The 57122-nt window shown below is 68.2% G+C and carries 48 protein-coding genes and 1 pseudogene (2 of these 49 cut by a window edge); 26 read left to right on the forward strand and 23 right to left on the reverse strand.

Annotated elements, in window-relative coordinates; translation table 11 throughout:
- From ASF34_RS09930 to ASF34_RS09950, 5 genes are all read left to right on the forward strand, one after another.
- Window positions 1–489, forward strand: the end of a protein-coding gene (locus tag ASF34_RS09930; protein ID WP_056160815.1) for a glycosyl hydrolase family 8. Its footprint begins 693 nt before the window's first position; 489 of the gene's 1182 nt are visible here — the last part of the coding sequence; its start codon lies beyond the left edge, outside the window; the stop codon is at window positions 487–489.
- The gene (locus tag ASF34_RS09935) at window positions 474–2504 is read left to right on the forward strand and encodes a hypothetical protein (protein ID WP_056160816.1); all 2031 of its coding nucleotides are present in this window, start codon (window positions 474–476) and stop codon (window positions 2502–2504) included. The genes ASF34_RS09930 and ASF34_RS09935 overlap by 16 nt, the downstream gene beginning before the upstream one ends.
- Complete coding sequence (bcsN, locus tag ASF34_RS09940; RefSeq protein WP_056160818.1) at window positions 2501–3505, forward strand: cellulose biosynthesis protein BcsN; 1005 nt, start codon at window positions 2501–2503, stop codon at window positions 3503–3505. The genes ASF34_RS09935 and bcsN overlap by 4 nt, the downstream gene beginning before the upstream one ends.
- A gap of 1187 nt (window positions 3506–4692) precedes the next feature.
- Entirely contained in the window at window positions 4693–5736 is a 1044-nt protein-coding gene (locus ASF34_RS09945) for an LLM class flavin-dependent oxidoreductase (protein WP_056160820.1), read from the forward strand.
- 120 nt (window positions 5737–5856) lie between these two features.
- Window positions 5857–6414, forward strand: a complete 558-nt coding sequence (locus ASF34_RS09950; protein ID WP_056147816.1) for a TetR/AcrR family transcriptional regulator — start codon at window positions 5857–5859, stop codon at window positions 6412–6414.
- 12 nt (window positions 6415–6426) lie between these two features.
- Here ASF34_RS09950 and ASF34_RS09955 read toward each other — a convergent pair whose 3' ends face one another.
- Complete coding sequence (locus ASF34_RS09955; RefSeq protein ID WP_056160822.1) at window positions 6427–7590, reverse strand: dimethylmenaquinone methyltransferase; 1164 nt, start codon at window positions 7588–7590, stop codon at window positions 6427–6429.
- Window positions 7591–8072: 482 nt separating this feature from the next.
- Between ASF34_RS09955 and ASF34_RS23435 the strand changes: the two genes are divergently transcribed.
- Together ASF34_RS23435 and ASF34_RS09965 are read left to right on the forward strand one after the other, a co-directional pair.
- On the forward strand, window positions 8073–8363 hold the full coding sequence (locus ASF34_RS23435; protein WP_056160824.1) for a NepR family anti-sigma factor: 291 nt from the start codon (window positions 8073–8075) through the stop codon (window positions 8361–8363).
- Entirely contained in the window at window positions 8363–8938 is a 576-nt protein-coding gene (locus ASF34_RS09965) for a sigma-70 family RNA polymerase sigma factor (protein WP_018041784.1), read from the forward strand. Before ASF34_RS23435 ends, ASF34_RS09965 begins: the two co-directional genes overlap by 1 nt.
- 54 nt (window positions 8939–8992) lie before the next feature.
- Here ASF34_RS09965 and ASF34_RS09970 read toward each other — a convergent pair whose 3' ends face one another.
- The 3 genes from ASF34_RS09970 to argH all read right to left on the reverse strand — a co-directional run bounded on the left by ASF34_RS09970 (window position 8993) and on the right by argH (window position 11682).
- The gene (locus tag ASF34_RS09970) at window positions 8993–9658 is read right to left on the reverse strand and encodes a hypothetical protein (RefSeq protein WP_018041785.1); all 666 of its coding nucleotides are present in this window, start codon (window positions 9656–9658) and stop codon (window positions 8993–8995) included.
- Window positions 9659–9844: 186 nt separating this feature from the next.
- Window positions 9845–10168 carry a hypothetical protein gene (locus ASF34_RS09975; RefSeq protein ID WP_056161162.1) on the reverse strand — a complete coding sequence of 108 codons (324 nt, stop codon included), beginning with the start codon at window positions 10166–10168 and terminating at the stop codon, window positions 9845–9847.
- Between the two features lie 116 nt (window positions 10169–10284).
- Window positions 10285–11682, reverse strand: coding sequence for an argininosuccinate lyase (gene argH / locus ASF34_RS09980; protein ID WP_056160826.1), 1398 nt, complete (start codon window positions 11680–11682; stop codon window positions 10285–10287).
- A gap of 54 nt (window positions 11683–11736) precedes the next feature.
- Between argH and tlpA the strand changes: the two genes are divergently transcribed.
- The 3 genes from tlpA (at window position 11737) to ASF34_RS09995 (ending at window position 15589) form a co-directional block, all read left to right on the forward strand.
- Entirely contained in the window at window positions 11737–12384 is a 648-nt protein-coding gene (gene tlpA, locus ASF34_RS09985; RefSeq protein WP_056160828.1) for a thiol:disulfide interchange protein TlpA, read from the forward strand.
- 228 nt (window positions 12385–12612) lie between these two features.
- A complete protein-coding gene (locus ASF34_RS09990; protein WP_056160830.1) occupies window positions 12613–14301 on the forward strand; it encodes a methyl-accepting chemotaxis protein in 1689 nt (562 codons plus the stop codon).
- Between the two features lie 121 nt (window positions 14302–14422).
- The gene (locus ASF34_RS09995; RefSeq protein ID WP_056160832.1) at window positions 14423–15589 is read left to right on the forward strand and encodes a YncE family protein; all 1167 of its coding nucleotides are present in this window, start codon (window positions 14423–14425) and stop codon (window positions 15587–15589) included.
- A 505-nt stretch (window positions 15590–16094) separates the two neighbouring features.
- Here ASF34_RS09995 and murJ read toward each other — a convergent pair.
- Window positions 16095–17624 carry a murein biosynthesis integral membrane protein MurJ gene (murJ, locus tag ASF34_RS10000; protein ID WP_056160833.1) on the reverse strand — a complete coding sequence of 510 codons (1530 nt, stop codon included), beginning with the start codon at window positions 17622–17624 and terminating at the stop codon, window positions 16095–16097.
- Between the two features lie 227 nt (window positions 17625–17851).
- The gene (locus ASF34_RS10005; RefSeq protein ID WP_018041792.1) at window positions 17852–18451 is read right to left on the reverse strand and encodes a superoxide dismutase; all 600 of its coding nucleotides are present in this window, start codon (window positions 18449–18451) and stop codon (window positions 17852–17854) included.
- 238 nt (window positions 18452–18689) lie between these two features.
- On the opposite strand from ASF34_RS10005, the gene ASF34_RS10010 reads away from it, so the two are divergent.
- Complete coding sequence (locus ASF34_RS10010; RefSeq protein ID WP_056160835.1) at window positions 18690–19664, forward strand: hypothetical protein; 975 nt, start codon at window positions 18690–18692, stop codon at window positions 19662–19664.
- Between the two features lie 7 nt (window positions 19665–19671).
- Here ASF34_RS10010 and ASF34_RS10015 read toward each other — a convergent pair whose 3' ends face one another.
- From ASF34_RS10015 to ASF34_RS10045, 7 genes are all read right to left on the reverse strand, one after another.
- The gene (locus tag ASF34_RS10015) at window positions 19672–21432 is read right to left on the reverse strand and encodes a sensor histidine kinase (RefSeq protein WP_056160837.1); all 1761 of its coding nucleotides are present in this window, start codon (window positions 21430–21432) and stop codon (window positions 19672–19674) included.
- A gap of 151 nt (window positions 21433–21583) precedes the next feature.
- Entirely contained in the window at window positions 21584–22321 is a 738-nt protein-coding gene (gene trmB, locus ASF34_RS10020; RefSeq protein ID WP_200913245.1) for a tRNA (guanosine(46)-N7)-methyltransferase TrmB, read from the reverse strand.
- A gap of 3 nt (window positions 22322–22324) precedes the next feature.
- Window positions 22325–23503 (reverse strand): methionine adenosyltransferase, encoded by a 1179-nt coding sequence (metK, locus tag ASF34_RS10025; RefSeq protein WP_018041796.1) that lies wholly within the window; start codon window positions 23501–23503, stop codon window positions 22325–22327.
- Window positions 23504–23642: 139 nt separating this feature from the next.
- Window positions 23643–24065: a helix-turn-helix domain-containing protein gene (locus tag ASF34_RS10030; protein WP_056160839.1), complete on the reverse strand. Its 423-nt coding sequence runs from the start codon at window positions 24063–24065 to the stop codon at window positions 23643–23645.
- Between the two features lie 595 nt (window positions 24066–24660).
- Window positions 24661–25845, reverse strand: coding sequence for a GNAT family N-acetyltransferase (locus tag ASF34_RS10035; RefSeq protein WP_056160841.1), 1185 nt, complete (start codon window positions 25843–25845; stop codon window positions 24661–24663).
- Between the two features lie 103 nt (window positions 25846–25948).
- Window positions 25949–27241 (reverse strand): hypothetical protein, encoded by a 1293-nt coding sequence (locus ASF34_RS10040; protein ID WP_056160842.1) that lies wholly within the window; start codon window positions 27239–27241, stop codon window positions 25949–25951.
- A 6-nt stretch (window positions 27242–27247) separates the two neighbouring features.
- On the reverse strand, window positions 27248–28399 hold the full coding sequence (locus tag ASF34_RS10045) for a glycosyltransferase (RefSeq protein ID WP_056160844.1): 1152 nt from the start codon (window positions 28397–28399) through the stop codon (window positions 27248–27250).
- A gap of 166 nt (window positions 28400–28565) precedes the next feature.
- Between ASF34_RS10045 and ASF34_RS10050 the strand changes: the two genes are divergently transcribed.
- Together ASF34_RS10050 and ASF34_RS10055 are read left to right on the forward strand one after the other, a co-directional pair.
- Complete coding sequence (locus tag ASF34_RS10050; protein WP_018041801.1) at window positions 28566–29789, forward strand: DUF1972 domain-containing protein; 1224 nt, start codon at window positions 28566–28568, stop codon at window positions 29787–29789.
- Between the two features lie 41 nt (window positions 29790–29830).
- Window positions 29831–31039 (forward strand): glycoside hydrolase family 5 protein, encoded by a 1209-nt coding sequence (locus tag ASF34_RS10055; RefSeq protein ID WP_056161164.1) that lies wholly within the window; start codon window positions 29831–29833, stop codon window positions 31037–31039.
- Here the strand turns inward: ASF34_RS10055 and ASF34_RS10060 are convergent.
- Window positions 30999–32234, reverse strand: coding sequence for a VpsF family polysaccharide biosynthesis protein (locus ASF34_RS10060; protein WP_056160846.1), 1236 nt, complete (start codon window positions 32232–32234; stop codon window positions 30999–31001). The two genes, ASF34_RS10055 and ASF34_RS10060, sit on opposite strands and share 41 nt — an antisense overlap.
- 76 nt (window positions 32235–32310) lie before the next feature.
- The gene (locus ASF34_RS10065) at window positions 32311–34434 is read right to left on the reverse strand and encodes a GumC family protein (protein ID WP_056147760.1); all 2124 of its coding nucleotides are present in this window, start codon (window positions 34432–34434) and stop codon (window positions 32311–32313) included.
- Window positions 34435–34729: 295 nt separating this feature from the next.
- On the opposite strand from ASF34_RS10065, the gene ASF34_RS10070 reads away from it, so the two are divergent.
- On the forward strand, window positions 34730–36241 hold the full coding sequence (locus tag ASF34_RS10070; RefSeq protein WP_056160848.1) for a glucosamine inositolphosphorylceramide transferase family protein: 1512 nt from the start codon (window positions 34730–34732) through the stop codon (window positions 36239–36241).
- A 6-nt stretch (window positions 36242–36247) separates the two neighbouring features.
- Here the strand turns inward: ASF34_RS10070 and ASF34_RS10075 are convergent, their stop codons facing one another.
- The 3 genes from ASF34_RS10075 to ASF34_RS10085 form a co-directional block, all read right to left on the reverse strand.
- Window positions 36248–37435, reverse strand: coding sequence for an FAD-dependent oxidoreductase (locus ASF34_RS10075; protein WP_056160850.1), 1188 nt, complete (start codon window positions 37433–37435; stop codon window positions 36248–36250).
- A gap of 221 nt (window positions 37436–37656) precedes the next feature.
- Window positions 37657–39057 carry an ATP-binding protein gene (locus tag ASF34_RS10080; RefSeq protein WP_056160851.1) on the reverse strand — a complete coding sequence of 467 codons (1401 nt, stop codon included), beginning with the start codon at window positions 39055–39057 and terminating at the stop codon, window positions 37657–37659.
- Window positions 39054–39722 carry a response regulator gene (locus tag ASF34_RS10085; RefSeq protein ID WP_056147747.1) on the reverse strand — a complete coding sequence of 223 codons (669 nt, stop codon included), beginning with the start codon at window positions 39720–39722 and terminating at the stop codon, window positions 39054–39056. Before ASF34_RS10085 ends, ASF34_RS10080 begins: the two co-directional genes overlap by 4 nt.
- A 155-nt stretch (window positions 39723–39877) precedes the next feature.
- On the opposite strand from ASF34_RS10085, the gene ASF34_RS10090 reads away from it, so the two are divergent.
- The 10 genes and pseudogenes from ASF34_RS10090 to ASF34_RS22750 all read left to right on the forward strand — a co-directional run bounded on the left by ASF34_RS10090 (window position 39878) and on the right by ASF34_RS22750 (window position 49090).
- Entirely contained in the window at window positions 39878–40537 is a 660-nt protein-coding gene (locus ASF34_RS10090) for a hypothetical protein (protein ID WP_056160853.1), read from the forward strand.
- Window positions 40538–40608: 71 nt separating this feature from the next.
- Window positions 40609–41031, forward strand: a complete 423-nt coding sequence (locus ASF34_RS10095; RefSeq protein ID WP_056160855.1) for a hypothetical protein — start codon at window positions 40609–40611, stop codon at window positions 41029–41031.
- 205 nt (window positions 41032–41236) lie between these two features.
- A complete protein-coding gene (locus ASF34_RS10100) occupies window positions 41237–42559 on the forward strand; it encodes an MFS transporter (RefSeq protein WP_056160857.1) in 1323 nt (440 codons plus the stop codon).
- Window positions 42560–42690: 131 nt separating this feature from the next.
- Window positions 42691–43833: a metallophosphoesterase gene (locus ASF34_RS10105; protein ID WP_056160858.1), complete on the forward strand. Its 1143-nt coding sequence runs from the start codon at window positions 42691–42693 to the stop codon at window positions 43831–43833.
- A 43-nt stretch (window positions 43834–43876) separates the two neighbouring features.
- Window positions 43877–45145, forward strand: a complete 1269-nt coding sequence (locus ASF34_RS10110; RefSeq protein ID WP_056147736.1) for an arsenic transporter — start codon at window positions 43877–43879, stop codon at window positions 45143–45145.
- 24 nt (window positions 45146–45169) lie between these two features.
- A pseudogene (locus ASF34_RS23760) lies at window positions 45170–46098 on the forward strand (DMT family transporter).
- A gap of 307 nt (window positions 46099–46405) precedes the next feature.
- Window positions 46406–46636, forward strand: coding sequence for a hypothetical protein (locus ASF34_RS10125; RefSeq protein WP_018041817.1), 231 nt, complete (start codon window positions 46406–46408; stop codon window positions 46634–46636).
- A 29-nt stretch (window positions 46637–46665) separates the two neighbouring features.
- Window positions 46666–46920, forward strand: a complete 255-nt coding sequence (locus ASF34_RS10130) for a BrnA antitoxin family protein (RefSeq protein ID WP_018041818.1) — start codon at window positions 46666–46668, stop codon at window positions 46918–46920.
- 730 nt (window positions 46921–47650) lie between these two features.
- Complete coding sequence (locus ASF34_RS22225) at window positions 47651–48646, forward strand: TIGR03808 family TAT-translocated repetitive protein (protein WP_082494130.1); 996 nt, start codon at window positions 47651–47653, stop codon at window positions 48644–48646.
- A 132-nt stretch (window positions 48647–48778) separates the two neighbouring features.
- A complete protein-coding gene (locus ASF34_RS22750) occupies window positions 48779–49090 on the forward strand; it encodes a hypothetical protein (protein WP_156465690.1) in 312 nt (103 codons plus the stop codon).
- A 31-nt stretch (window positions 49091–49121) separates the two neighbouring features.
- On the opposite strand, the gene ASF34_RS10135 is transcribed toward ASF34_RS22750, so the two are convergent.
- Window positions 49122–51314: a transglycosylase domain-containing protein gene (locus tag ASF34_RS10135; RefSeq protein ID WP_056160864.1), complete on the reverse strand. Its 2193-nt coding sequence runs from the start codon at window positions 51312–51314 to the stop codon at window positions 49122–49124.
- Window positions 51315–51752: 438 nt separating this feature from the next.
- Here ASF34_RS10135 and ASF34_RS10140 point away from each other — a divergent pair, with 438 nt between their 5' ends.
- Both ASF34_RS10140 and ASF34_RS10145 read left to right on the forward strand, forming a co-directional pair.
- Complete coding sequence (locus ASF34_RS10140; protein WP_056160867.1) at window positions 51753–52691, forward strand: pirin family protein; 939 nt, start codon at window positions 51753–51755, stop codon at window positions 52689–52691.
- Window positions 52692–52760: 69 nt separating this feature from the next.
- Window positions 52761–54512: a monovalent cation:proton antiporter-2 (CPA2) family protein gene (locus ASF34_RS10145; RefSeq protein ID WP_056160868.1), complete on the forward strand. Its 1752-nt coding sequence runs from the start codon at window positions 52761–52763 to the stop codon at window positions 54510–54512.
- Window positions 54513–54523: 11 nt separating this feature from the next.
- Here ASF34_RS10145 and mnhG read toward each other — a convergent pair whose 3' ends face one another.
- The 4 genes in view from mnhG to ASF34_RS10165 are tightly spaced (at most 27 nt apart) and all read right to left on the reverse strand, a layout consistent with a single transcriptional unit that may run on beyond the window.
- Window positions 54524–54865, reverse strand: a complete 342-nt coding sequence (gene mnhG / locus ASF34_RS10150; RefSeq protein ID WP_018041824.1) for a monovalent cation/H(+) antiporter subunit G — start codon at window positions 54863–54865, stop codon at window positions 54524–54526.
- Window positions 54862–55146 (reverse strand): K+/H+ antiporter subunit F, encoded by a 285-nt coding sequence (locus ASF34_RS10155; RefSeq protein ID WP_018041825.1) that lies wholly within the window; start codon window positions 55144–55146, stop codon window positions 54862–54864. Before ASF34_RS10155 ends, mnhG begins: the two co-directional genes overlap by 4 nt.
- A 27-nt stretch (window positions 55147–55173) precedes the next feature.
- Complete coding sequence (locus ASF34_RS10160) at window positions 55174–55665, reverse strand: Na+/H+ antiporter subunit E (RefSeq protein ID WP_018041826.1); 492 nt, start codon at window positions 55663–55665, stop codon at window positions 55174–55176.
- Window positions 55662–57122: the 3' portion of a monovalent cation/H+ antiporter subunit D gene (locus ASF34_RS10165; protein WP_056160871.1), read on the reverse strand. The gene runs 147 nt beyond the window's last position; only the last 1461 of its 1608 coding nucleotides appear in the window; its start codon lies beyond the right edge, outside the window — the gene reads right to left on this strand; it ends in the stop codon at window positions 55662–55664. The genes ASF34_RS10160 and ASF34_RS10165 overlap by 4 nt, the downstream gene beginning before the upstream one ends.

Here is a 57122-nt window from a genome sequence, read left to right on the forward strand (position 1 = left end):
CGTCTCCCCATCGTGGCTCCCGAATTCGACTGGGCGGCCCTGACCGCCAGCGGCCTCAACCTGATCCGCCGCTCCCGCTTCGGCACGGCGAAGCTGCCGACCGAATGGATCTCCCTGAAGGGCGACGAGCCGCGTCCGGCGGACGGCTTCCCGCCGCTGTTTTCCTACAACGCCATCCGTATCCCGCTCTACATGGTCTGGGCGGGGGTCGGGCGCCCCAGCGATTACGAACCCTTCGTCGCCCTCTGGTCGGGTCCCGACCGCGAACGTCTGCCCATCGTCGATACCGCCGACGGCCGGACGGTCGAGTCCTTGAGCGAGAGCGGCTACACTGCACTGTCGGCGCTGCTCTTGTGCGACAGGAAGGGCACGCCGCTGCCCGACGGGTTCGGACGGCCGCAGGGGAACGAGAACTATTACCCGACGACGCTGCACCTCCTGTCGATGGTGGCGCTGCAGATGAGGAACCTGTCATGTCCGGCACGGTGATCCGCGTGAGGGAAAGGCCGGTCACCGCTTCCTCGACGGCGCGCGCGCGCCGGCTGGCGCTGCTATGCGGCGCCGGTCTCTTCCTCGTCACCCCGGCGGCGGCGCAGACGGAGAACCCGGACGAGGCGGCGCGCGCGCCCGCGATCATCGCCGCGCCCGGCAGTTCCGGGGCCGCCGGCATGGTCGACGAGAGCGCCCTGCGCTATTATGCGTCGCAGAAGCAGACGGCACGGATGAAGGCCGAGGCCGCCCGGCTGAAGCAGCTCTATCCCGGCTGGGTCGAGCCCACCGATCTCGACACCCTTCAGCCGAGCCCGCCGGAAGAGGCGCCGCTCTGGGACCTGTTCACCGCCGGGCGTTTCGACGACCTCGACGCGGCGATCGCGGCAAGGCGCGCGGCGGACCCGAACTGGCGCCCGTCCGACGAGCTGTCGCGCAAGCTCCTGCGCGCCAGTTTCCGCAGTCGCCTGAAGGCCCTGACCTCCGCGCGCAAGACGGCGGACATCGTGGCCCTCTACCGGGCCGACCCCTCCGCCCTCGATCCCAGCGACGTGGAGAGCTACTGGACGACCGCCGAGGCCCTGGCCTCCGAGGGGGGCACCGCCGAGGCTCTGGCTCTCTACAAGTCCGTGCTCGACACCAGCAACGACACCGGCGTGCGGTTGGCCACGATCCAGAAGGCGATGGCCACCCTGCCGATGACCATGGCGGAGAAGCTCATCGCCATGGGGCGCGGCGATGCCGAGGGAGGTTCCGAGTTCAAGGCGATCGCCAACGACATCACCCGCGCCCGCATCGTCGCCGATCTCCACGGTGCACCGGCACAGGAGCCGAGCCCGGCGGATATGGCCGCGTTCCAGGCCTATGCCCGCGCCTCCGGCGATTCGAGCCAGACCGGGCTGCTCGGCTGGTACACCTACAACCACCGCCAGTTCCGGGCGGCCCTCGACTGGTTCAAGCTCGCCATCAGCCGTGGCGGCGATGCCATGATCGCCCACGGCCTCGCTCATACCCTGCGCGAACTCGGGATGCTGCGGGAGGCTGAGGAGGTCGCCTATGCGTGGCGGGACAAATATGTCGGCAACAGCATCCTGTTCATCGACCTCATGGGCCGCAAGCTCACACAGGCCAATCCGAGCTTCATCGACCTCGACCGGATCAACCGCTACGCCAAGGTGACCCTGGCCACGGCGTCGGGGGAGGGGGCCGAGGCGCTGGGCTGGTACGCCTACAATTCCTGCCAGTTCGAGGCCGCGCTCGAGTGGTTCCAGCACGCGGTGGCCTGGCTTCCGAGCGAATCCGCCGTGACCGGCTATGCCCTGTCGCTGCAGCGCCTCAAGCGGAAGCAGGACTACCTCACGATCGTCAACCGCTATGACGGCCTGTTCCCGAAGGTGGTGGATCTGCTGTTCCGCGAGGGACCGGCCGGACCGCCCCTGGCCTGCGCGGCCACGGCGGACGCATCCCCGCCCCAGGGCGGGCGCCCGGCACCGGGGGCGCCCGCCCCCGCCTCCGCCCCGGCCGCGCCTGCGCGGAACACCGCCGCCTATGGCCGGGTGCCCAAACCGGATTCGTCGGGGGACGGCCAGGCCAAGCCCCTGCCGGTCCAGCGCAGCGAGTTCCCCCTCGCGGTGCCGGCGGAGAACCCCCTGCGCTACGCTCCCCCGTCCCTGGCGCGGGTGGTGGCGGATCGGCAGGACGGGGCCTTCCTCGCCGAGCCGCCCGTATCGAAGACCATGCCGCTGGTGGCGCGCCGGGTATCCGGAGCGGGGCCGATGCCCTACGAGAGCTATGGTTTCAACCTGATGCCGGGCTATGATGGCTCGGAGCGGTCCTCCACCCTGTCGGAGCCGGGCGAGGGCACGATGTGGCGAGCCCAGCAGGCCGCGCGAACCCGTGCCCCGCAGGAACGGGCGGCGTCGGAGACGGACCGCTTCACCTTGCCCAACTCTCCGGCCGCCAACCGCGGCTACGATAACCCCGACACCGCGCCGAGTTCGATGCAACGTCCATGATCCGCTCCAATCGGTCCGCAGCCGCCCCGCGATCCGGCGTTTTCACCGCCCTGATCCTCCTGCCGTTGGTGCTCACGACACGGGCGGCGCTGGCGGAGTCCGTGGTCGAGATCCCCGGCGCGGGCCGCATCGCGGATGTGGCGCAGACCGCGTTTCGCGATGGCTACGCCCAGCGCGTCACCTATGCCGGGGGGGCGCGCAACTACGCCGAGATCAGCGTTCGCAACGGCACCGATACCGGCTCCCGCTTCGGCCCGGCTCTGTCCATGGGAAAGCCGACGCGCCTCGGGATCGCCGCGGAGCTTCTGGCGCGGTTTCCCGGTGAAGTGATGCGCGTCTCCACCGTGCCCAAGCGGAACGCCTACGGCCCCGTAGGCCTCGCGGTGGGCAGCAATTGCCTTTACGCGTGGCAATGGATCGACCTCGCCCCGCGATCGGGCGGGCGATCGGCTCCAGATAGCCTGTTCGGTGGTAGCACCGAGCGCGCGGCGTCCTTGCGGGTCAGCCTGTGCCGGACGGCCACCGCGACCCTGGCGGATCTCGTCTCCGGCGTCGAACGCATGCACCTCTCCATCGGCGCCGGACGCGATGGCGGCGGAGCGCGCGTGTCGACCCGGCCAGCACCAAAGACACGGCGCGAGCGTCCCTCCGCCCAGGCCGCGAAAGCGGTCGAGAAACCCTCAAAGGCGGATCCGCAGCCTCCCGGAGCCATGGAGCGGCCGAACGCGCGGGCTCAGAAGGCCGAGGACAACCGGCGGGTGCCCCTGTCGCCCGCCGTGGAGCGCAGCGTCCCGACCGTTCCACAGCCTGCCGTCGGCACCGCCACCGTGCCCCTGCCGGCCGGTCCCGCCGCCGGGGCACCGCGGTACATTACTGATACCGCGCCCGCCCTCGCGCCCACGGTTCCCGTCGCCGCACCCAAACCCGCGCCCAGAAGCGAGGAAACGGAAGACCGTCTGTCTCCCGACCTACCCCTGCGAGCCTATCGTCCGCCGCCGTAACGATAGTCACACGGATAGATCTCGCCCCGATAGCCCTATCCGCAGTCAATGCCGGACCGGCAGCCTCTTGCCGCATCATATCGACGAGCCTGAACCGATCGTTCTTCGCTCGTGGGGTGCGCGCATGCATCGCTGCCGAATCGTCCCGACCTGATGATGTGCTTTGACCGGCCGCTTGCTGTACCTGTCGTGGGTATAATAGTAAATAGAGGGTCGAATAGCCATTCTATCTATCGTGTTATGAATGAGTGACCGCCTGCATCCAGTGTTCGCCTGGTCATATTCGTGGTGGTCCGACGATACGAGCAGTGAAATAGCCTCGTCATGAGGTGTCGCCATACACCAATACGATCTATTATCAATATATTCAACCTAGGCGTGCATCGGCGCCGGGTCTTTAAAAGGGTACAGAATGGTTTATGGATTGTTGAAATTTAGTCGGTAATTTTGCGTCGGGGCAATATTGGCAATGCAGCATTTCGACAAGGGGCATTTGCCCGAGCCGAGTCGTCATTTTGCCGATCACTTAACCATCCAAGCCATCTTGGTCTGTCGCGTTGCGATGGAAGTCGTTCTGATCGGGGCAGTGGTCTTTGGGGTCATGTCCTTGGTTTAATCTTAGGATCTGACCTCCTGTATATCTTGATGGATCTATAAATTGGATATTTATATTATTCATATGAATTCAATATTTGTTTCTAATAACATAGAAGCTGTGGGCGCATGTTAAAATGACGATCAATCGATAGTGATTATTCATCGAGGCTGCGGCAGCCGAGCGTCATCCGACCGGTCTACCTGAGGCTGGTCGACCGTTCTACACCTCTCGACGACGGCAAGCGTCGCCGGCTTGTCGGCAAGAACCTGGAAAACATTCGTCCGCGAAAGCACTGAAATTCAAAAAACCATTTTCTTGCGAACGGCTAACTCATCTCGCTAAGACATGGGACGTCAACGTGGTTCCTCATCGGACTGGTTGACGATCCGCAGTCGAGACCAAGCTTTCGTCGTGGCTTGAGCCGGGTCTCGTTTCGCGCCGGACCTTTTTCCGTTCTGGAGACGATGATGACCGACGACACGCCGCGCGTCAGGCTGGACGCCGATTGGCCGCCGCCGGTCCACGCCTTCGTCCGTCGGAGCGACCGGCGTTGTACGATTCCGCCGGTCGAGCGGGTGAGGCGAGGCCCATGAGTGACGCACCCCGTTTCGGGATCTGGGCGGCCGTCCACGGCTCGCGCGCGTCCCACCACGATCCGGACGAGCCGGACGATGCCAGCTGGACGCGCAACCGGGCTCTGGTGCTGGAAGCCGAGGCACTGGGCTTCGACTCGGTCCTGGTGGCCCAGCACACGGCGAACCCTTACGACGACGAGCGCGACCAGCTGGAAGCCTGGACGGCCTCCGCTGCGCTCGCCGCCCTGACCCGTCGCATCGAGATCATCGCGGCGATCAAGCCCGGGCTCTACCATCCGGTCGTGCTCGCCAAGATGGCCCTGCAGATCGAGCATGTGAGCGAGGGTCGCTTCGCCCTCAACCTCGTGAATGCCTGGAACAAGGCCGAGTTCGAGCGGGCGGGCCTGCCCTTCCCGCCCCATGACGACCGCTACGCCTGTGGCCAGGAATGGATCGGCCTCGTGGACCGCCTGATGCGGGGCGAGCGCGTGACCCACGCAGGCCGGCATTTCCAGATCGAGGATTACCAGTTGCGCCCGGCCGGCACCTTCCGGCCCCGGCCGACGATCTATCTCGGCGGCGAATCCGAGCCGGCCCGTGCCCTGGCGGCGGAGCGGGCGGATGTCTGGTTCATCAACGGACAGCCTCTCGACGACGTCAAAGCGCTGATCGCGGACGTGGCGCGCCGGCCCGCCGCCAACGCGCCCCTGCGCTACGGCCTCTCCGCCTTCGTGATCGCCCGCGAGACGGATTCCGAGGCGCAGGCCGAGCATGCCCGGCTCCTCGCCCTGGCCCGGCGCGACGAGGGATTACGGAATGCCACGAGAGCCCGGACCGACGCCGCGAGCGTGATGTTCGCCAAGACCGATGCGGCAGCGGCCCAGCATGTCGGCACCAATGGCGGCACGGCGGCCGGGCTCGTGGGCAGCTACGAGACCGTCGCCGCGCGCATCCGCGCCTTTCATGACGCCGGCATCGACCTGTTCATGCTGCAGTTCCAGCCGTTCGAGGCCGAGATGCGGCGCTTTGCGAAGGAGATCCTGCCGCGCGTGCGGTGAGCCCGTGGGACGGCGGATGAGGTGCGACTTTCATCCTCCGCCCCGGGGTTGCATCGTGATGTCCCTTTTGCATGAGGCCGAACATCTATATGTCGGAGGGTCAAGCAGGAGGATCTGACGATGCCGAAGGTGTCACAGGCGCAGGCCAAGCTGAACCGGCAACGGGTCGTCGAGGTCGCCGCCGCCCTGTTCCGCGAGCGTGGGCTGCACGGCGTCGGCGTCGCCGACATCATGGCCTCGGCGGGCCTGACGCATGGCGGCTTCTACGGCCAATTCGCCAGCAAGGAGGCGCTGGCGGTCGAGGCGTTCGATCTGGCCGCCAATCAGAACTGGCGCCCCGACGATCTCGACGGATGGATGGCGAGTTACCTGACCCTCGGTCACGTTCGAAATCCGGGCGTCGGCTGTCCGCTGGCGGCCATGGTCAACGACGTGTCGCGCGAGGCGCCCGGTTCTCCGTTGCGGGCGCGGTTCCTCCATGGTGCACGCGACCTGATCGAGCGCATGACGGGCCTCCTTCCCGCGGCCCTGGCGAAACGGCGGCGGCAGCGGGCCCTGGCGAGCCTGTCGCTCATGATCGGAGCCGTCGCCCTGGCCCGCGCCATCGACGACGACGCGCTCAGCGAGGAGGTGCTGGCGGCGGCCCGCGGCGTCCTCACCACGGGCAAGGTCGGCTGAAGAGGCGCGGGCTCAGCCCTTCCAGGCCTTGAGCGCCGCGAAGGGGCTGGAGGCCGGATCGGGCTGGGGCGGGTTGAGCACCGGCTCCACCTGGGAGACGGCATCGGCCAGGGAGAAGGCCGATCCGGCATTCAGCTTGCCGCCGGCCGCATCCTTATGGCCGCCGCCACGGAACTTGCGCGCGCCGTCCAGCGCCGTTTCGTTGTTCGAGCGGAACGACAGCGAACCCGTGCGCTGGACATTGACCACACGGGTCGCCCTGCCGCCCTCCATCACGAGGTCGGACACGCGCTGGAACATGCCGGAATCGAGGCCGAAGGAGAGCAGCGTCCCATCCGAGAGCCGCTGGAACAGGGCATCCGACCGGGCCAGCGCCCGGGCCATCCGCATGCGGGTGGTGAGGGACGGGTCGTCCTGAGGCTCGTCGGCCAGGAGCGCATCCACGAGGCGACGCCGGGTCGCGGCGATCTCGGCCTCGACGCGGGCCGGCGATGCCCCTTCGCGCAACAGGGCGGAGACCGCCCGCAGCAGCGCGCTGATGAAGCGGTCATGCCAGGGATGGCCCACGGGGATCAGGGTCGCGACGTTGTCCCAGAAGATCTCGTCCAGGGCGAGGCCGCCCCGGAAGGTCGGGCGCTCCTTCTTCCACAGGTCGAGGGCATCGACGGCGGCGACAAGCGTCTCGAGTTCCTCGGTCGTCTCGCCCTCGACGTCGCGTGAGGCGTAGAGCTCCCGATGCTCGTAGGCGAGGCGGGTGGCGCAGCGGTCCTCGTCGATGAGGACGATCACGTTCGGGTCGGGGAGTTCGACCCGCGTCAGGCCGGGTCTTTCCGGCACGGACGCGAGGGTGAGGCCCTGCTCGCGCAGCTGGTCGAGGGAGGAGGCATGGTGGTCGAGCACGATCAGCCGGTGCCGCGCGGCCTCGTCGCGACGCAGGTTCATGGAAGTGAACCGGGTGATGAAGGTGACGGCGACGGCCTCCAGGCCGAGATCCGTCATGATCAGGCATTCGGGCGCCTGGGCGCGGGAGAGCCGCTTCAGTTCCGCATCGACCACCGGGCCGACATCGGCATAGCGCGGGATATGGACGATCCGCGACACGTCGAGGAAGGCACCGACGATGGTCGAGGCTCCGTAGCCGTCGAGGTCGTGGTGGGTCAGCTGGGTGACGGTCAAGGTTCGTCCTCGTGGCTCGGGTCTTCCGCTCGCCTTATGGGGCAGACGGACGGCCTCGGCGAGCCATACCACCGGGGATCGGGTGAAATTCCCCGGCGGCGGCGCGTTACGCCGCGCGACGCGGCCCCTCCGGTTCCTGCTGCGTGAGCGAGTGTTTGGCATGGCAAGCGGCTGGAGCATGCGTCCGGGGACGTCGCGGGCTTTTGCGCTCACGCTTCGAGACAACACGATCGACCCAGCTTTCCTCCTCACGGTACACGCAGGAGTCACCGTCTTCGTTCAGCCCCTGTCCAGCTTCGCAAATATAATGTCATTCAACGGCTCAGCTTGTCCGCGCATGACATCTCAAATAGATCTCTATTGACGATGTGATTCCGAGGGGAGACGCTGCTTGTGCAAGCTTAAAGGTTTCTGAATACATTTTTCAGAACGCGTTAAAGCGCTCGTCACTAGGACCGACACCGACATAACGGTGGAGAACCATGACGATCGACGCCAGCGATATCCACGGCCCTTTCGAGGTGCTGGACGCGGGGAAGCGGGCCTCCGGCTCCCACGCCACCGGCGGCGAAGCGTCGTCTTCCGAAGCAGCGTCCTTGGCCTGCCCCGCCGCGGCCGGAGCGCGAGCCGGCATGGATACGGAATCCCGGCGCCGGATCGGACGAAACCTCCGCATCCTCTACGGCGACGTCCTGAATCTGCCGCTGCCCGACCGGTTCGAGGCCCTCCTCACCGAACTCTCGGCCAAGCCTGCTTCGCGGGAGACCTCATGATGACCAGCCTCCTTCATCCCGTCGGAACGCCCGCCGGCGCCGATTCCGAGATGCGCGATCTCCTGCTCGGCGCGATCCCGGCCCTCAGGGCCTTCGCCTATTCGCTGACCTACGATCTCGACCGCAGCGACGACCTGGTTCAGGACACGCTGGTGCGCGCCTGGACCAAGGCGGACAGCTTCGCTCGCGGCACGAACCTGACGGCGTGGCTGTTCACCATCCTGCGCAACCTGTTCTATTCCGAGCAGCGCAAGCGCAAGCGCGAGGTCGAGGATGCCGACGGGGCCCATGCCGGCCGACTGACCAGCCTGCCCGAGCAGGAGATCCGGGTGGAGATGCGGGAGTTCCAGGCCGCCCTAGACCTGCTGCCGCTTAGCCAGCGCGAGGCCCTCGTCCTCGTGGGCGCGCAGAGCTTCACCTACGAGGAGGCCGCCGAGATCTGCGGCGTCGCCGTGGGCACGATGAAGAGCCGCGTGAGCCGCGCCCGTGGCCGGCTGATCGAGACTTTGGGCATGAACGGCACCCAGGATATCGGGGCCGACGCGTTCACGCGGGCGGCGCTGGGCGGCGCCTGACGCCGCCGCGCCGGCCTCCTGGGACGGCGGCTCGGCGTATCGCGGAAGGTGCCCTTACTTGCACTCCTCGCGGGCGCGCTTCATCGCGTCACCGAATCCCGCCAGCGCGTATTCGTCGCTGGTGGAGGTGCCGCGCATGGACACCGTCTTGACTTGGACCTTGGCCAGTTTGGCCATCTCGCCGACGAGGCGGGCTTCCTCGGACGGGTTCTGCAGCCAGGCGTTCTCGTCCTTCACCACCAAGCCGTACTGCGAGGTGCCGAGGCTCAGGGTCGGATCGGAGGCTGCGGTGGCGTTGGCCTTTGCCTGGCTGGCGGCGGGCTTGGGCGGGAAGCCGAACATCACCGCGACCTCGTTCTGGACGTTGTCACCCTTGCGGATGGTCACGAACAGGTAGGCGGTGTCGCGCTTGAGGGTCTTCGGCGACCGGGCCTGGGGCTGGGCGATGGCGTAGCAGGTGCGCGACTTGCCCTGGCCGTTGGCGAAGACGTTCCAGTCGCCGAAAATGGCCACCGGCGTCGCCTGCTGCATGCCCGGCGCGCTCACCGCCTTCTTCCTCTCCCGCCCGCGTCCCCGGGATTTCGCCGGAGCCTCGGTCTCCGCGGCGGCCTCCTGCTGCGCCATGGCCGGCGACGGACCGGTGAAATGGGCTGGGCCGAGGATCGGCAGGACAGCCGCCGTGGCGCTGACGACGAGGAGGCGGCGGAGAGGATGCGGCATCGTGTTCAGGTTCTCGAATACGAAAGAAAAGCCGCCGGCAGCGCGCGCGGCGGACCTGCGTCATCGGCGGCGTTCGTCGTGGTGTCGACACATGCTGCCAAATTGTCCGGAATTGCGGCGGGACGGCATCCCGTCGGACCGGATCGAGCATCGGGTTCGCGCAAGAGCCCCGCAGTCCCGGAGGATTCAGGCCGGGTGTGCCTCCGGTCCGAAGGTCGATCCCGCGAGGATGGCACCCATCGCCATCTCCACTCGAGGCGGCTCGGCGACCGCCACGCCGACCGTCGACAGATCGGCGATGGAGGCCGCCAGATGCGGTGCGGTGGCCGTCGCTTCCATCACGTCGCGGACGGGCAGGGCGCGGGGCTTCGGGTCGTTGTAGGGCGTGTTGTAGCATTTGCGGATCGATGCCCAGAAGGCGGAGCTGTCCGCCTCGGGCAGGCGGGCCAGAACGGCATCGATCAGCGTGGTGGCTTCCGCCGCGAGGGCGGCGGTGTCTTCGGGATTCATCCAACTCTCGACGGGCATCGACATCTCCGGCGTGCTTGGTCCGAGCTTTAGGCAGGATCACATAGCTCGACCGTGAACGCATCCGCTCCGGCCGAGCTTTTTTGTCGCCCTGTGAATCACGCTGTCGCGGCTGGCGCGTCGAGCAGCGCCAGCCAGCGTGTGGCCTGCGCCCTCACGTTGTCCGGCGCGGTGCCGCCATAGCTGGTGCGGCTGGTGACGGAATTCTCCACGCCCAGCACCGCATAGACCGCATCGGTGATCCTGGGCTCCGCTTCCTGCATCTCGGAGAGGGACAGTTCCTCCAGCCCGATCCCCTTGGCGGAGGCGGCGCCGACGAGGCGGCCCGTGACGTGGTGCGCCTCGCGGAACGGCAGGCCGAGCTCGCGCACGAGCCAGTCGGCGAGGTCCGTGGCGGTGGCGTAGCCGGAGCCGGCGGCGCGGGCGAGCACCTCGGCATTGGGCTCCAGATCGCGGACCATGCCGGTCATGGCGGCCAGACACAGGGAGAGCGCCTGGAGCGCGTCGAACGTGCCCTCCTTGTCCTCCTGCATGTCCTTCGAATAGGCCAGCGGCAGGCCCTTCATCACGATGAGCAGGCCGGTCAGCGCGCCGATGACGCGGCCGGACTTGGCGCGAACGAGCTCGGCCGCATCCGGGTTGCGCTTCTGCGGCATGATCGACGAGCCGGTGGTGTAGCCGTCCGACAGTTTCACGAAGTTGAACTGGGCCGAGGTCCAGACCACCAGTTCCTCGGCGAAGCGCGACAGGTGCACGGCGCAGATCGAGGCGGCGGAGAGCGATTCCAGGGCGAAGTCGCGGTCGGCCACGGAATCGAGGGAGTTGGCGGTGGGCCGGTCGAACCCGAGCGCTTGCGCCGTGGCGTGACGGTCGATGGGGAAAGAGGTGCCGGCCAGCGCCGCGGCCCCGAGCGGACATTCGTTGAGCCGCGCGCGGGCATCGCGGAACCGGCTACGGTCGCGGGCCAGCATCTCCACATAGGCGAGGCAATGGTGCCCGAACGTCACGGGCTGGGCCGATTGCAGATGGGTGAAGCCCGGCATCACGGTCGACGCATGGGCAAGGGCCTTCTCGGCCAGGGCCCGCTGCAGGCCGGCGGCCTGCTCGTCGAGGCTGTCGAGGGTGTCGCGCACCCAGAGCTTCATGTCGGTGGCGACTTGGTCGTTGCGCGAACGCGCGGTATGCAGCCGCCCGGCCGTGGGGCCGACGATCTCGGTGAGACGGCTCTCGACGGACATGTGGATGTCCTCGAGCTCACGCTTGAACACGAAGCCGCCGCCCTCGATTTCCGCGCGCACGGCCTTGAGACCGTCCTCGATCGCTGCCACATCGGCCGATGGCAGGATGCCCGCCTTGCCCAGCATCGCCACATGCGCCAGCGAGCCGCGGATGTCCTGGGGTGCGAGGCGCTTGTCGAATCCGATGGAGGCGTTGATCTCCTCCATGATCTCGGCGGGGCCGCTCGCGAAGCGCCCGCCCCACATCCGGTTGCTCATGTCGACACTGTTCCTCTCGGCCGCCCCATCCACCCGTCGGGCGACGCAACGATGATGCCCGGAGCCAAGGCGACCCTGGCTGCGGGAGCCGTCGTCGCCGTCCTGATCGCGGGCGGTCTCGCCGTATACGGGACGCGTCCGACCGGCGGCAACAGCGAGGCTGTGGCCGAGCCGTGCCGCGGCGCTGTGGAGACGATCGCGCGCCTCGCGCCCCACGCCCGTGGCGAGGTGGCGGCCATGGAAATCTCCAAGGTTCCCCGCCCCTCGCCGGACCTCGTGTTCAAGGGGCCGGACGGCTCCGACCGGACCCTGGCCCAGTTGCAGGGCCGCCTCGCGCTGGTGAACCTATGGGCGACCTGGTGCGCCCCCTGCAAGGCCGAGATGCCGGCCCTCGACCGGCTCGAGCAGACGCTGGGGGGGACGGACTTCACCGTCGCGGCGATCAATGTGGACACGCGCAATCTCGAGAAGCCGCCGCAATGGCTGAAGGAGAATGGGATCACGAACCTCGCCTACTATGCCGATCCCGGCGGGCGGGTCCTGCCGGCCATGCAGAAGGCGACAGGTTCGCTCGGCCTGCCCACGACGATGCTGGTGGACGCCAAGGGCTGTATCCTCGGCGTGATGAAGGGACCGGCCGATTGGGGCAGCGAGGATGCCATGCGGCTGATACGAGGGGCGCTCGGCCGCGCGCCGGATTGAATCCAAGCCCAGGTGAGACCGGACCTCGCGCCCGATCATGGCGGCGGCCGATGCTCGCTCTTATCAGTGTTCGCGCCATTCAGCCTCGGTTGTGTTCAGTCTAGGAATGGACGCGACACGAATTTGTTTCTGCCGCTCAGGGCGTGGCAAGTGACGATCTGCGACGTTACGGGATCTTAAGACGATCGGTGTTCCATCCGAAATTCGGATTTCGAGGTCACCGCTTCCATGTTTCCTAAGTCTTTTTCTGTTCGAGCAAAGCTCGTCGCCAGCTTCGGAATCATGTTCTTGTTGTCGGCTGCACTTGCAGGGGCATCGCTGTATTTCCTTCGGGCGGTCAATGACATCGCGCGGGAAATGCGGGACGATCACCTGCCAAACACCGAGATGCTCGGCAGGATCCAGGTTCTCGCCCTGCGGCAGCGGGTGAGTGGCGGGCGCCTGATCAACGCGGATACGCCGGAGTTGCGCGCCAGCGCCGCCGCCACGCTCAAATTGCGGGCCGATGAGATGCGCGACGTCCAGGCCGCCTACACGCCTCGCCTGGACACGGCCGAGGAGAAGGCACTGTACAAGGCGTTCGAGACCCAATGGGTTGCCTACCTTGCGTTGCAGGACGGCATCGTCATGGAGGCGCAGGCCGGCAATCTCGCCCAGGCCCAGCGCACTTACAACACGACCATGTCGACGGGGATCAGTGCGGTGCTGACCGAGCTTCAGAAGCTCGTCACCTACGAAGCACGCGTGGCGCGCGAAAGCGGCGCCCAAGCGCAGGCGACCTATGACGGTGCGGTGATCGCGACCATGGTCCTCGTCGCCATCGCGGCGCTCATGGCTTCAGGCGCCGCCATCATGCTGGCACTCACCGTGAGCCGCCCCTTGCGCCGGATGACCTCGGCGATGGAGCTTCTGGCGGGGGGAGACACGGATATCGACGTCCCCGGCATCGATCGCATGGACGAAGTGGGCGCGATGGCGAAATCCGTCATGGTGTTCAAGGACAACATCATTCGCACACGTGCCCTGGAGGCGGAAACCGAAGCCGCGCGCGCCGGCTCCGAGGCCCAGCGCAGGGCGGTCATGCTCGACATGGCCGATCGGTTCGAGGCCGCGGTCGGCGGCATCGCCACTCAGGTCAGCGCCGCCGCCACGGAGTTGCAGGCCACGGCGGGCAGCATGAGCGCCACCGCCGCGATGACCGCCCGACGCTCCGGCAATGCCGCGACCGCTGCGGACACCGCCGCCGCCAACGTCACCACGGTGGCCTCTGCCGCCGAGGAACTCGGCTCGTCGGTCCAGGAGATCGGCCGCCAGATGCAAGGCTCCGCCAGCCTCTCCCAACGTGCCGTCATCGAGGCGGCCGAGACCGCCGCGCTCGTTCGCGATCTCAGCGAGTCCACCGCCCGCATAGGCGATGTGGTGTCCCTGATCTCGACGATCGCGGGCCAGACCAACCTGCTGGCGCTGAATGCCACCATCGAGGCCGCGCGCGCGGGCGAGGCGGGGAGGGGCTTTGCCGTGGTCGCCTCCGAAGTGAAGGCACTGGCGAGCCAGACCGCCAAGGCGACCGAGGAGATCACCGGCCAGATCGCGCGCGTCCAGGCTTCCACCGGCATGGCGGTCTCGGCGATTGCCGGCATCACCCAGCGTATCCGTGAGATCGACGACGTGTCCGCTTCCATCGCCGCGGCCGTGGAGGAGCAGGGCGCGGCGACCCAGGAGATCGTCCGCAACGTCACCGAAGCCTCGGCCGGGACCAGGGAGGTCACGCAGAACGTCAGTGCCGTGGCCTCGGCCGCCGAGGAGACGGGGGCCGCCTCGGCCCAGGTTCTCGCCTCGGCCTCGGAATTGTCACTGCAGTTCAACCAACTCGATGCCGCGATGTCGCAGTTCCTCTCCACGGTCCGGGCCGCATGACAGCGGGCGCCTGATCCGCCGTAAACCTTTCCGGTCCTGGATCATTATGCCTTCGTCGCATCGGGATCGGCAGGTGCGATGGCACGGCGGCTCTCGTCCGCGACGGCTGGGAGTGAGAACGATGCGCCTCGTGGGAATCTTGATGGCGGGGCTCCTCGGCCTCGCGCCCGCCTGCGCCGTCGAGGCGCCGGCCTATCTCCTCGTCGGGCTCGACGGAAAGACCTTCTTCCTGCCCGAGGGCGGCCGGAACGGTCCCAACGGCCGCGATGCGCTGGCCATCGTCGATGTGAGCGACGAGGCTCGCCCCCGCCTCGCTCATGTCCTGCCCCTCGACAATTCCGTCTACGGGCCGCCCACCAACCTGCAGATCACCCCGGACGGACGGCTCGGGCTGGTGGCGAGTTCGGTGCTCATGCGGCAGGAGGGCGAGGCCTGGTACGCGCAGGCGGACGACCGGCTCCACGTGATCGACCTCCTCGCGGACCCGCCGCGTCTGGTGGAGACCATCCGCGTCGGGCGCCAGCCCTCGGGCCTCGCCATCGCACGGACAGGCGATGTCGCCCTCGTGGCCAACCGCGAGGGCCGCAGCGTCACGATCCTGTCGATCGCGGGGACGAGCGTGCGCGCCGTGTCCACCGTGGATGTCGGCGACGAGGCGGCGGCTTTGGCCATCGCCCCGGACGGGCGCCGCGCGTTCGTGGCCAAGAACAAGGCGGCCAAGGTGGGTGTCCTCGCCCTCGACGGCGCCAAAGCCACCTACGATCCGGCCCTCGACCTTCCCGTCGGCCCCGGCATCTATGGCCTCGAGGTCACGCCCGACGGGCGTTTGGCACTCGCCGCCAATACCGGCCCCGAGCCCAGCGACGGGCACGCCGACAGCGTCAGCGTGATCCGGGCCGATGCGCCGCGCCCGGTGGTGATCGATCATCTCGGCATCGGCGATACGCCCGAAACCCTGACGATCTCGCCCGATGGCCGGCACGCGGCGGTGGCCGTGGTGCGCGGATCGAGCGCTCCGGCGAGCGGCCCCGGCTACACCCCGACCGGGGCGGTGGCGCTGCTCACCATCGATCTGTCGGGGCTCGTCCGCCGCACGGGAGAGGCCGAGGCGGGGGCGGTGACGCAAGGCATCGCCTTCAGTCCATCGGGATCGCATATCTATATCGGCAATTACGTGGACCGAACCATCGGCGTCTACCGCATTGACGGAGATGCAGTTCACGATACGGGGTTTCGGCTGAGCTTGCCCGGCCAACCGGCCTCGATGCGGGGGCGGGCCGGACAGTAACACCGGGACCTGCCGTGTGCGGCTCACCTTGCCTGTGCGACCCGATACGGAGAACCAGCCGGTCGGACGAGATTAATCCCCGTATCGCCGGTGATTTAATTCTGGAACCCGTCTGATTTGTCACCGGTTTTTCGGTTTCGATACAGAGAGAGGCGCGCAAGCCGAAAGCATAGGCTGTGCTGGCACGCCGCCGACACGATGCGGGGAGGAATGATGCGAGATCGATACGAGGGTTCAGAGCGATCGAGACGTCACGGTCGCATCATCGCCGTTGCTCTCGGTCTGTCGTTCCTTGTCGGCCTGTCTGGAGCACGGGCCGCCGTCACCGGAACGGGGGGCGGACCTGAAACCACCGTCACGGCGCCTCATACGTCGACCACGGGCCAGACCGTTCCGCCGGGTGCGGCCGGCGCCCCCATCGTCGATCCGAACGAGCGGACCAACCGGCAGAAGCAGCTGGACCGCGTCCTGAACGGGATCTGTCGGGGCTGTTGATCCGAGAGGATCAGGCCCGGCGCAGGCGCAGGCCGAAGGCCCGTAGGGTCCCGAGCAACAGGGCGGCGTAAATGAGGGCGCCGAGAAGCCCGAGAAGCCCGAGCACCACGATCTCGCGGAAATGCGGCAGGGCCGGTACCGACCGTTCCACAATCGGCAGGCCGTAGATCGCCGTGGCGGCGAGGGCGGCGCAGGCGACGACCACGCCGATGATCGTTACGCCGAGGCCCCGGCTCGGTGCCGTCCAGCCCCGACGCCAGGCAAGCCCCACGAGGAGCGCGAGGTTCAGCCATTGGCCGATGGCGGTGGCGAGCGCCAGGCCGGTCACGCCGTAGGGGCCGGTGAGCACGATCTTGAGCGCGACGTTGAGGGCGATGGAAGCGAGCGAGGCGATGAGCGGTGTCATCGTGTCCTGGCGTGCGTAGAAACTCGCCACCGCGCTGCGCACCAGCACTACGGCGGGGAGCGCGAGGCCGTAGGCGGCGAGTACCGAAGCGGCGCGGGCGGCATCCTCGGCGCTGAACGCTCCGCGCTGGAACAGCGCCGTCATCATCAGGCCCGGCAGGGTGAGGAAGGCGATGGTGAAGGGGGCCGATAAAGCGAGCGAGAAGCCCGCCGCCCGGTTCTGCGCCGCATGCGCCCCCGCAACGTCGCCCTTGGCGATCCGCCGGCTCATCTCCGGAAGCAGCACCGTTCCCGCCGCGATGGCGATGACGCCGAAGGGCAGCTGGTACAGCCGGTCGGCGTAGTAGAGAGCCGAGACCGCTCCGGTGGGCAGGAAACTCGCGATGATCGTGTCGGCGAAGGAGGCGATCTGAAATCCGGCCGCGCCAATCACCGCCGGACCGAGCACCTTGAAGAACCGCGTCATCGCCGGATCGCGCAAGGTCGGCCTCCCCAATTCCGGCGCGATGCCCGCGCGCTGGCAGCCGAGCCAGACGAGGCCGAATTGCAGCACGCCCGAGACGGAGACGCCCCAGGCGGCGGCATAGGCGGCGTTCGGAAAGAACCCCGCCAGCGCCAGGGCCACCAGCATCGACAGGTTGAGGAGAACCGGTGCTCCCGCCGCCACGGCGAAGCGGCGATGGGCATTGAGGATGCCCGACAGCAGGGTCACCAGGGTGATGAAGAGGAGGTAGGGAAAGGTGATCCGTGTCAGCGCGACGGCGAGATCGAAGCGCAGGGGATCGTCCGAGAAGCCCGGTGCCAGGGCCCGCACCACCCAGGGCATCGCCGACCACGCAAGGGCGAGCAGCACGATCTGCGTCAGTAGCAGAAGGGTGAAGACGCGGGTCGCGAAGCGCCTGGCCGCGCCTTCCTCGCCGGTCTCCGAAAGGCCGGCATAGCTCGGGACGAAGGCGGTGTTGAACGCCCCCTCGCCGAAGATGGCGCGGAAATGGTTCGGCAGCCGGAATGCGACCACGAAGGCATCGGCCACCGGACCGGCACCGAGCACGGCCGCCATCACCACGTCGCGGGCAAAGCCGGTGACGCGGGACACCAGCGTCCAGCCGCCGACGGAGAGGATGCTGCGGATCATGATGGGATCGATCTCGACGTCGCGATCCCTCCCCCCTTTGCGGGGGAGGGTGGCCCGCGAAGCGGGTCGGGAGAGGGGAACGCGTTATCCGGAGGGGCCGACCCCTCACCCGCCTGCTCCGCAGGCACCCTCTCCCGCAGAGGGGAGAGGGATCGGACGCACGTCCGACAAGGTGGACACGACAGCGCCGCAGATCGGGAGACCCGCGGCGCCGGAATCGAAAAGACTTACTTGGACGCTTCGCCGTAGAGCTTCTCGACGTATTCCCAGTTCACCAGGTTCTCGATGAACGCCTTGAGGTAGTCGGGGCGGCGGTTGCGGTAGTCGATGTAGTAGGAGTGCTCCCACACGTCGACGCCGAGGATGGGCTTCGCGCCATGCACCAGCGGGTTCTCGCCGTTGGGGGTCTTCAGGATCGCGAGCTTGCCGTCCTTGACCGCGAGCCACGCCCAGCCCGAGCCGAACTGGCTGACGCCAGCCTGGATGAAGTCCGCCTTGAACTTGTCGAAGCCGCCGAGATCCTCATCGATCTTCGCGGCCAGGGCCGCCGGGGCCGCGCCGCCGCCATTGGGCTTCATCCAGTTCCAGAAATGGAGGTGGTTGAAGTGCTGGCCGGCATTGTTGAACAGCGGCTGGTTGGTGCCGTAGGACGCCGTGACGATCTCCTCGACGGTCTTGCCTTCGAGACCCGTGCCTTCGAGCAGCTTGTTGCCGGTGTCGACATAGGCCTTGTGGTGCTTGTCGTGGTGGAACTCGAGGGTCTCCTTCGACATGTAGGGGCCGAGCGCGTCGTAGGCGTAGGGCAGTTCGGGCAGGGTGAAGGTCATCGGCAGGTCTCCCGGGTCTGGTGGCACAGGATGGCGGGTCTCGCTCCGAGGGATGCGAGGGTCGCGCCGTCATCCGGCCAACGCGCTCGTACCTAAGTCGCTCCTCCGCCAAGGGCAACGGGCGTCCGGTATCGAACGGTGAACGGGGATTTCCTTGCCGATCGATTTTGCAAAACCCGGGCCGGGCCTTACTGTGCGCGCCGCACTTCCTACGTGCAGGCGTCATCTAGAGAGTTCCATGATCCTCGCGCTGTTCGCGCTCGCCGTCGTCATGATCGTCGGCGGCATTGCCTCCGTCGTCCAGGGCTTCCCCTATGTCAGGCTGGAAAGCGGATGGACGATGACCATCGCGGGGGCCGCCACGGCCTCGTCCGGCGCGCTCCTCCTCGGCCTTGCCGTGGTCGCCACCTACCTGAAGCGTCTGGAGCGGGTCCTGCTGGAGCAGGGGGCCGGGCTCGGCGTCGATCCTTCGGTGTTCGAGGCACGGGGCCGGATCGAGCCGCCGGAGCTCGGCGCGGCCGATGGGGCGGAGGAGGCGGTCTCCCCCGGGCGGCAGCGCCCGAGCGCGGTGGGGCTCGCCGAGCCGAGGCCCCCGTCGCCGCCCCGTTTCGCTGACGATGCCGCGCCCGCATTGCCCCTCGGCAGCGACCCGGCATCGCCCCTCCTGCCGGATCTCCTGCCCGATCCGCCGCCGCCCCCCGTCGAGGACGCCCGGCAGAGCCCGATCCGCGCGGTCGAGCCCGATTCCGAGGCGGCACCGGCGCGCCGGATCAAGCCGAACAAGCCGCCGCGGGCGGTCAAGCCGACGGCCATGGTCGATACGGTCATTCCGGCACCGGAGCCCGCGCCCATTGTCGCGGACGCCCCCCCGGCGCCAGTCGCGGTGCCTCCATCGCCGCCCCGCGAGGCCGATCGGGAGGAGCCCCTGGGCCTGCGATCGTCCGTCGTGGATGAGCCGGAGACTGCGCCGGAGCCCGTGCCCGCCCCGCCGCCGCCGCCGCCCGAGGAAGCCGATCCGGCCGCGAGCCCCGCCAAGGGCGGTCTTGCGGTGGTGGGCACTTACGCCTCCGGTGGCAACACCTACGTGATGTACTCGAACGGCTCCATCGAGGCGGATACGCCGCGCGGCCAGTTCACCTTCGATTCCCTCGACGAGCTCAAGGCCTTCGTCGAGGCGGGCGGCGAAGAGGGGGCCGCCCGCGGCGCGGCGTGACGCTCCGTCAGGCCAGCGGGTTCAGCCCCTCGGTCCGGGCGGGCAGCGGCGCCGTCATGGTCAGGCGAAACCCTTCGGGCGGATAGCTCGTGGCGATGTCGGCACGGACCTGGGCCGTGAGCACGCGCTGCAGCAGGCGTGAGCCGAAACCCTGGCGGGTCGGCGGTCGCACCGGGGGCCCCTCGGATTCCGACCATTCGAGATGCAGCGTCTTGCCGCCCGCATTCTCCGTGACGTTCCAGGTGATGGTGACCCGTCCCTCCTGCGTCGAGAGCGCGCCGTGTTTCGCCGCGTTGGTGGTCAGTTCGTGGATCGCCATGCCGATCGGAACCGCGATCTCGGAGGCGAGGTCCACCGGTGGCCCGTCGAGGACGATCCGCCTCGCGCCCGGACCGTCCGAGGCACCGTCGCCATAGGGTCTGAGTTCGTTCTCCAGGAGGTTGCGCAGGGAGGCGGTCTGCCAGGTATCCTCGGTGAGGACCGAATGGGTATGGGCGAGCGACATGATCCGCCCGACGAAAGCCTCGTAGAAACTCTCGATGCTCGACGCCGTGCGGGCGGTGGAGCCGACGATGGCCTGGACGGTCGCCAGAGTGTTCTTCACCCGGTGGTGCAATTCGCGGATCAGCAGGGCCTGCCGCTCTTCGGCGATCCTGCGTTCGGTCACGTCGGCGACGACGCCAATGAGCCTGCGGGGGAGGCGGTCGGGGGCGTCGCTCTCGAAACGCCCGGCCATGTCGATGATGCGCCACGCGCCGTCATGCGCGCGTTGGATGCGGCCGCTGGCCTGAAGGGTGGAATCCTCGCGCAGAGCCGTCGAGATCGCCCGGCGGAACGCGGGGCGGTCGTCGGGATGGAGGACGGTACTCAGGAATTCGCGCTTGCCGAGTGCCCCCTCCTCGGGGCGACGCCCGAAGATCGCGAACATGCGCTCGTTCTCCCAGACGGCCTGATCGTCCAGCATGTGCCATTCGAAGATGCCGAGTTCGGCCAGCGACGTGGCGATGCGCAGGCGCTCCTCGCTCTCGCGGAGGGCGTCGCGCGCGCCCACCCGCGTCGTCACGTCCTGCAGCACGCCCACCACGATTCCGGACCGGTCGCCCACGGCACCGATCGCCTGCCCCCTGGCACTGACCCGGATCTCGATGTCGTCGCCCGCGCGACGCAGGCGGGCTTCGATGGCGAAGGGGGTGTCGGCGCGCATCGCCGCACGGGCGGTCGCCTTCACCCTCTCCACCTCGGGTGCCTCCATCAGGCCAGCGACCTGCGGCCAGGTCAGTGACGTACCGGGAGGGAAGCCGAGGATATGGGCCGCCCGCCGCGACACTCTGAGGAGCCCGTCCGCGAGATCGATCCGCCATTCTCCGAGCCCGGCGGCGGTGAGGGCGGCGCGGTTCTCCTCCGAGCGCACGATGTCGTCGGCGTCGACCCGTTCCACTACGAAGGTTCGAAGGTGGCCCTCATCCGTGGCCGCCGAAGGTCGGATGCGGACGTCCAGTGGCGTGCCGCTCGTGGTGGTCCAGCGCCGGATGCCGGCGGAGAGCACGTCGGGATCGTCTCCGAACACGGTGACGGGTTGGCCCGGTAGGCTTCCGGCTTCGTATCCGAGCAGGGTCGTCAGGAACCGGTTGGCATCGTAGATGCGATTCGTGGCGGGATCGACGATCACCAGGCCGATCCCGGCCTCCTCGAAGCCGCGCCGATAGGGGTCGGCCGGGGAGCGCGCATCCCCTGGCACTGGCGATCCTCGATCAGATCCGCTGCCCACTCCGCACCCTCACTCGGCGGCGCCCCGGACTCGTATGGGGCATCATCGCTCGATCCGGTAACCCCGGATGCTCGTTGCCTCGGCATCTGAGGTCGCAACGCTCTGCGCCGCAAGGGCTTACGACGAAAAAGCAGTGCTGGACCGCACCCGTTCAGCCGAGGCGGCGGAACTCCAGGTAGGTCGGACCACGGCCGGCCGCGATCGCCTTGGCCTCGTAGCGGGTGCCCGGCCATTCCGGGAAGGGTCGCGTCCAATCGGCCGCCGCTTCGGCGGTCCAGTCGAGGGCGTCGCACCGGGCCGCCCGCACCAGGGTCCAGCCCGCATAATCGTCGATGTCGCTGGCAAAACGGAAGACGCCGCCGGGCTTCAGGACCCGGGCGATCTCGGCCAGTGTCTCGTCCGAGACGAACCGCCGCTTGCGCTGGCGGCGCTTGGGCCAGGGATCGGGATAGAGCAGGTAGACGCGGGCGAGGCTCGCATCCGGAATGGCGGCGAGGAGTTGCGTGGCGTCCTCGTCCCAGATCCGGACATTGGCGAGGTCGCCGTCATCCACGGCCCGCAGCAGCTTGACGACGCCGTTGACGAAAGGCTCGGCGCCGATGATGCCGACCTGTGGGTGGCGCGTAGCCTGGGCGGCCAGATGCTCGCCGCCGCCGAACCCGATCTCGAGCCAGACCTCGTCCACCGGATGCGGGAAAAGCGTGGGCAGGTCGAGCCGCGCACCTTCCGCCGGCAGCGCGACGCGCAGGCGCGGCAGCAGATCGGCCAGACGTTGCTCCTGTCCGGCCCGCAGGCGCTTGCCCTTGCGCCGGCCGTAGAAGGCACGGTCCGCGCCCTCGATTGCCGTCCCGCCCTCGTCGGGCGGGAGTTCATCCCGCCCGTACGCCACGGGTCAGGACAGGGCCGACTTGAGCTTGTCGGCGAGGTCGGTGCGCTCCCACGAGAAGCCGCCGTCATCCTCGGGCTTGCGGCCGAAATGGCCGTAGGCGGATGTGCGGGCGTAGATCGGCTTGTTGAGGCCGAGGGCGAGGCGGATGCCGCGGGGCGAGAGGTCGAGCGCGTCCATCAGCACGGTCTCGAGCTTGGCCTCGTCGACGGTCCCGGTGCCGTGCAGGTCCACGTAGATCGAGAGCGGCTTGGCGACGCCGATGGCGTAGGCGAGCTGGATCGTGGCGCGGGTGGCGAGGCCGGCGGCCACCACGTTCTTGGCGAGGTAGCGCGCGGCGTAGGCCGCCGAACGGTCGACCTTGGTCGGATCCTTGCCCGAGAAGGCGCCGCCGCCATGCGGTGCCGCGCCGCCATAGGTGTCGACGATGATCTTGCGGCCGGTGAGGCCGGCATCCCCATCCGGGCCGCCGATGACGAACTTGCCGGTGGGATTGACGTGCCAGACGGTCTCCTCGCCGACCCAGCCCTGGGGCAGGGCCGCCAGGATGTAGGGCTCGACGATGGCGCGCACGTCGGCGGAATCGAGGGTTTCGTCGATGTGCTGGGTGGACAGCACGATCTGGGTGACGCCGACCGGACGGCCGTTCTCGTAGCGGACGGTGACCTGGCTCTTGGCATCGGGGCCGAGCTTGGCCGCATCGCCCTGCTTACCCTTGCGGGCGTCGGCCAGATCCTTGAGGATCTTGTGGGCGTAGTAGATCGGCGCCGGCATCAGCTCGGGCGTCTCGTCCGAGGCGTAGCCGAACATGATGCCCTGGTCGCCGGCACCCTCGTCCTTGTTGCCGGACGAATCCACGCCCTGCGCGATATCGGCGGACTGGGCGTGGAGGTGGATGGCGATGTCGTTGTTCTTCCAGTGGAAGCCCGACTGCTCGTAGCCGATGTCCTTCACCGCTTCACGGGTGAGGTGCTCCAGGTGCTCGAAGGTCACGGAATCCGGGCCGCGCACCTCGCCCGCGATGACGATGCGGTTGGTGGTGGCCAGGGTCTCGACCCCGAGGCGAGCTTCCGGCATCGCGGAAATATAGGCATCCACGATGGTGTCCGAGATCCGGTCGCAGACCTTGTCCGGATGGCCTTCGGAGACCGACTCGCTGGTGAACAGGTAGTTGGAACGCGGCATCTGAGGCCCCCCGGTTTCGGGTTCGCCTCGGCAGCGTTCGACCCGGTCTTCGGAACGGAGAGCTTCTGGCACTCCCTCCTCAGGCGGTCAAGATGACAAACCGAACGTATCCGCTAAAACGAACGAATCATACTGTAGATCAGCCGTTCAGCTTCTCGTCGAGGGCATGGATGGCAGCGGCGAACTCGCGGCGGTTGGCGTCCGAGAAATGCTCCGTCACGTGCTTGGCCACGACATCGACGAGACCGCTCCACGCGGCCTGCGCTCCATCCTGGGGTACGAAGGCCTGCTGGGGTGCCTCGCTCAGTCCGCGGGGCGGGGCGTCGTCGCTACGGTTCATGCCATCGAAGAAGTAATCGATCGGCATGCCGGTCATGCGGCTCAGAATCTCGAGATGGATCGCGCTGATGCGGTTGATGCCCTTCTCGTACTTCTGGAGTTGTGCCGCAGACATGCCAAAGCTCTGGGCGACACGTTTCTGGGTCAGGGCCGATTTCTTCCTTTGCTCGGCGATGCGCATGCCGACATGGACATCGCGTGCATCGGTCTTTTGCCCAGCCATGTCAGATCCCGTCCAGTCTCATGAGCTTTGCCGCGCACCTTGCCCTCGGGCGGATCCTCGACGCTCATGCTTCTTATGGTCGCTGTTTCTTCCACGTTCCCTTGTTCAACCCAACCCGAAAAAGACGGCACGGCCGCACTATTCCACGCCCTTGCCCGGCATTCGGCCGGGAGACGCGCGATCGGTCGAGGATGGGGTGATGGTGGCGTCCCCGGCAGGTCTCGAACCTGCGACCCCAGGTTTCATCCCACTTCGGCTTCCGCCGCCGCCCCTTGCCGGAGCGTTCGTGGTCTGGACTATCCCTTCGCCATGGATCGATCGGGAATGACCCTTCGCGATCTTTAGGCGCCGCCCGTCTAGTCTCTACACCTTCCCCGGATGGCTCCGGGGCTTGGCTCGGGATCGGCCGGACCAGCAAGCGTGCGGGCCGTGGGCGTTCCCCGAATTTGAGCGGATCCGCCGCGTGGTTTCCCCTCGCGACGCCCAATTGAAGTTTAGGAAACCTGTGCTCTGTCCAGCTGAGCTACGGAGACTCACCAAGCGTTTCCCTAGCATCATCGGACGGGGAGGCCAACCGGCGCTTGGAGCGGCAGTTTCAGGCCACCTTGCGCCGCAGCCACCGGCGCGCCTTCTGCGCGCGGGCGAACCATTCCGGATGGCTGCGCAGCCAGACCTTCGAGGCCTCGGCTCCCGCGATCGCGTGCTTCACCAGGCGGCCGCGCAGGGTCACGACCTCGTAGAGCTCGCTCAGGTCACGGGTCTGAACGCCGAAATCGGATTTGTAGGGCATCACGCCGACGGTGAAATCGAAATAGCCGAGCCCCTCGGCGCGGGCCCAGCGCAGGGTTTCGGCGACGATGTGCAGGCCCGGCGAGGTGTTGCGCCAGGCCTCTCCCGCCATGGTCAGCAGGATGCCATGGAAGGTCCCGCCATGGACGAGGCCGTAGGCGCAGGCGATCCATTCCCCATCGACCGCCAGTCCGAACAGGCGGACCGGTCCGCCGACGAGGCCCCGATGGGCGCACTCACGGTAGAACGCCTCCACATCGGGCCGCGAGAGCAGGTTGAACCGGCCGATCTCGGCGAAGCGCGAGCGGCGCTGCTCCACCAGCGCATCGAAGATCCGGTCGATCTCCTCGGCGCTTCGCGCCTCCACGAAGGTGACGGTGCCCGCCCGCTCCAGGCGCCGGCGCAGCTTGGCCATGTCCTTCAGGGTGCTGGGACGGCACAGGCGCGCGAGCAGCGTCTCGGCGTCGCCCTCGATGGCGACGCCCGAGGCCTGCATGTCCATCCGGCTGCAGCCGGGCAGGGTGGCGAAGGGATTCGGCCGGCCGGTCACGTCGTCGGGGATGCGGCTGATCTGGATCAGGTCGGCCCGGGGGAGCACGTCGCGGATCGCCCTCCAGGCCTGGGCCATCTCGTCGGCGGAGAGGTCGATGCAGGGGGCGAGGATCGGTGCCGCATAGTCGCAGACGCCGAGATCGAGCCAGGTGATCGTCCGGTAGCCGCGAAGGCGCAGACGTGCCAGCGGCACCAGCATGACCGAACGCCCGTTGGCGTCGGTCACCTCGACGATGACCGGCTCGGCCTTGGAGGCGGTGCCCAGGCGCTCGACGACGGCCGTCGCCCAGTCGAGGCGCTGATAGGCCGTGGCGGTGCCATCGGATTCGAGCCTGCTCCAGAGATGGGCGACCGTCGCCATCGTCGTGTGGAGGCGCGCCTGGTAACCGCCGAGGGAGGTGGGGCGCGTCGGTGCGGGGACGTCTTGGATCACGCTCATGACTGGGATGTCCTGGCTGTCGCTGCGCGGCGAGACACACCCGCGCGCGCATCCGACGTGTCGGGATGGATGGTGCGAGGAGCCTCGCGGAAGGGGAGGCGGGTCATCGGCCGACCCCCGCCTCGGTATCGCGGCCGAGGTCGGACCGCATCCGAGGCAGGACGGAGCGCCAGGGCTTCAGCATCCACAGGCAACCCGCCAGGACCACGACTTCCGAACACAGGACGCCGAAGAGCGACCAGGCCGGCTGAGCCACCAGCAGCAGGCCGATCACGGCGACGGCGCCGATTCCCACGCTCACGCCCGCGATGACCGAGAGGGGACGGAAGTCCTGCATCGTCTCCATCAGCACCCGCATCGGCGCGTGGATGAGCGAGACCGTGACGATGGCCCAGGCCGCCACCGCGATCAGCGTCATCGGCGCCGCCGTGAACTGGCCGGCGAACAGCTTGTGCTCGATGAGTTCGAGCGCCCAGAGGATGATGGCGCCGTAGGCGATGCAGCCGAGCCCGAGGAGGCCGGAGCAGATGAAGGCGAAGCGGCGGGCGAGGGTGAATTCGCCCCGGGCGAGATGGCCCGCCACCTCGGGCTGGACCATGTTGATGAGGGCGGATGCCGAGAGCCGCAGGGGTGAGAACAGCACGAAGGTGGCGGCCATCGGCGCATAGGCGGCCGGCCCCGCGATGGCGGCCACGAGAAGGCTCTGCCCCTGGCCCTGGACATTGGCGGTGGTGACGTTGACCAGCGACCACGACAGGGTCGGGATCATGGCCCCGTAGCGGCGGCGCACCGAGCGGCCGAGGCTGAGCCGGATCGGTTCCCGCAGCAGGGCCAGCGATGCGACGATGCCGAGGCCGTTGGCGCAGGCCAGGGCGAACAGGGTCTCGTCGAGGCTGGGCGCGCCCTGGAAATGGATCATCGCCACGGTGAAGGCGGTGCCCGAGAGGGCGAAGACCACGTCTCCCAGCCCCGAGATCGCCGGCCGGTGCTTGGCGAAGAGCGCGAGGCGGAGATAGCTGCGGAGCGACCAGAGGCCGACGAAAAGGCTCCCCGCGAGGGCATTGATGTCCGAGGTCGCTATCAGCGCCGCGCAGACCCCGGCCCCGATCGTCGCGGAGAGGATGACCGCCACCGTACCGAAGGTCACGTCGAACCCGCGCGCCGCGCGTCGTCCGGCGCGCGGCGGAATCGCGATGGTGGCCGGCACGCCGGCCAGCGACCGGATGTAGGTGAGCGCCAGCCCTCCCACGAGGAAGAGGATGGCGAAGCGTCCGTAATCGTGCGGGCTCAGGCTTCGCGCGAGGACGATGTTGATCCCGAAATGGAAGGCGCTCTGGGTGACTTCGCCCCCCAGCATGAGGATGAAGCGGCGCGCGAGGCGGTTCAGACCGTGCATGACGATTCAGCTCGCCGCGACGGCGCTGGCATCGACGCCCGCGCGACCGCCGATGCGGGCATGGATCATTGCCACCAGCCCTTCCGCTGCGGCGGCCTCGCCGAACAGAGCCGCGTAGCGAGCGCGGGCGGCCGCCGGAAAGTCCTGCCATGAAGCCGGATCGGTCACGATCCGCTCCAGGGCGGAGGCGAGGCTCGGCGCATCGTCGGGCGTGACGACCCAGCCGCTCGACCCCTCCTCGACCACCTCCGTCAGCCCGCCGATGCGGGACACGACGGGGGGGCGGCCATAGGCCATGGCCTCGATCGCCACGCGGCCGAGGGATTCCGGCAGGCGCGACGGCACCGTGACCACGTCGGCCCAGCGATAGAGATCGGATGGATCGTCGACGAAGGGAGACAGGCGGATGATCGAGCCGAGTCCCGCATCCGCGATCTGGCGGCCGAGCGCCTCTTCGCGCGCCGTATCCTCGAAGGCGCTGCCGACGATGCGGACCTCGAGCCGCGCGCGCACCTCCGGCGGCAGCGAGCGGATCGCCTCGACCAGGATCTCCTGGCCCTTGATGCGGCTGATCCGGCCCAGCATCAGCAGGCGCAGGCGACGCGAGCCGTCATAGGTCGAGGCCGGTGGCGTCTCGGGACCCGCAATGCCGTTATAGACCACCCGCATGGCGACCTTGGAGGTCAGCGAGAAGGCCTTCGCGGTGGCGCGGGAGTTGAACACGATATCGGCCCCGCTCCAGCGGATCAGCCCGCGCAGCAGCTTCAGGGTGGCGCCCTGAGGGATCTCGTGGACATGCACGATGGCACGGCCGGGGCAGAGCCGGGCGGCCAGGAGATAATCCGCCACCACCGAGGTGTTGATGTAGACGAGGTCGCTCGCGCGCAGCCGCCGCCAGGCGCGCAGCATCGCCACCGGCAGCGTGAGCAGGCCGAGGGTGGCGAGGCGCGGCAGGTCGCGCCGCCGGAGAATCCAGAGCGGCTCGAACACGATCCGCGAGGCAACGCCTTCGAGGGCGGCCACGATGGGGCCGGTGCGGGGCAGGACGACGTCGATGACGGCGGCGGGATAGGCCGCGCGAAAGATCCGCACGCTCTCAACGAAGCTGCGGTCGGACCCGTAGAGTTCGTATCCCTGGTGGACGCAGGTGATGCGCATGCCGACTCGACCCTAATCCCGACCTGAACTGCCCCAAGATGACATGCCACGATGTTTTCAATCGTTACCGGGCAAGAACCTCACCCAGTGTAATCATGGGGCATGGTTGCCTGGAGATGTTTCTCGTGTCCCGTCGCGGGACGGTTGGGGGCTAAAGGAGACTCGGATGCCGTCGCACAAGCCCTCTCTGCTGATCCTGGGGACGCGTGGCATTCCCGCATCCCATGGCGGCTTTGAAACCTTCGCCGAGAAGCTCGCGCTCTTTCTCGTGAAGCGCGGCTGGCATGTGGCGGTCTATTGCCAGGACGAGGTCGAGGCGGTGAGCGAGCGTTTCCGCACGACCACCTGGCAAGGCGTCGAGCTCATCCATGTGGCCGTCTCCACCAGCGGCCCGCGGGCGACCCTGGATTTCGACTGGCATTGCGTGCGCGATGCCGCCAGGCGGGGCGGCGTCAGCCTCGTCCTCGGCTATAACGGGGCGGTCTTCCTGCCGTATCTGCGCCTCTCCGGCGCGAAGATTATCACCAATATGGACGGCATCGAGTGGAAGCGGCCGAAATGGTCCATGGCGGTGCGCGCCTGGTTCTGGACCAATGAGTGGATCGCCGCCTGGTCTTCGCACCGCCTCGTGGCCGACCACCCCGCCATCGCCGACCATGTGGCCACGCGCCGTCCGCGATCCGCCATCGCCACCATCCCGTATGGCGGCGATCCGATCTCGGCGGCGCCGACCGGGCCCATCGAGGCCATGGGCCTGAAGCCGGGGCGGTACATGACGTCGATCGCCCGGATCGAGCCCGACAACAACATCCTCACCATGGTCGATGCCTTCTCGCGCAAGGTGCGGGGCATGCGGCTCGTGGTCCTCGGCACGCTCTCCGACAGCAATCCCTATCATCGCGCCGTGAGGGAGGCGGCCAGCGACGAGGTGCTCTTTCCCGGCGCCATCTATGAATCCGAGACGATCAGATCCCTGCGCTTCCATGCGCGGGCCTATCTGCACGGGCATACGGTGGGCGGCACCAACCCGTCCCTTGTGGAGGCTCTGTGGGCCGGCAACGCGGTGGTCGCCCACGACAATCCGTTCAACCGGGGGACGGCGGGCGAGGAGCAGTTCTACTTCGCCGATGCGGATGCCTGCGAGCGGCACATCGAAACCCTGATCGCGGACGATGGCGCGGCGAGACGGGCGGGGGTCGCCTCGCTCGCCCGTGCTGCCGACCGCTTCGAATGGTCGGAGATCCTGAAGCAGTACGAGGCCGAGGCGACGGCGCTCGGGGGCTTCGCCGCGCCGGCGGGCCAGGAGTCGAAGCACTCCGGCACCTCGTCCGCCCATCTCCCCCCGGCCCCGATGGCGATGGGAGGCCAGAGCCGAGATCGCGCTTCGTGAGGCCAGTGCCCACGCGCAGGGCGATCCTCGCGGCCGCGGCATTGACGGCGGCACGGGTCCCGGCCGCCGCCGCCACGCCGCCGCTCCGCCTGAAGCACGGCGTCAATACCTGGCCGTGGTTCTCCCTGACGCGGGAATTTCCGGCCCCCCGCACGGATTACGGGACGCCGCCGTTCCAGGAGGGCCGGCCCGTCCCGACCGGCCGCGACCTCGCCCGTCTGCGAGCGGCCGGGTTCGACTTCCTGCGCCTGCCCGTCGATCCCGGTCCCTTCGCCGCCGCCGTGCCGGAGGAGCGCGAGCGTCTCATGGCCGACCTCAGGGCCGCGGTGGAGGCGGCGTTGCGCGCGGATCTCGCGGTCCTCGTCAACGTGCAGGCCAATGGCGCGACCCATCACTGGAACCCGCAGAATTTCTACGGCGATCCCGGCGCGCCGCTGTTTCCCGCCTATCGCCGCTTCGTCTCCGACCTCGCCCGACTGCTGGAGGGGATCGCCCCGGAGCGGCTGGCTCTGGAGCCCGTCAACGAGCCGCCGCAGGGATGCGGCGCGGCATCGTGGCTGACGATCCAGGACGACCTCCTTGGCGAGGCCCGCCGGGTCGCCCCGCGCCTGACCCTCGTGGCCTGCGGCGCCTGCGGCAGCATGATCACCGGGCTCACCGCCCTCGACCCCGCGCCGCTGGCCCGCTTCGCGCCGTTGCTGTTCACCTTCCACTATTACGAGCCCTACCTGTTCAGCCATCAGGGGGCGCCCTGGATGCGGGAGCCGGTCTACCGCGCGCTCAACGCAGTGCCCTGGCCCGCCTCCGCCGGCAGCCTCGAGTCGACGCTGTCCGCCGTGAAGGCCAGGATGGCCGGTGATGCCGGCCTGTCGGCTGAGGCGAAGCATGACGCCTACACCCTGACCGAGGCCAAGCTCGGCGAGTACTTCGCCGCCCAGCCGGACAAACGATACCTCGCCCGCCACCTCGCCATGGTTGGGGAATGGGCCCGCCGCCACGGCATAGCGCCGGCGAATATCGTCCTCGGAGAGTTCGGCGCCCTGCGCAGCGATGCGCGCTACGTCGCCTCCCATGCGGAGGACCGGGCGCGCTACGTCCGCGACGTGCGGGAGGCGGCCGAGGCCGAGGGTTTCCCCTGGGCGTTCTGGAACCTGTTCGACGGGATGGGGCTGATGGACGATGCAACCAAGCGGCTCGATCCGGCCATCGTCACCGCCCTTGGTCTGCGCCTCCCGGCGGACGATCGCTGACCGCGTGGAACAGGCCGAGGAGGAGGATGGCGAATTTGGCGAGCAGCGTGGTCTTGCCGCCGATCCCCTCGAACGTGTTCACCAGGATGACGAAGGCGATGACGGGCAGGAACGTGCCGGGGCGGCAGTGGCGGACCAGCTCGATCATGTAGAGCGTCACCGCTACGGTGAGCAGCACCGTCATGAAGATGCCCTGGTAGACGAGGGTCCGGACGATGGGGTTCTCGATGCCCCATTCGAGCCCGCTCACGCGCCGTAGCGAATCCACGAGGCTCATATCCGGGCCGACCAGCAATTCGCGGAAGGGGATGCTGGCGACGAGGTCGAGCATTTCCACGCGAGCATTGGCGCTGCCGCCATCGGCCATGAACCGGCTGAGCAGCGCGTCGAAGAACCCGCCGGCCGCGAGGCCGCCGATGCCGAGGGGCACGAGGGTGAACAGGAAGATCCCCGCCGCCGCCGCCAGGAGCGGGATCCGGCCCGCGCTCAGCACCTTGTGCAGGGCGAAGAGACCGTAGCCTCCGCCGAAGATCAGCGTCACCACCATGGCCGAGCGCCCGCCGAAGGCCACGAGGGCGGCGAGTTGCAGCCCGATCATCGCGAGCCGTTGCGGAACCGTCATGCGTCCGCCTCCCCCGATGAGGGCGAGGACGTAGCAGGCCGTGAGGGTGGCGTTGCCGAGGGGGTGTCCCTGAAGTGCGGCCGAGCGCGTATCGGTTGCGAAGACCTGACCGTCGAGCCGGTATGGGAAGAACAGGGTCTTCGTCGCGAATTCCGTGAGGCCGAGCAGGGCGTTGACCAGCAGCACCGCATGAACCGTCAGTTCGAGGCGCCTCCAGGTGAGCGCGTCGCGGTCGGCCAGCAGGACGACGAAGAGGCCCGGCAGCAGGAACGTGTCCAGCGCCCCCGCCATGCCGGGGCCGCTGCGCAGGACGATGTGCAGGAACAGCCCGATGCTGCACGCGGCCAGCAGCATTCCTGCCGGCCGCACCTGCACGGCATAGACGAGGTAGCCCGCCGGGTTGCCCGACTTCAGCGCGGCCCAGCCGAACAGGACGATGACCAGATAGGTCGAGGGATGGATCTTCTGCGGCGCCGCGCCGGTGAGCCCGTCGTAATTGATCCCGACATTCCACAACATGCCGCCCGACACGCCGAGGATCAGCACGGTGAGGGCGATCAGGCCGAACGGCATCGGGCTGCGCGACGCCGCTCCGGCTTCCTTCCGTCCTCGGGCCGGGGAATGAACCGCGCTCCTCATGGTCCGCCCGTCACGCCGCCGCCGCGTAGCGATCGACGAACAGGCTGCCCGAGACCGGCCGGCCGAGCACTTCCGAGATGTCGAGGATATCGAGGAGGTCGCGCTGGCGCGTGGCGCCGTTTTTCGCCACGATCAGCAGCCGGTCGCTGGCAGCGGCGAGGGGCCCGATCCGCAGGTTGCCGGTCAGCACGCCGCCATCGATGAGGATGAGGTCGAAGCTCGATTTGGCGGCTGCGAGGAACTGCTCGATATTGGCCCGGCTCAGGGCCTCGCGCGAGGCCTTGGCGAGATCGCCGATGCCGATCCGCGCGGCACCGCTCTCCGCATCCGCCTTGGCCGCCGCCGCCATCCCGACCTCGCCGCGCAGGACCTCGATGAGGCCGGGGCCGGAGGCGTTCTCCTCCGGTGTCGCTTCGAGGTCCGCCTCGACCACGAGCACGCGCTCGCCGCGCGCCGTGGCCACCGCCGCGAGGAGATGGATCGTCGAGCGCCGGTCCGCCGTATCCGAGGCCGCCGAGGTGACGAGCACGCTCAACGCCTGGCCCGGCGGGTGGATCTGGCCGCGCACGCTGGCCAGCCGGTCGAGGGTCAGGCTCGCGGCGACGCTGGCCGGACGCTCGCTTCCCGCCTTGAACTCCGGATAGGTGGCGACCACGGAGGTGTGGGAGAGCCGCTCCATCTGGCGCCGGGACAGGACGGTGGGATCGAGATATTCGCGCACGAAGGCGAGGCCGGCCCCGAGGCCGAGGCCGCTGACGAGGCCGCCGACGAACAGCAGGAGGCGCAGGGGCCAGCTCCGCTCGGCGGGCGGACGGGCCCAGCTGATGACGCGGGCATTGGTGGTGTCGATGCCGGTCTGTTCCTGGATCTCGCGCGAGCGGTTGAGGAAGTTGCTGTAGACGGCCCGGCTGGTATCCACCTCACGTTCGAGCTCACGCAGGCGCACGGAGGCTTCGCCGGTGACGATGGAGCCCCGCTTCAGCTCGTCGAGATTCGCGGTCAGCGCTTTCTCGTTGGCGACGGCGCGCTGGTAATCCGTCTCGGCGGAGCGGGCGATGCGGGTCAGCTCCGTCTCGGTCAGGCGTTTGACGTCCTGCATCTGGGTCCGCACCGCCTCGATGAAGGGGTGGCGGTTGCCGAGCTGGGTGCGCAGATCCGCTTCCTTGCTCGCGAGTTCCGCATATTGGCTGCGCAAGCGCTCGATCACCGCCGACTGGATCGCCTCCGGGGCCGTGTCCGGTCCGAATGCAGTACTTCCACGCGCGTCCTTGATCTGCTGCAGCCGGGTGCGCGCCTCCGCCGTGCGGGCGCGGGCGGCCACGATGCGGTTGTTGCTCTCGGCCAGTTGCTGCTCGCTGATGAGCTGGCCGCTCGCCGTGATCAACCCGTTCTCGGCCTTGAACGTCTCGACCTTGTTCTCGGCGACGTTGACGCGCTTGCGCAGGTCGTCGAGGCGCGACGCCATCTCGGACGAGGCCCGCGAGGCCGCGTCGGCGCGGGCGGAGGTCTGGTCCTTGAGGTAGGCGGCGGCGATGGCGTTGACGATCCTGGCCGCCTTGTCCGGGTTGCCCGCGGTGACCACGACATCCACCACGAAGACCTTGTCGGCGCGCTTCACCGCGAGCCTGCGCCGCAGGGCGCGGACGGCCCGGGCCTCGGCGGCGGCATCGGTGGCGGGTGCGGCGCCTTCGCCCTGGAGGGTGCGCAGCGTCCAGCTGAGGAAGCCGGTGCCGACGCCGCCGAAATCCGGGTCGTCGAGCAATCCGGCATCGCGGGCGGCACGGGTCAGGACCGAATCCGATTCGATCACCCGCGCCTGGCTCTCTACCTGCATCACACCGCCATCCGGCGCCATGGCGACGGGATTGACGTCGTTGGTGACGATCTGCTTGTCGCGCGGGTCGATCAGGATCTGGGCCGTGGCCGCGTAGAGCGGCGGTGCGAGGAAGCCGTAGGCCACCGCGATGAAGGTGAGCAGCGCGGCGGTTCCGAGCACCCAGGCCCGGCGCACGGTGAGGATGCGCCAGAGATCGCCGATCTCGGCGCTCTTGTCGGGCTCGGAGGAGGGCGGCCGGTCGATGCTGGATCGACCGATCCAATCCGCCGCCGCGATATGTCTGTCGATCTGTGCCATCGGATGCTCGGGCCGTGGCCGGGATACAGCCCGTCCTTCGGATACAGGCATGATCCGACTTTACTGACGATTCACCAACACCGGGGGATTTCCCCGATCTCGGCCCCCTTCGTGTCGGGCATGGTTAGCGAACCATTAAAGTAATCCCGCCGCCGGTGCTTATGCCGAGGGCGATGAAGGGTTTCTCAATCGTGATGGTGTAGCGGGAAGACATGAGGGGGCGTCCTGCGTCGGACCGATCCCGCCATTCCGTGGCTTTCGGCCTCGGCTTTCGACTGTCCGGGGACCGACGACGATGCGCCTGCGACTGAGGCTCGATGGACGCGCTCCCCGCCGCTGGCATCTCCGCCTTCTGGAACGGCTCGCAGCACTTCCCGGGCTGGACGTTGAGGTCGACCGCTCGCCGGGGCCGGGGGGCCTACCGGACAATGCCGCGCTGCTGTTCCGCCTGGAAGCTCTGCTGAACCGGCTGTCCCTCGGCGGTCTGTCCGCCCCCGTCCCGGTGAGCGCATTCGCTGCTTATCCCGAACCCACGGCGGGGGCGTCATGCATCCTCGATCTCTGTGGCGATGCGGAGGGCGGCCCGGACCTTCCGGTCTGGCGCCTCGGCTTCGACGGCGTGGCGGGAGAGGGCGCGCTTCTCGCCGCGCTTCTCGCCGGCCGCTCTCCCGTGGCGGCCCTTTCCACGGATGGGAGGATCATCGCCTCCGGGCGCTTCGGCGCCGAGGATCGCGGCACCATGCTCACCGCGTTCGAGGACGGGCTGATCCGCAGCATGACGCTCATCGTCGGCGCGCTCTCGGGCGCCCGGCCGCTTCTCCGGGACGGCGTCCCGGTGGCGCCGGAGGCGCCCGCCCTGACCGTGAAGACGATCGGGACCCGCGCCGCGAAGATGGCGGCGCGGCTCGTCGTCCGGCGCCTCTACTACCTCTGCTATCGCGCGCCCCATTGGCGCGTCGGCTGGCGCCGGCTGGCCGGCCCGGATCTCGTGGACCTGCATGCGCATCCTTCGTCCGGCTGGCACAACCTGGCGGATGACGGCCTGCGCTTCTACGCCGATCCGTTCGGGATCGAGCACGAGGGCCGTACCATCCTCTTCGTCGAGGACTTCCCGCACGCGACGGGCAAGGCGCTGATCTCGGCTGTGGCCTTCGATGGGAACGGACCCATCGGAACGCCGGTCCCCGTGCTGGAGGAGCCGTATCACCTGTCCTATCCGTTCGTATTCGAGCGCGACGGGTCGTTCTGGATGATTCCGGAGAGCTGCGCCAACGGCACGGTCGACCTCTACCGGGCCACGGCCTTTCCAGGCGGCTGGGTTAGGGAAGCGACGCTGCTCAGCGGCATCACGGCCAGCGATCCGACCCTGCTGGAGCGGGACGGCCGCTGGTGGATGTTCGCGACGGTGCGCGATCAGGCCGCCGATGTCGGCGGAGGGACGGTGCTCGGCTCCTACCACGACAGCCTGCATCTCTGGTCGGCGCCGGACTTCCGAGGTCCCTGGACGCCGCACGCTCGCAATCCGGTCCTCATCGACATCGCCTCCGCGCGGCCGGCGGGACGCATCGTCGAGCGGGATGGGGTCTTGATCCGCCCGGTCCAGGATTGCCGCCTGGGTTATGGCGAGGCCCTGGCGCTGGCGCGGATCGACCGTCTCGACGACGAGGGTTACGCGCAGACCGTGGAGACGATCCTGCGCTCGGGTCCGCTCTTTCCCGGCACCCGTCTTCACACCCTCAACCGGACCTCGGCCTACGAGTTCATCGACGGCTCGGCCCGCTCCCCCCGTTGGCGCAGGGGGCGATAGCCCGGCTCAGACGGTCTTGGTGCGCCCGATCGCCGGTCCACGCGGCCTGGCGAAGGCCGTGCGCAGCAGGTGGAGGGCGTGCAAGCCGTAGCGGCCGACGCGGTTGCGCAGGCGCCGCAGGGTCCATACCGCACCGCTGCCGACCGTGATCTGGCGGGCATAGAGGCTCGCCTGAAGGCATTGCCGGTCGGAGGTCTGCTTGATCGGGTCGGCGTAGAATTCGGCGATCTTGTCCTTGCCCATTCCCGGGGTGGCGAACCAGCGCGGCAGGTGCTCGGAGCAGAGCCGGTCGACATCGGTGAGCACCTTTCCGATCCCGGTCCCGGGGATCGGGCAGGGGGTGAGGAAGGCGTCGCCGAGGAGCACGACCCCATCGCGCTCCGCATCGGCGGCCTGGACGACATCGATGGGGCGCATCTCCACGGGGTCCGTGACGGTGAGGTCCGGGCAGAGGCGGGCGAGGCCGGGCATGGCCTGCCGCATCAGCGCCTCGGGCGATTTGCGGAACTCCTTCACCCAGGGATCGGAGAGCGCGCGGTAGACGAAGAGATTGGCCCGCATCGTCGCGCCGATGGGAAAGAGCGTGACATAGGCCACCGTCTTGTCCGCGCTCTCGCCGTAATAGGTGAGGGATTCGAAGCCGAAGGACGAGGGCGGGGCCGCCATGTCGAAGCCGAAGCACAGGGAGTGCTTCTCGCTGATCATGGTCCTGCCGATGCCGACCTTGCGCCGAAGCACGTCGCCGAGGCCGGTGGCCAGGAGAACCAGCCGCGCGGTGCGCACGCTGCCATCGGCGAGGGTGACCGTCTGCCGTTCCGGGCCGGTCTCGATCTCCGCCACGCGCCCGATGACCAGGGGCGAGGAGGCGGGCAGGGCGCCGCGCAGGTCGTTGATGAGGGGCGTGTAATGGACGCCGTATTCGCGCACGGCATGCCGCGAGACCAGATGGCCGAAGCGCGTGACGCAGACCTCGTCCACCGGCGTCGTCACGGCCCGCGCCAGTTCGCCGAAGCCGAGCTTCTCGAACAGGTCCATCTGCGGCACGCCGAGCTTTTCCGCCCGGAAGTCGGGGGGATAGACCGCGTGAGTGTCGATGATCGCCGTGTCGTAACCGGCCCTGGTGAGCGCAATGGTCGCGGTAGTCCCGGCGAGGCCTGCTCCGATGACGATGACGTCGTGATGGATCTCAGACATCCAGAACCTCCCGCCCGAGCCCGAATGGGCCGCCTCTCCTCCGCCCCGTGCGTCTGCCGTGCCATCTTGGCACGCATTCGCGGCGCAGGCGGGTCCAGACAACCCCTCGCAGCAGGGCATATGCCGCCCGCTCCGTCCCGATCAAGGTGCGCCGTCAGCCTAAAGAATCCGTGCGGTTAACACTGCCGTTTCGAGCCGGGCCGGCAAGTTACGTCGGCGAGTTACCTCGGCAAGTCGAGCCGCGCGCGAAGACCATGGAAGCTTCCGCGGTCGAGACGAAGCGTGCCGCCATAGAGTTCGGCCAGTTCCGTGGTGATCGACAGGCCGAACCCGTGGCCGGGCACGGTCTCGTCCAGGCGTTTGCCGCGCCCGAGAACCCCGGCGGCTGCGTCCGCGTCGAGGCCCGGCCCGTCATCCTCGACCGTGATGGTGACGCCCCGTTGGTTGAGCGCGGCAGCGATCCGGACCCGCGCCCGGCACCAGCGGCAGGCATTGTCGATGAGGTTGCCGAGCATCTCGTCGACGTCCTGGCCGTCGCAGGCCACCGCGATGCCGTCCGCCACCTCCACCGAAAAGGCGATGCCCTTCTCGGCATAGAGCCGCGCGAAGGTGGAGCGGAGATCGGACACGGGCGCCTCCAGCGCCGTCCTCTCGCGGGTGGCCCCGCCCAGGGCCGCCGAGCGGGCGCGGCGCAGATGATGGCGGATCTGCCCGTCCATGCCCGAAACCAGAGTCGTGAGCCGGCAGTCGGGATCGCGCTCCCCGTCCCGCAGCGCCATGGTCAGGGTCGCGAGCGGCGTCTTCAACCCGTGGGCGAGGTTGGCCACATGGGTGCGTGCCCGTTCGAGATTCGCCGCGTTTTCGCCGAGCAGCGCGTTCACCTCGCGGACCAGGGGGCGGATCTCCGCCGGCTGCGTCTCCGGCACCTGTGCGCGCTTGCCGGCGCGAATCTCGGCGAGGTCCCGGCGCAGGCGTTCCAGCGGTCGGAGGCCCAGGCGCACCTGCGCGACGAGGCCGGCGAGAAGACAGAGGCCGAGCACGGCGAGGATCAGCGCCAGGGTGAGGCTCGCCTCGCGGACGGGGCCGCGCAGGGCCGCCATGGGCGCGGAGGCGACGATCGTCGCCGGGCCGATCCCCGCCGCATCCGGCAGGGCGAGGATGCGCAGGATCACGGGGTTGCCCCATGGATCGACGGCGTCGGCCGGGCGTGGGCGGTCGCGGTGCCGGCCTCCGCCATCCGGCCGGTCGTCTTCGGGGACGGTGAGGTCGCGGCCTTCGAGGGAGCCGGAGCGGAGGACCGTGTCTCCCTGCCGGACCTGCCAGGACCAGCCCGACCGGTCGCGGTCGAAGGGCGGGCCGTCGAGGTTGCGCCCGAGGGCGAGGCGGCCGTCGCGGCCTCGCTCGAGGCTCGATGCGATGGCGACGATCTGGCTGTCGAGGCGGCTGTCGAGCTGGCCGCGCACGAAGCGGTGCAGGATGAAGCCGATGGCGATTCCCGCCACAACGAGGGCGACGGTGACGAGGACGAGGGCGGCGAGGATCAGCCGCCGCTGCAGGGAGCCGCGATGCGGACGAGGCGGCCCGTGGGGAGCCGGTCCGTGGGGAGGTCGCGGCCGGGTCACGCCGCCTCCCCCGGCACCAGCTGGTAGCCGTGGCCGCGCACGCCCTCGATCCGGGCCGGCGCGATCTTGCGGCGCAGGCGCGTGATGATGACCTCCACGGAGTTGGAATCGACCTCCGCGTCGCCGTCATAGACCCGCTCGATCAGCTGGCCACGGGGCACCACCCCGTCCTTGCGCAGGATCAGGCAGGAGAGCACCCGCCATTCGAGCCCGGTCAGCTTGAGGGGCAGGCCATCCCGCTCGAACGTGCCGAGGCCGGCATCGTAGGTGAGAGGTCCGCAGACGATCCGGTTGGCCCCGTGCGCCGAGGCGCGGCGCACCAGAGCGCGCAGGCGGATGACGAGTTCCTCCACCCGGAACGGCTTCACGAGGTAATCGTCCGCCCCCGCCTTGAAGCCCGCGACCTTGTCGCTCCAGCCGTCCCGCGCGGTGAGGATCAGCACCGGCACGGTCCGCCCGGCGGCCCGCCAGGCCTGGAGCACCGAGACGCCGTCGCGCTTGGGCAGGCCGAGATCGAGCACCACGGCGTCGTAGGTCTCCGTTTCGCCGAGATGCTGGCCGTCCTCGCCGTTGACCGCGTGGTCGAGGGCGAAGTTCTCGGCGCGCAGGGCCTTGGCGATCTCGGCGGCGAGCGCCGCATCGTCCTCCACCAGAAGGAGCTTCATCGGAATCCATATCCTTGGGGATGCAGGGGCAGCCCCGGCGCCTACGCGCCGCGCTTTAACCGGGGCTGAACCGCGCGGTTCAGATCGGGTTGGAGGGGCGAGCCTAGAACGGCGTCAACCCGAGAGGGGATCCGCTTTTCCAGGACATCGACACCATGACGACCGAGACAACCATCGACGGAACCGCCACCGAGATGCCGAGCCCCGCCGCCGCCCCGCGTCGCTCGCGCCGCGGCTGGATCGTCGGCGCCATCGCCGCTCCCCTGGCCCTCGGGGCCGTCGGCCTTTCCCTGGCGCAGAATTCCGGCGTGACCCTCACCCCCGTCGCACCGGTCACCATTGCACAGCTCGCTCCTTCGGCCGCCATCGCCGCCAAGGGTGACGTCGCCGAGATCTTCGGCAACAAGTTCATCCTGCAGGACGGCTCCGGCCGTGCCCTGGTCGAGACCGGCAAGCAGGGCGAGGGCGGCACGCTCGTCACCAAGGGAGAGGCAGTCACGGTGCAGGGCCGCTTCGAGAACGGCTTCCTCCACGCCACCCTCCTCACCCGGGCCGATGGCAAGACCGTGGTGCTCGGTCCGGCGCGCGGCCCGAAGCCCGGTGGCCTCGACTGGGCGAAGGACAAGGTCGGCCTCGGCCCAGAGATCGATGCACCCGCGCTCACCGCGAAGGTCGAGGCGGCCGGCTATACCGACATCCGCGTCACCGGGCGCGGTCCGCGCCATCTCGACATGGCGGCCAAGGGCCAGGACGGGCGCGAGCGCCTGCTCCATGCCGGGTTCGACGGCGACATTCGCGAGAAGCGCAGCTTCTGACGATGACATTTCCCTCCCTCGGACCTCCGGGGGAGGGCTTGAGGCCTTCTCCATCATCGGGATCGACGACAATGCCAAAGACCGCGACCGCCACTGGAATCGTCTGGGCCGTCTTCGGCCATCGCCTCGCGCTGGAGGGGAACGGCACGAGGAGTCTCGCCGATCTCGGTCCCAAAGCGGTGTCGGAAGGGATGCCGAGGGTCGGAGACACCGTCACCGTCGAGGGCGAGGTCACGCCCTGCGAGATCAAGGTGTCCCGCCTCGTCCTCGCCGACGGTGCGGTGCGCATCATCGCGCGGCCGGAAAAGGGGCACGGCAAGGGCGATCCGGACACGGCGCTGCGCCTCGTCCGCGATGCCGGCTACCGCGTCGAAGGACCGCCGATCCGCAAGCCGAGGCATTTCGAGATTCGCGGCATCCGGGACGGAGAGACCTTCGACGTCCATGTCCATGACGACGATGGGATCCGGAAAGAAAAGCGTATCGCGGTCTAGAGGCCGAGTATTCCACATACCGAATACACGGCTGATCTTGTCTGCCGTGTCGGGGCTTCGACGCTCACGCAGAATTCAATCCCCGCCGAGGAACCTTCATTTCGGGCTGGGGTTTGCCGCTCCGATCGACCCGAGGCCTTGGCTCCCGAGCCAGTGACACGCGCCGATCGGTCCCCTTCATGACCTGCTTCGAAAGATCGATCGGATGACGAGCGTGCCCGCCGCCGACCAGGATCGGGGTCGCGCCCCGTCGCAGCGGACGCTGCGCGGGCTCGATGCCCTCAACTTCTTCCTCGCCGACGTCCGTGACGGGCTCGGCCCCTATCTCGCCATCTATCTCATCGCCGTGCGCGGTCCCGACCAGGGCTGGAACGAGGCGACGACCGGAATGATCATGACGATCGCCGGCATTGCCGGGCTGATCGCGCAGACGCCGGCCGGGGCGCTGATCGACCGGACCAACCACAAGCGCGCCATCGTCATCGCCGGGGCGCTGGCGGTCACGGCGAGCTGTCTGCTCCTTCCCTTCGTCACGAATTTCTATCTGGTGGCCGCGACCCAGTCCGTCGCCGGCATCGCCGGGGCGGTGTTCCCGCCGGCGCTCGCCGCGATCACCCTCGGCGTGGTGGGGCCGAAGATGTTCTCCAAGCGCATCGGCCGCAACGAGGGCTTCAACCATGCGGGCAACGCGGTCTCGGCGGCCATTGCCGGCTCGACGGCCTATTTCTTCGGACCCATCGTGGTGTTCTGGCTGATGGCCGTGCTCGCGGTGCTGAGCGTCGGGGCCATGCTGATGGTGCCGGCCAAGGACATCGACGACGACCTCGCCCGCGGCCTCGACGAGACGGCGGGGGAGGGCGGCGAACAGGCATCCGGGATCAAGGCCCTGCTGCAGAACCGCACCTTGATGCTGTTCGCCCTGCTGGCCGCGATCTTCCACCTGTCCAACGCGGCGATGCTGACCTCGGTGGGGCAGTTGCTGACCAAGCTTTCGGGGAAGGAGAGCGCGACCTCGCTCATCTCGGTCTGCATCGTGGCCGCCCAGTTCGTCATGGTGCCGGTGGCGGTCTTCGTCGGCGCCAAGGCCGACGCGATCGGGCGCAAGCCGATCTTCCTCGTGGCCTTCGGCGTGCTCGCCATCCGGGGCGTGCTCTACACCTTCTCGGACAACCCGTTCTACCTCGTCGCCGTGCAACTCCTCGACGGGATCGGTGCCGGCATCTACGGCGCGCTCTTCCCCATCGTCGTCGCCGACCTCACCCGAGGCACCGGACGGTTCAACGTCTCGCAGGGGGCCGTCGCGACGACGCAGGGGCTCGGCGCCTCGTTCTCGGCGACGCTGGCCGGTCTCATCATCGTGTCGGCGGGCTATTCGACGGCGTTCCTGGTCCTGGCGGCAATCGCGGCGGCGGGGTTCGTCCTCTACCTCGTGGCCATGCCGGAGACCTACGGGTTCGAGCCGCCGAAAACGGCCTCTAAGCCCCCGGGCTCCGGCGGGTCGGAGGCGATGGCGGTCTCCCCCGCCTGACGGCGCGTCCGGCAGGACCGAAGCCGACCAAACCCTCCGAGTTTTCAGACGACGCCCCCCTTCTTCGTCACCCCGCCCGTTCGAACCGGGGCCGGGCGCGTCACATGACGGGCCGTGAAGCGAGACATGCCATGACCCATCCCGCCATGACCCATCCCGCGAGCGCACGGGACGATATCCTCGCCTTCGCCCATATCGGCGATCTGCACCTCACCGAAGGGCATCTCGAGAACGCCCGCGATTTCCTCGCCATCGTCGCGCAGCTCGGCGCGGTCGAGGGGCTCGATTTCGCGTACCTGCCCGGCGACAACGCCGAGAATGGGCTGCCCGAGCAATATGCCCTCGTCCGCCAGGGCCTCCTGGGATTCCCGCTCCCCGTCCATGTCATCACGGGAGATCACGACATGGAGGGCGGCAGCCTCGATGCCTTCCATGCCGGCCTCGGCGCACGGCCACTTCCCTACGCCACCGACATCTCCGGCATCCGCTGCCTCTTCCTCGACATGTGCGGGCCGGGAACCGGCGGTCCGGATTTCCGCCTGGGCGACGCACAGCTCGCCTGGCTCGAAGGCGAAATCCAGCTGGCCGAGCGCGACGGTCTCGACTGCGCCCTGTTCATGCACAGCTACCCCGCAGACCTGAAAGGCGAGGGCGAGGCCGCCCGCGTCGGCCATCTCGTCTCGCAGTCGCGCGTGCGCCTCGTGGAAATGGGCCACACCCATTACAACGAGCTCGCCAATGACGGCCGAACCATCTTCGCGGCCACGCGCTCCACCGGGCAGGTCGAGGAAGGGCCGGTCGGCTATGCCATCGCCGCGATCGATGGCGGCGTCGTCAGCTGGCGCTTCAAGGAGCTGGCCGAGCCCTGGCCCTTCGTCCTCGTCACCGCCCCCGCCGACCGGCGCCTCGCCCATGACGACGGGCACCGGGTGCGCGACACGGTGGAGGTACGCGCGCTCGTCCTCGGCGCCTCCGCCGTCACCGCTTGCGAGGTCAGCGTCGATGGCGGGCCGTGGCAGGCGATGACCCGCGCCGACGGCGACCGGCGTTACCGTGCGGCGATCCCCTGGGACGCGGCGGCGCACAGCCTCACCGTGCGGGCCTCGGACGCGGCCGGGGGCACGGGGCGGGACGTGGTGGAGCCCGCCACCGACCGGTACCGGCTGCCGGTCTCGAAGGGGATCGGCAGCGACGCGGATTCCATCGGCGCCTGGCCCGAGAAGGGCCTCCTCGGTACCCAGCTCGGACCCAATCGGAACGGCCGACACTGGTAGTCGTCACGCCGTTCCCTCGACCCTGACAGGATTTCGCCCGCCCATGTTCGCACTCCCCGTGACGCCGCATCTGGCGACCTGGATCATCGCCGGACTGGCGACAATCGGGGTCATCACCCGGCCCTTCGCCTGGCCGGAGGCGGTCTGGGCCGTGCTCGGAGCCGGGGCGCTGCTGGTGCTGGGCCTGATCTCGCCGGAAGCGGCCTGGGACGGCGTGCGCAAGGGGACGGATGTCTACCTGTTCCTCGTCGGCATGATGCTGCTCGCAGAGATCGCCAGGAAGGAGGGCCTGTTCGATTGGCTCGCCGGCATCGCCGTGCGCCAGGCCAGGGGGTCGGCGACGCGCCTGTTCCTGCTGGTCTACCTCGTCGGTACCGTGGTCACGGTGTTCCTCTCCAACGATGCCTGCGCCGTCGTGCTGACCCCGGCGGTCTATGCCGCGGCCAAGGCGGCGGAGGCCGAGCCGCTGCCCTACCTCTTCATCTGCGCCTTCATCGCCAATGCGGCGAGCTTCGTGCTGCCGATCTCGAACCCGGCCAACCTCGTCGTCTATGCCGCGCACATGCCGCCGCTCAGCGAATGGCTGGCGCGGTTCGCGCTGCCCTCGATCCTGGCCATCGTCGCCACCTACATCGTCCTGCGCCTGACCCAGAACTCCGTCCTGCGGCAGCAATTGCTCGCCCGGGACGTCGAGGCGACGCCGCTCTCGGGCACCGGCAAGGTCGCCGGTCTCGGCATCGTCGCCACCGCCGGGGCCCTCATCGCCGCCTCGGCCTACGATCTCGAACTCGGCCTGCCGACCTTCGTCGCCGGCCTCGCCACCACGCTCCTCGTCCTCGCGATCAAGCGGGGCGGAGCGGTGGAGGTCGTCAAGGACGTGTCCTGGGGCGTGCTGCCCCTGGTGGCCGGGCTGTTCGTGCTGGTCGAGGCCCTGGAGAAGACCGGTGTCCTGACCCTGCTCGCCGATCACCTCAAGCGGGCGGCACAAGCCTCGCCCGATGCCGCGGCCTGGGGCGGCGGAACCCTGGTGGCGGTGCTCTCCAACCTCGTCAACAACCTGCCGGCCGGCCTGATCGCGGGGGCGGCCGTGCAGCAGGCCGACGTCTCCGAGAAGGTCGCCGGGGCGATCCTCATCGGCATCGATCTCGGGCCCAACCTGTCGGTGACCGGATCCCTCGCCACCATCCTGTGGCTCACCGCCATCCGCCGCGAAGGGGAGGATGTCGGCTTCTGGCGCTTCCTCAAGCTCGGCCTGCTGGTGATGCCACCGGCCCTCATCCTCGCCCTGGCCGGCCTGCTCCTCCTGCACTGATCCCCATTCCGAGGACTACCCGACATGAACGCGGCCCTGCTCTATCCCTTCATACTGGTCGCCGGCGCGCTTCAGGCGGCGGGCAATTCCATGAACGCGCGCCTGCGCGTGGCCCTGGTCAATCCGTGGCTCGCGGCCTCCGTCTCGTTCTCGCTCATCGTGTTCGTCTTCGTCACGCTGTTCGTGGTGATGCCGACGCCGCTGCCCCGCCTGGAACAGCTCGGCGGCATGCCGTGGTGGGCACCGTTGGGCGGGCTCGCCGGAGCGGTGGCGGTGTTCGGCGGCCTCGCCTTCGTCGACAAGGTCGGAGCCGGGCCGTTCAACGGGCTGCTCATCACCGCCAACATCCTGACATCGCTGGCCATCGATCATTTCGGCTGGCTCGGCATGCAGGCGAACCCGCAGGGGCTGCTGCACCTCCTCGGCGGCGGCCTGATGGTGGGCGGCATCGTCCTCATCGCCCGGTTCTGAGGCCTCCCGTCCGCACCGATGGAGATCCCACGCTCATGACCGGCCCCCTGTTCTATCCCTTCATCCTCGTCGCCGGCGCCCTTCAGGCCATCGGCGTCACCATGAACGCGGCGCTTCGCGGCGCGCTCGTCAATCCGTGGCTCGCGGCGGCGGTCTCGTTCCTGCCGATCGTCTTCGTCTTCGTCGCGATGCTGGCGATCCGTCCGGTCCCGCTCCCGACCCGCGACGACCTCGCGGGAATGCCGTGGTGGGCGCCGCTCGGCGGCATTGCCGGGGCGGTGGCGGTGTTCGGCGGCCTCCTCTTCGTCGACAAGGTGGGGGCCGGCGCCTTCAACGGGCTGCTCATCACCGCCAACCTGCTGACGTCGCTGGCCATCGACCATTTCGGCTGGCTCGGGATGCCGAAGCACCGCGTCGGCAAGGCACGGATCGCGGGCGCAGCGTTGATGGTGGCCGGAATCGTCCTCATCGCGGCGTTTTGACGGGGACATCCACCGGGATTTACCTGCGCGACCCCCGCGAGTCCTTGCCAGGGTTCGCTTTTTGGTGCCCGGACGTGCTATGTCCCGGCGATCCCGCCTGAAGCCGGTCCCGTGCGAAGGGTGTGTGGATCACCCTTCCTCGCCGCCGATCGCGGAATTTCACGTCCGCCGGCACTCGTCTCGATCGTCGACATGATGCGCCGCGCGAGCGGGCACGAGCGGTTCATCCGCCGCTGCCGCCTCCGCCCTGGCGAATGATGCGGTCGTTGCGCGGGCGGCGGGGCGAGGGGAGCCAGGAAGGACGACGATGAGCGACGAAACCGACGCCAGGACCCGGTCCGAAGAGCGCGCCGAGCGCGCGGAGCGGATGGCCAAGGAAGGCGCGCAGGCGATGGCGGAGCATCTGCAATCGGTGAAGGAGATTGACGAGCGCACCGTGAAGCTGCGCGCCCTTCGCCTCGCCAAGGAAGCCGCCGAGGCCGCGGAGAAGGCTGCCGCTCCCGCGCCGGCCCCCAAACGCAAGCGCTCCGCGAGCTGAGCCAGACAGCCTTACCAGGAAACCGACCCATGGCATTCGATCGGACCCGTCGCGCCAGCGACCCCCGCCAGGCGGCGGAAGCCGCCTTCAAGGCCGCCACCACCAAGGCGCCCGACACTCCCAAACCCGTCGAACGCGCCCCCGCCGCGCCGCTCAGCCCGCCCGGCGCCCGCGAAATGGTGTCCCTGCGCCTCGACCGTGCCGTGCTGGAGCATTTCCAGAAGGACGGCCCAGGCTGGCAGGACCGGATCAACGCGGCGCTGAAGGGCATCGCCGGGATCTGATCCGGCATCCGCTCGATCGATGTCAAGCGTTCGACGAGCCGGGGTGGTGCTCCGTGCGGGCGGCCACCAAGCCCGACATCCGATGTCATCGCCCGGATTCGGACCGGTCGCCACTCTGACAACCGGAAGCCGCCCTTGCGATCGTTCGCCGAGGATGAGGCGGTCGGACCTCGTTCGAGAAACGAGCGGGCACGGCTTGCCGATTCAATAGCGCAAATAGGAATAAAAACCTTTATCGATGCAGCCGACCGGGATCGGTTGGCTTCGGACATCGCAGGAGAGTTGGTGAGATAGGGCGTCAGCACGAGCGTCCGAACGGCGGCAATCCGCCGGGCTCCGGAGGTATCCGAGAGCCCGGAGTTGAAGACGGCGGACACGGTGCCTGACCCCAGCAACGAGTCGGTGCGGTACCGGCCGCCGGGGGGGCACCTATACCCCGCCCGTGGAAAGAGCATCGTTGGTGATGACCTCAGTGAGTGCCTCCTTCCGAGAAGGCGGCCCCACTGCAAGCCGGGCTTGCGTCGGCCCAGGCGCGATTCTGCGCGCGAACGGATGCCCGCATTTTTTTCGGAAAAGTGAAACGTTCTCCTCGATCCGATTGTGTCGCGGGTGAGGGCGCGGGCCGCGCGCTGTACCTTCGAATTTTCGTGACTTTCATCCTAAAAAGATCTATATTCCTATTTCCTGGTCGCCGATCGGGTGACCGTGGATCACAGCAGGGCCAAGTTCAATGCCGAAGATCGAAATTCAGAGCGACTTGATCGTATATTCGACGGCTGCAGGCACCGACACGTTGCAGGCGGCGATCAACCAGGCAATTGCCGCCCAAAAACCTCTCTATATTGGCCCTGGTTCGTACAGTGTCACAAGCCTCAGGATCGACGACAAGGTTAAGATTTTTGCCATGAAGGGCTCCGTGACAATCACTTCGTCTGGCGCCAACTGTTTCTATATTACCGTTCAGTCTGGAGTTTCAGGCAGCCGGATTTCCGATGTGACCATTGAAGGCATCAATCTCGATGGAGAAAATAAACCTTTTTCTAGTGGCCTTACGCGGCCGGGCCTTATCCGTTGTGTCAATGCTGACCGACTGACCATCAAGGATTGCTTCATCAGTCGATCGGAACGATCTGGCATCGATCTTGTTCAAACCGCGGGGCTGATAAACAATAACGAGTTTTATGATTGTAGGGTCTCGGTATATTCCAACAAATCCGCAGGGCTGATCGTCTCTGATAATTATATACGCGATAGCAAATACAATGGTGTTGTAATTTGGCGGGCTGATCAAGCGTTTGACGGCACCATCGTGAGATCCAATAAAATTTTTGGCGTGCGAAACAGTAGCGGCGGATCAGGTGAATTTGGAAACGCAATCTTTGTTTATCAAAGCAACAACGTTACCGCAAGTGAAAATAACGTGATTGGATGCAACTACTCTGCAATGCGCTTTAGTCAAAGCTCGAATTCAATTATTTGCAACAATCAAGTAAGTCTTGCTAGAGAAACCGCAATTTTCGTCGAGGCGCCCGACGAAAGCGGAGCGCTTTATGAGGGCATCGTGGTGTCGGGAAATACGATCTTCGATGCCGGACAAGGTATTACGGTCGTAAATCCCAACAAAGGGAGTCGCCGCACTACAATTTCTGGAAATACACTGAAAAATGTGACTCAAAAAACGTTTGACCAGTGGGCATCGCCATCGCGCGATCCTGCAACCCAGTAAACGATCACCACTGGAGGGAACGGCATCACAGTGAGTTGTGACGTCGTAGTCAGCGGAAACACTATCGAAAATTGTGCGTTCTCCGGTGTCGCATTGACGATCTCCGGGTCATATAATTCGACGACGGGAGTAGTGCGCGATCAAAATACGGTCGCGGCATTGGTGTATGGTAATCTACTTAAAAATTGCCCGGTTGGCATCGGCTACGCTGACGACGATCCCAGAGGGTATGCAGAAGTCAGCGAGAACGTCATTATTGGTGCGACCAACGCGGCAATCACAAGAGTCGAGGCAACCAATGTTCCCAACGTTCCTGGAGCGCCGAACAATACGTTCGGACCTCTGGTCCGCCGGCCCGGCGCGCCGGATGTCGGTGGGAACGCCGATCCGATCACGACTCGTTTCTCATTCTTTAGAAACAAGGTAATTCCCAAGACGGTCTGATCGAAGCGTGGGGGAGTAGGCGACCAAGAGCCTATTCCCCCACGCCGAACAGCTTCTCCAGGAAATTCCGGTCGTCCTGGCTCGGCCCGCGGGCGCGCTGGTTGGCGGCGACGCGGGGCGGCGGGGCGGCGGATTGCGGCTCTCCGAGGAGGGCGCCGATGAGGCCTCCCGGTGCGGTGCCGGTGGTGGCGGGAACCTCCGCCGGGGCGCGGTTGCGCCAATGGTTGGCGCCGGGCAGCATCGTCGGAGTCTGGCCCTTGAGGGCGACGGTCATGTAGGTCTTCCAGATTTCGCCGGGCAGATTGCCGCCGGAGACCTTCTTGGTGGATTCGCCGTCGTCGTTGCCGAGCCAGACGCCGGTGACGAGGGTCGACGAGTAGCCGATGAACCAGGCATCGCGGAAATCCTGGCTGGTGCCGGTCTTGCCGGCGAGGTCCCATCCCGGAACCTCGGCCTTCTTCGCAGTGCCCGAGACGAAGGTCTCGTGCATCATCGCGTTCATCATCGAGACGGTCTCGGCATTCATCACCCGGCCGAGATTGGTGTCCTTGCGCTGGTAGAGCGCCTTGCCCGTCGTACTCTTCACGTTGGCGATGACGTAGGGGTTCACGCCCGTGCCGCCATTGGCGAAGGCGGCGTAGGCGCCCACCATTTCCAGCGGGGTCACTTCCGAGGTGCCGAGCGCCAGTGAGCCGTTGGCCTGCAGCGGCGAGGAGATGCCCAGGCGCTGGGCCGCCTGCACCACCGCCTTCGGGCCGACTTCCTGGCCGAGGCGCACGGCCACGGTGTTGAGCGACAGCGCCAGCGCCTCGCGCAAGGGAACCGGCCCGCGATAGTCGCGCGAATAGTTCTCCGGGTTCCAGCCCTTGATGCTGATCGGCGCGTCGTCGCGCACGGTGTCCGGGGTCAGGCCCCGCTCCACGGCGGCGAGATAGACGAAGGGCTTGAACGAGGAGCCCGGCTGGCGCTTGGCGGTGGTGGCCCGGTTGAACTGGCTCTGGGAATAATCGCGCCCGCCGATGAGCGCCCGGATCGCGCCGTCCGGCCTCATCGAGACCACGGCCCCCTGGGCGACGTTGTAGCGCGAGCCCTTCTGGTTCAGCTCGTCCACCAGTGCCTTCTCGGCCGCGCCCTGAAGGCGGGTGTCGACGGTGGTGGTGACGACGATGTCGGTGTCGAATTTCGGCAGGAAGTCGTCGAGGACGTCCATGACGAGATCGGCCACGTAATTGGCCGAGCCGCCGCCACGGCTGCTCGCCGGCCGTGCCGGTGTCGCCAGCGCCAGCTTCACCTCGGCGGGCTTGGCGAAACCGAGTTCCTCCATGGCCGCGAGCACCTGGGCCGCCCGCGCCTGGGCGGCGGGCAGGTTGCGGTTGGGCGCGAGACGCGAGGGCGCCTGGACGAGGCCGCCGAGCATGGCGGCTTCCGCCAGCGTCACCGCCTTGGCGGGCTTGCCGAAATAGCGCTGGGCGGCGGCCTCGATGCCATAGGCGCCGGCGCCGAAATAGACCCGGTTCAGGTAGAGTTCGAGGATCTCGTCCTTGGTGTAGCGGTGCTCCAGCCACAGGGCGAGGATCGCCTCCTGGATTTTTCGCGATGCGGAGCGCTCGGGCGTGAGAAACAGGTTCTTGGCGAGCTGCTGCGTCAGGGTCGATCCGCCCTGCGAGACGCCGCGGCGGGTGACGTTCTGGGCCACGGCGCGGGCGATGCCCACCGGGTCGACGCCGAAATGGCTGTAGAACCGCCGGTCCTCGATCGCCACGAAGGCGCGCGGCAGATAGGGCGGCAACTCGCCGATGCTCACCACCCGTCCGCCGGTCTCGCCGCGATTGGCCAGGAGCGAGCCGTCGCTGGCCAGGATCGCGATGTTGGGCGGGCGCTTCGGAACGGCGAGCTGGTCGATCGGCGGCAGTTGCGAGGCGTGGTAGGCCACCAGCCCCGCGATGGCGATGACGCCCCACAGGCCGAGCACGAGGGTGCCATAGAAGAGACCGCCCAGGAACGAGCGCCGGCGCGGCTTGCGGGCCGGTGCCTTGGCCCGCGCCGAGGGGCGCCGGGGGCCTTCGCCCTGGCCGTTGCTGCTCGTCGCGCGTCTGCCCACACCGCCTCCGGCGCGATCGTCGCCGCTGAGCCGTAGGTCGAGGTCGCCGCGCCCACCGATGCGCCCTTCGGGCACGTCGAAGTTCGGCTCCTCCCGCCCGCGTCCCTTGCGTCCGTTCGCCATGCGTTTCGTCTGAACCTGTGAGCGCCTCGTGATCCGAGAGGCTCAGGTACCGCACGGTAAATACGGCGGGTTTAAGGGTTCCTAACCCGGATCGTTTTCGGGTTTTGAGATCATAGCGGAATGTTAACCGCTCGGCCGTGGCGGCTTGAATCGTGATTGCCGCTCTTTGAACCTCACCCGCAGTCTCCACGACCAAGACCGGAAAATGCGTTTCCGGAAACGATCGGTTTCCATCGTTTCTATTTCATTCCGCTCGAATGGGCCGGATAACGATGCCGGTGCGGACATGCCGGCTTTCTTCAAGACCTGGTGCCCCATGCGAGCGTATTTCCCGGCCCGATCGTGAGGGCCGATGGAGACGGTCGTGTGGATCCAGGCCGAGCTTGCCCTGTGAGCCGCGATACATTTGAGTCGGACCGAGCAGAAGGGAAACGGGCGATGAGCTGGCACAGTGCGGACGACCCGGCTCCGGGCGATCCTTTCTCCTGCGACGCGATCAAGACCCTGATCGTTCCCCGCTCGCGGGATCTCGGCTCGTTCTCCGTCCGGCGGGCCCTGCCGTCGACGCAGTGCCGGATGGTCGGTCCCTTCATCTTCTTCGACCAGATGGGGCCGTCCGAGTTCCTGCTCGGCCAGGGCATGGACGTGCGGCCGCATCCGCATATCGGCCTCTCCACCGTCTCATACCTGTTCGACGGCGAGATCATGCACCGGGACAGCCTGGGCACCGAACTGCCGATCCGTCCGGGCGAGCTCAACTGGATGACGGCCGGTCGCGGCATCACCCATTCGGAGCGGACCGGCGCCGGGCTGCGCCGGACCGGCTCGAAGCTGTTCGGCATTCAGGCCTGGGTCGCGCTCAGCGGCAAGGACGAGGAGACCGCCCCCGCCTTCGAACATTACGACGCGGATGCGCTGCCGATCCTTTCCGGCGAGGGCAAGATCGTCCGGCTGATCGCCGGCGAGGCCTTCGGCGCCAGATCGCCGGTGCGGACGTCGAGCCCGATGGTCTATGCCGACGTGATGCTCGAGGCCGGCGCCGTGCTGCCCTTCGACCCGACCTATGACGAGCGCGCGATCTACACCGTCTCCGGCGCCATCGACATTGCCGGCGACGGGTTCGGCCCCGGCCAGCTCCTCGTTTTCAATCCCGGCGACCGCATCAGCGTGCGGGCCACCGAGGCCGCGCGCTTCATGGTCCTGGGCGGCGAGCCCATGGACGGGCCGCGCCATCTCTGGTGGAACTTCGTCTCCTCGCGGCCGGAGCGGATCGAGCAGGCCAAGGAGGACTGGCGCCAGGCCCGGTTCGACACCGTGCCCGGCGAATCCGAGTTCATCCCCTTACCCGAATCGCCTCCGCCCGTGCGCTACCCCTGATGCGTGAAAACCGGGCGGGGCCGATGGGGCCTCGCCCGCGAATCCCCTCCGAGAGGACATGTCGACATCATGGCTGTTGAAGCATCCGGTGCCGCGAGTGAACTCGTCCAGGTCGTGGCGCTGCTCGCCGCCGGCGTCGTCGCGGTGCCTGTGTTCAAGCGGATCGGCCTCGGCTCCGTCCTCGGCTACCTCGTGGCGGGGCTCGCCATCGGCCCGTTCGGCCTCGGCCTGTTCTCGGATGCCCAAGCCATCCTGCATGTGGCGGAACTCGGCGTGGTGATGTTCCTGTTCATCATCGGGCTGGAGATGGAGCCGTCGCGGCTCTGGGGCATGCGGCGCGAGATCTTCGGCCTCGGCCTCGCCCAGGTCGGCGTCTGCATCGCCGCGCTCATGCTCGTCGGCATCGCCATGGGGTTCTCGCCTGCCATCGCGTTCGTGGCCGGCACCGGCTTCGTCCTCACCTCCACCGCCATCGTCATGCAGCTTCTCGAAGAGCGCGGGTCGCTCTCGACGCCGAAGGGCCAGCGCATCGTGGCGATCCTCCTGCTGGAGGACCTCGCCATCGTGCCGCTCCTCGCCATCGTCGCGCTGCTGGCCCCCGGCGGGCAGGCGACCGGCACGATGGACCGCGTCTATGGCATCGGCGTCGCCCTCGGGTCGGTGGCCGCCCTGGTGGCGGCCGGGCGCTGGCTGCTCAACCCGCTGTTCCGCCTGCTGGCCGCGGCCAAGGCCCGCGAGGTGATGACGGCGGCGGCCCTCCTCGTCGTGCTCGGCTCGGCCCTGGCCATGCAGCTCGGCGGGCTGTCCATGGCCATGGGCGCGTTCCTGGCGGGCGTCCTCCTCTCGGAATCGAGCTTCCGGCACCAGCTGGAGGCCGATATCGAGCCGTTCCGGGGCATCCTGCTCGGCCTGTTCTTCCTCGGCGTGGGCATGTCCCTCGACCTCACGGTCATCGCCGCGAACTGGGCGCTCATCCTCACGAGCGTCGCCGCCTACATGGTGGTGAAGAGCGTCGTCATCTACGCCGTCGCCCGCCTCCTGCGCGCTTCGCATCCCGAGGCGATGGAGCGTGCGGCCCTGATGGCTCAGGGCGGCGAGTTCGCCTTCGTGCTCTATGCCGCCGCCGCGAGCGCCGGCATCATCGACGGCACCACCAACGCGATCCTGACGGCGACGATCATCCTCTCCATGGCCCTCACGCCGCTGATGGTGATCGCCTTCGACCGCTTCGGCCCCAAGGCCTCGGTCTCCACGGAGGGTGTCGAGGTGCCGGAGAACCTCGTGGGCAGCGCCCTCATCATCGGCTTCGGCCGTTTCGGGCAGGTGGTGAGCCAGCCGCTGATCTCGCGCGGCTGCTCGGTCTCGATCATCGACACCAACCCCGCCTATATCCGTGTCGCCGAACAATTCGGCTTCAAGGTCTATTACGGCGATGGCACGCGTCTCGACATCCTGCACGCGGCCGGGGCCGCCACGGCACGGGCGATCCTGATCTGCATCGACGACCGCGAGGCCGCTCGGCGCATCGCCGAACTGGCGAAGGCCGAGTTCCCCCTCGTGCCCGTCCTCGCCCGCGCCCGCGACCGCGAGCACGCGATCGAGCTCATCCATGCCGGCGTCGCCTACCAGCTTCGCGAGACGCTGGAATCCGCCCTGGCCTTCGGCGAGCAGGCGCTCCTGGCCATCGGTGACGAGCCGGATTCCGCCAGCGCAGTCATGGCCGAAGTCCGCCGCCGCGATGCCGAGCGGCTCGATATGGAGACCGTGGGCGGGATCTATGCCGGGCGCGACCTGATTCGGGGGAATGCGGTGGAGGCCTGAGGCGTGGGGTCTCACACCTCCGGCGGAGCGTCGGGATTGCGCTCTTGGCGGTCGCGCTGCGCCGCCGCGCGGGCGAGGAGCAGCAACGTCACCGGGGTCGTCACGGTGAGGAACACGCCAATTAGCGCGTCGCGCAGGACGAGGCGGCCCTCGATCAGGGACAGGAGCAGCATCGAGCTCATGAGAATCAGCGCCATGCCCAGTGTCGCGCCCAAGGTGGGGGCATGGACGCGCTCGTAGAACGTCCGGAGGCGGATGAGGCCGAAGGCGCCGGTGAGCGAGAACCCCGCGCCGACGATCGCCAGCGCCACCACCAGCCACGCGGCCCAGACGGGCAATTCGGCGCCGTTCACTGGATCACCTCGCCCTGCATCAGGAACTTCGCCAGCGCCACGGTGGCGGTGAAGCCGATCATGCCGAGGATCAGGGCGGCCTCGAAATAGAGGCCGCTGCCGGTGCGCATGCCGTGGACCACCACCGCCAGCATGCCGTTGAGATAGAGGGTGTCGAGACCGAGGATGCGATCCTGCGCGCGGGGGCCGCGCAGCATCCGCCATGCGGCGAGCGCCATGGCGAGAACCAGCATCCCCTGGGCAAAGCCGAGCCCCCAGTCGAGAACGGTGTTGGCGCTCATGGGAGGAACCTCATGGGATGAAGAAAATCATGGGGCGAAGATCTGCATCAGGGGGCGCTCGTAGCGGTCCTTCACCCGCCGCACCCATTCCTCGCCATCCGTGTAGTCGAGCACGTGGATGAGCAGGCAGCCCGTGTCGGAATCGTACTGGACCCAGAGGGTGCCGGGCGTGCCGGTGAGGATGATCGACAGGATTGCGAGACCGAACGGCGCGCGCATGTCGAGGGGGATCGTGACGAAACCGGTCCGCCGCTCGCCCCCGCGAAGCCCGAGGATGATGCGGGCGACATCGATGTTCGAGCGCACCATATCGTAGAGCACGATCACGGCGAGCCGCGCGAGGATGCCGGGCGCCCGCACCCGCACCGAGGGAGGCCGCAGCGCCAGCATGACGGCGGGAACCGTGAGGCCGACCAGCAGCGCCAGAAGGACGTTGCCCGGGGAGAGCGGCGCGTTCAGCAAGAGCCAGGTCGCGGCGAGGCAGGCCGACAGGATGGGGTAGGGCAGGAGGCGGCTCACGATCCACCGCCTTCCCGCGTCGGCCCGAGGACTGCGCGAACGTAATCCTGCGGCTGGGCCAGCCAGCGCACGGTCTCGTCGGCATAGGCGAGTGCCGGGCCGCCCCAGACGGCGAGCGCCACACAGGCGGCGAGCAGGCCGGCGAGAGCGGTGAATTCCGAGAGGCGCAGGACCGGCGGCGGGTCGTCGCTCGGAACCCAGAGGTTCTTGATCCCGAGCCGCACCATCGGCATCAGCGTGGCGAAGCTCGACAGGGTCAGCGCGGCGATGAGCCACCAGGCGGACGCGGTCATCGTGCCCGTGGTGAGCCCCGTGAAGATCGCGAGCTTGCCGACGAAACCGGAGAGCGGGGGAACCCCCGCCAACATCAGCGTGCAGACGAGGAAGCCGCTCCCGAGGAGCGCCACCGCCGCCGGGATCGCCCGGCCGATCTCGGTGGCGTCGGCATCGTCGAACGGGTCGCGGTACTCGTCGGCGAAGACGGCCTGGGCGGCCTCCAGCGGGTCGCGGCCGCGCTGGAGGATCTCGGCCAGCAGGAACAGGGCGCCCGCCGCGAGGGTGGAGCCGAGGAGGTAGTACAAGGCGCCCGAGAGCGCCCCGTCATTGCCGCTCCCCAAAGCCGCCAGCACCGTGCCCGACGAGATCATCACCGCATAGCCCGCCGCCCGCGTGAGGTCGCGCGCCGCCAGGATGCCGATGGCGCCATAGGCCATCGTCGCGAGCCCGGTGGCGAGAATCCAGGTCTGTCCGAACCCCTCCGACAGGCCGGCCCCGAACAGCAGCAGGCTCAGGCGCACCACCACGTAGATGCCGACCTTGCTCAGGATCGCGAGAATCGCGGCCGCCGGCGCGCTCGCCGCCGCGTAGGTGGTGGGCAGCCAGAATCCGAGCGGCCAGGCGCTGCACTTGATGAGGAAGGCGATGCCGAGGATCGCGCAGCCGATTTCGAACAGGGCGAGTTCCCCCGCCTCCGGCGCGGCGAGCCGCCGGGCGAGGTCGGCCATGTTGAGGGTTCCCATCGTGCCGTAGATGAGGCTGACGCCGACGAGGAAGAACAGCGAGGCGACGAGGTTGACCGCGATGTAGCCGAGGCCGGCCCTTATCCGCGTCTCGCCCGATCCGTGCAGGACGAGACCGTAGGAGGCGGCCAGCATCACCTCGAAGAACACGAACAGGTTGAACAGGTCACCGGTGAGGAAGGCGCCGTTCACGCCCATCAGGAGGAGGAGGAACAGGCCGTGGAAGCGCGGCCCCGCCCGGCCCCAGCGGGCGAAGGAGAAGACCAGGGCGCACAGGCCCAGCACGCTGCCGAGCGCCAGCATGAGGGCCGAGAGCCGGTCTGCCACCAGCACGATCCCGTAGGGCGCGGCCCAGTTGCCGAGGCGGTACATCTGCGCCGCCTCGCTCGCGCGCCAGACGAGGATGAGGGATATGCCGAGGAGGGCCAGCACCGTGGC

Source organism: Methylobacterium sp. Leaf106 (genome assembly GCF_001422895.1).
GTDB lineage: Bacteria > Pseudomonadota > Alphaproteobacteria > Rhizobiales > Beijerinckiaceae > Methylobacterium > Methylobacterium bullatum.

What these genes read in the sequence shown, in the direction of transcription:
- ASF34_RS09935 (WP_056160816.1), top strand. Translation starts at nt 474, where the DNA reads ATGTCCGGCACGGTGATCCGCGTGAGGGAAAGGCCGGTCACCGCTTCC.
- bcsN (WP_056160818.1), top strand. Translation starts at nt 2,501, where the DNA reads ATGATCCGCTCCAATCGGTCCGCAGCCGCCCCGCGATCCGGCGTTTTC.
- ASF34_RS09945 (WP_056160820.1), top strand. Translation starts at nt 4,693, where the DNA reads ATGAGTGACGCACCCCGTTTCGGGATCTGGGCGGCCGTCCACGGCTCG.
- ASF34_RS09950 (WP_056147816.1), top strand. Translation starts at nt 5,857, where the DNA reads ATGCCGAAGGTGTCACAGGCGCAGGCCAAGCTGAACCGGCAACGGGTC.
- ASF34_RS23435 (WP_056160824.1), top strand. Translation starts at nt 8,073, where the DNA reads ATGACGATCGACGCCAGCGATATCCACGGCCCTTTCGAGGTGCTGGAC.
- ASF34_RS09965 (WP_018041784.1), top strand. Translation starts at nt 8,363, where the DNA reads ATGACCAGCCTCCTTCATCCCGTCGGAACGCCCGCCGGCGCCGATTCC.
- ASF34_RS09970 (WP_018041785.1), bottom strand. Translation starts at nt 9,658, where the DNA reads ATGCCGCATCCTCTCCGCCGCCTCCTCGTCGTCAGCGCCACGGCGGCT.
- ASF34_RS09975 (WP_056161162.1), bottom strand. Translation starts at nt 10,168, where the DNA reads ATGAATCCCGAAGACACCGCCGCCCTCGCGGCGGAAGCCACCACGCTG.
- argH (WP_056160826.1), bottom strand. Translation starts at nt 11,682, where the DNA reads ATGAGCAACCGGATGTGGGGCGGGCGCTTCGCGAGCGGCCCCGCCGAG.
- tlpA (WP_056160828.1), top strand. Translation starts at nt 11,737, where the DNA reads ATGCCCGGAGCCAAGGCGACCCTGGCTGCGGGAGCCGTCGTCGCCGTC.
- ASF34_RS09990 (WP_056160830.1), top strand. Translation starts at nt 12,613, where the DNA reads ATGTTTCCTAAGTCTTTTTCTGTTCGAGCAAAGCTCGTCGCCAGCTTC.
- ASF34_RS09995 (WP_056160832.1), top strand. Translation starts at nt 14,423, where the DNA reads ATGCGCCTCGTGGGAATCTTGATGGCGGGGCTCCTCGGCCTCGCGCCC.
- murJ (WP_056160833.1), bottom strand. Translation starts at nt 17,624, where the DNA reads ATGATCCGCAGCATCCTCTCCGTCGGCGGCTGGACGCTGGTGTCCCGC.
- ASF34_RS10005 (WP_018041792.1), bottom strand. Translation starts at nt 18,451, where the DNA reads ATGACCTTCACCCTGCCCGAACTGCCCTACGCCTACGACGCGCTCGGC.
- ASF34_RS10010 (WP_056160835.1), top strand. Translation starts at nt 18,690, where the DNA reads ATGATCCTCGCGCTGTTCGCGCTCGCCGTCGTCATGATCGTCGGCGGC.
- metK (WP_018041796.1), bottom strand. Translation starts at nt 23,503, where the DNA reads ATGCCGCGTTCCAACTACCTGTTCACCAGCGAGTCGGTCTCCGAAGGC.
- ASF34_RS10030 (WP_056160839.1), bottom strand. Translation starts at nt 24,065, where the DNA reads ATGGCTGGGCAAAAGACCGATGCACGCGATGTCCATGTCGGCATGCGC.
- ASF34_RS10035 (WP_056160841.1), bottom strand. Translation starts at nt 25,845, where the DNA reads ATGAGCGTGATCCAAGACGTCCCCGCACCGACGCGCCCCACCTCCCTC.
- ASF34_RS10040 (WP_056160842.1), bottom strand. Translation starts at nt 27,241, where the DNA reads ATGCACGGTCTGAACCGCCTCGCGCGCCGCTTCATCCTCATGCTGGGG.
- ASF34_RS10045 (WP_056160844.1), bottom strand. Translation starts at nt 28,399, where the DNA reads ATGCGCATCACCTGCGTCCACCAGGGATACGAACTCTACGGGTCCGAC.
- ASF34_RS10050 (WP_018041801.1), top strand. Translation starts at nt 28,566, where the DNA reads ATGCCGTCGCACAAGCCCTCTCTGCTGATCCTGGGGACGCGTGGCATT.
- ASF34_RS10060 (WP_056160846.1), bottom strand. Translation starts at nt 32,234, where the DNA reads ATGCCGTTCGGCCTGATCGCCCTCACCGTGCTGATCCTCGGCGTGTCG.
- ASF34_RS10065 (WP_056147760.1), bottom strand. Translation starts at nt 34,434, where the DNA reads ATGGCACAGATCGACAGACATATCGCGGCGGCGGATTGGATCGGTCGA.
- ASF34_RS10070 (WP_056160848.1), top strand. Translation starts at nt 34,730, where the DNA reads ATGCGCCTGCGACTGAGGCTCGATGGACGCGCTCCCCGCCGCTGGCAT.
- ASF34_RS10075 (WP_056160850.1), bottom strand. Translation starts at nt 37,435, where the DNA reads ATGTCTGAGATCCATCACGACGTCATCGTCATCGGAGCAGGCCTCGCC.
- ASF34_RS10085 (WP_056147747.1), bottom strand. Translation starts at nt 39,722, where the DNA reads ATGAAGCTCCTTCTGGTGGAGGACGATGCGGCGCTCGCCGCCGAGATC.
- ASF34_RS10090 (WP_056160853.1), top strand. Translation starts at nt 39,878, where the DNA reads ATGACGACCGAGACAACCATCGACGGAACCGCCACCGAGATGCCGAGC.
- ASF34_RS10095 (WP_056160855.1), top strand. Translation starts at nt 40,609, where the DNA reads ATGCCAAAGACCGCGACCGCCACTGGAATCGTCTGGGCCGTCTTCGGC.
- ASF34_RS10100 (WP_056160857.1), top strand. Translation starts at nt 41,237, where the DNA reads ATGACGAGCGTGCCCGCCGCCGACCAGGATCGGGGTCGCGCCCCGTCG.
- ASF34_RS10105 (WP_056160858.1), top strand. Translation starts at nt 42,691, where the DNA reads ATGACCCATCCCGCCATGACCCATCCCGCGAGCGCACGGGACGATATC.
- ASF34_RS10110 (WP_056147736.1), top strand. Translation starts at nt 43,877, where the DNA reads ATGTTCGCACTCCCCGTGACGCCGCATCTGGCGACCTGGATCATCGCC.
- ASF34_RS10125 (WP_018041817.1), top strand. Translation starts at nt 46,406, where the DNA reads ATGAGCGACGAAACCGACGCCAGGACCCGGTCCGAAGAGCGCGCCGAG.
- ASF34_RS10130 (WP_018041818.1), top strand. Translation starts at nt 46,666, where the DNA reads ATGGCATTCGATCGGACCCGTCGCGCCAGCGACCCCCGCCAGGCGGCG.
- ASF34_RS22225 (WP_082494130.1), top strand. Translation starts at nt 47,651, where the DNA reads ATGCCGAAGATCGAAATTCAGAGCGACTTGATCGTATATTCGACGGCT.
- ASF34_RS10135 (WP_056160864.1), bottom strand. Translation starts at nt 51,314, where the DNA reads ATGGCGAACGGACGCAAGGGACGCGGGCGGGAGGAGCCGAACTTCGAC.
- ASF34_RS10140 (WP_056160867.1), top strand. Translation starts at nt 51,753, where the DNA reads ATGAGCTGGCACAGTGCGGACGACCCGGCTCCGGGCGATCCTTTCTCC.
- ASF34_RS10145 (WP_056160868.1), top strand. Translation starts at nt 52,761, where the DNA reads ATGGCTGTTGAAGCATCCGGTGCCGCGAGTGAACTCGTCCAGGTCGTG.
- ASF34_RS10155 (WP_018041825.1), bottom strand. Translation starts at nt 55,146, where the DNA reads ATGAGCGCCAACACCGTTCTCGACTGGGGGCTCGGCTTTGCCCAGGGG.